Origin of the sequence: Pseudoalteromonas sp. TB64 (assembly GCF_000498095.1) — a bacterium.
Lineage (GTDB): Bacteria > Pseudomonadota > Gammaproteobacteria > Enterobacterales > Alteromonadaceae > Pseudoalteromonas.
Genome location: NZ_AUTQ01000262.1, coordinates 1 through 47,167, shown reverse-complemented (window position 1 = coordinate 47,167; position 47,167 = coordinate 1). Strand labels below are relative to the sequence as shown.

General features: G+C 38.1%; 41 protein-coding genes and 2 pseudogenes. 22 read left to right on the top strand and 21 right to left on the bottom strand.

Annotated features, from left to right (window positions below; all coding sequences use genetic code 11):
• The 11 genes and pseudogenes from L647_RS0121975 to yceD form a co-directional block, all read right to left on the bottom strand.
• Positions 1-474, bottom strand: a 474-nt coding sequence (locus tag L647_RS0121975) for an AAA family ATPase (RefSeq protein ID WP_024612919.1), incomplete at its 3' end; no start/stop codon positions are given.
• 1 nt (position 475) lies between these two features.
• Positions 476-1,102 (bottom strand): dTMP kinase, encoded by a 627-nt coding sequence (gene tmk, locus L647_RS0121970; protein ID WP_024612918.1) that lies wholly within the window; start codon positions 1,100-1,102, stop codon positions 476-478.
• 7 nt (positions 1,103-1,109) lie between these two features.
• A complete protein-coding gene (gene mltG / locus L647_RS0121965; protein WP_024612917.1) occupies positions 1,110-2,096 on the bottom strand; it encodes an endolytic transglycosylase MltG in 987 nt (328 codons plus the stop codon).
• Positions 2,090-2,914, bottom strand: a complete 825-nt coding sequence (pabC, locus tag L647_RS0121960; RefSeq protein ID WP_024612916.1) for an aminodeoxychorismate lyase — start codon at positions 2,912-2,914, stop codon at positions 2,090-2,092. The genes mltG and pabC overlap by 7 nt, the downstream gene beginning before the upstream one ends.
• A 59-nt stretch (positions 2,915-2,973) precedes the next feature.
• Entirely contained in the window at positions 2,974-4,212 is a 1,239-nt protein-coding gene (gene fabF, locus L647_RS0121955; RefSeq protein WP_024612915.1) for a beta-ketoacyl-ACP synthase II, read from the bottom strand.
• A 217-nt stretch (positions 4,213-4,429) separates the two neighbouring features.
• Positions 4,430-4,666, bottom strand: coding sequence for an acyl carrier protein (gene acpP, locus L647_RS0121950; protein ID WP_002962377.1), 237 nt, complete (start codon positions 4,664-4,666; stop codon positions 4,430-4,432).
• Between the two features lie 250 nt (positions 4,667-4,916).
• Positions 4,917-5,661, bottom strand: a pseudogene (fabG, locus tag L647_RS01000000124830) (3-oxoacyl-ACP reductase FabG).
• An 11-nt stretch (positions 5,662-5,672) separates the two neighbouring features.
• Positions 5,673-6,601 (bottom strand): annotated as a pseudogene (gene fabD, locus L647_RS01000000124825) (ACP S-malonyltransferase).
• Positions 6,602-6,656: 55 nt separating this feature from the next.
• The gene (gene plsX / locus L647_RS0121930) at positions 6,657-7,697 is read right to left on the bottom strand and encodes a phosphate acyltransferase PlsX (protein ID WP_024612914.1); all 1,041 of its coding nucleotides are present in this window, start codon (positions 7,695-7,697) and stop codon (positions 6,657-6,659) included.
• Between the two features lie 11 nt (positions 7,698-7,708).
• On the bottom strand, positions 7,709-7,879 hold the full coding sequence (gene rpmF / locus L647_RS0121925) for a 50S ribosomal protein L32 (protein ID WP_002962381.1): 171 nt from the start codon (positions 7,877-7,879) through the stop codon (positions 7,709-7,711).
• Positions 7,880-7,888: 9 nt separating this feature from the next.
• Complete coding sequence (gene yceD / locus L647_RS0121920; RefSeq protein WP_024612913.1) at positions 7,889-8,413, bottom strand: 23S rRNA accumulation protein YceD; 525 nt, start codon at positions 8,411-8,413, stop codon at positions 7,889-7,891.
• A gap of 130 nt (positions 8,414-8,543) precedes the next feature.
• On the opposite strand from yceD, the gene L647_RS0121915 reads away from it, so the two are divergent.
• Positions 8,544-9,143: a Maf family protein gene (locus tag L647_RS0121915; RefSeq protein ID WP_024612912.1), complete on the top strand. Its 600-nt coding sequence runs from the start codon at positions 8,544-8,546 to the stop codon at positions 9,141-9,143.
• A gap of 8 nt (positions 9,144-9,151) precedes the next feature.
• On the opposite strand, the gene L647_RS0121910 is transcribed toward L647_RS0121915, so the two are convergent.
• Together L647_RS0121910 and rluC are read right to left on the bottom strand one after the other, a co-directional pair.
• A complete protein-coding gene (locus L647_RS0121910; protein WP_024612911.1) occupies positions 9,152-9,814 on the bottom strand; it encodes an HAD-IA family hydrolase in 663 nt (220 codons plus the stop codon).
• On the bottom strand, positions 9,811-10,770 hold the full coding sequence (gene rluC / locus L647_RS0121905) for a 23S rRNA pseudouridine(955/2504/2580) synthase RluC (protein ID WP_024612910.1): 960 nt from the start codon (positions 10,768-10,770) through the stop codon (positions 9,811-9,813). The genes L647_RS0121910 and rluC overlap by 4 nt, the downstream gene beginning before the upstream one ends.
• 772 nt (positions 10,771-11,542) lie before the next feature.
• Here rluC and rne point away from each other — a divergent pair.
• Positions 11,543-14,653 (top strand): ribonuclease E, encoded by a 3,111-nt coding sequence (rne, locus tag L647_RS0121900; RefSeq protein WP_024612909.1) that lies wholly within the window; start codon positions 11,543-11,545, stop codon positions 14,651-14,653.
• Positions 14,654-15,137: 484 nt separating this feature from the next.
• Here the strand turns inward: rne and yejK are convergent, their stop codons facing one another.
• Positions 15,138-16,154 carry a nucleoid-associated protein YejK gene (yejK, locus tag L647_RS0121895; RefSeq protein WP_024612908.1) on the bottom strand — a complete coding sequence of 339 codons (1,017 nt, stop codon included), beginning with the start codon at positions 16,152-16,154 and terminating at the stop codon, positions 15,138-15,140.
• 62 nt (positions 16,155-16,216) lie between these two features.
• Between yejK and L647_RS0121890 the strand changes: the two genes are divergently transcribed.
• The 7 genes from L647_RS0121890 to L647_RS0121860 all read left to right on the top strand — a co-directional run bounded on the left by L647_RS0121890 (position 16,217) and on the right by L647_RS0121860 (position 22,545).
• The gene (locus tag L647_RS0121890; protein ID WP_002961475.1) at positions 16,217-16,429 is read left to right on the top strand and encodes a DUF1414 domain-containing protein; all 213 of its coding nucleotides are present in this window, start codon (positions 16,217-16,219) and stop codon (positions 16,427-16,429) included.
• A gap of 5 nt (positions 16,430-16,434) precedes the next feature.
• On the top strand, positions 16,435-17,928 hold the full coding sequence (locus tag L647_RS0121885; protein ID WP_024612907.1) for a DUF3413 domain-containing protein: 1,494 nt from the start codon (positions 16,435-16,437) through the stop codon (positions 17,926-17,928).
• 102 nt (positions 17,929-18,030) lie between these two features.
• On the top strand, positions 18,031-18,510 hold the full coding sequence (locus L647_RS0121880; RefSeq protein WP_024612906.1) for a hypothetical protein: 480 nt from the start codon (positions 18,031-18,033) through the stop codon (positions 18,508-18,510).
• Positions 18,511-18,632: 122 nt separating this feature from the next.
• Entirely contained in the window at positions 18,633-20,351 is a 1,719-nt protein-coding gene (aceK, locus tag L647_RS0121875) for a bifunctional isocitrate dehydrogenase kinase/phosphatase (protein WP_024612905.1), read from the top strand.
• A gap of 13 nt (positions 20,352-20,364) precedes the next feature.
• Positions 20,365-21,303: a LysR family transcriptional regulator gene (locus L647_RS0121870; RefSeq protein WP_024612904.1), complete on the top strand. Its 939-nt coding sequence runs from the start codon at positions 20,365-20,367 to the stop codon at positions 21,301-21,303.
• 177 nt (positions 21,304-21,480) lie between these two features.
• Positions 21,481-21,924 carry a PA2169 family four-helix-bundle protein gene (locus L647_RS0121865; protein ID WP_024612903.1) on the top strand — a complete coding sequence of 148 codons (444 nt, stop codon included), beginning with the start codon at positions 21,481-21,483 and terminating at the stop codon, positions 21,922-21,924.
• Positions 21,925-22,149: 225 nt separating this feature from the next.
• On the top strand, positions 22,150-22,545 hold the full coding sequence (locus L647_RS0121860; protein WP_024612902.1) for a biopolymer transporter ExbD: 396 nt from the start codon (positions 22,150-22,152) through the stop codon (positions 22,543-22,545).
• A 65-nt stretch (positions 22,546-22,610) separates the two neighbouring features.
• Here L647_RS0121860 and L647_RS0121855 read toward each other — a convergent pair whose 3' ends face one another.
• Genes L647_RS0121855 through L647_RS0121845 form a run of 3 tightly spaced genes read right to left on the bottom strand, consistent with a single transcriptional unit; the run spans position 22,611 to position 27,304 of the window.
• On the bottom strand, positions 22,611-25,646 hold the full coding sequence (locus tag L647_RS0121855; protein WP_024612901.1) for a TonB-dependent receptor: 3,036 nt from the start codon (positions 25,644-25,646) through the stop codon (positions 22,611-22,613).
• Between the two features lie 9 nt (positions 25,647-25,655).
• Positions 25,656-26,732: a FecR domain-containing protein gene (locus tag L647_RS0121850; protein ID WP_024612900.1), complete on the bottom strand. Its 1,077-nt coding sequence runs from the start codon at positions 26,730-26,732 to the stop codon at positions 25,656-25,658.
• Positions 26,729-27,304 (bottom strand): RNA polymerase sigma factor, encoded by a 576-nt coding sequence (locus tag L647_RS0121845; RefSeq protein WP_024612899.1) that lies wholly within the window; start codon positions 27,302-27,304, stop codon positions 26,729-26,731. Before L647_RS0121845 ends, L647_RS0121850 begins: the two co-directional genes overlap by 4 nt.
• Positions 27,305-27,413: 109 nt before the next feature.
• Here L647_RS0121845 and L647_RS0121840 point away from each other — a divergent pair, with 109 nt between their 5' ends.
• Positions 27,414-27,929, top strand: coding sequence for a DUF2937 family protein (locus L647_RS0121840; RefSeq protein WP_024612898.1), 516 nt, complete (start codon positions 27,414-27,416; stop codon positions 27,927-27,929).
• On the opposite strand, the gene L647_RS0121835 is transcribed toward L647_RS0121840, so the two are convergent.
• On the bottom strand, positions 27,919-28,800 hold the full coding sequence (locus tag L647_RS0121835; RefSeq protein ID WP_024612897.1) for a LysR family transcriptional regulator: 882 nt from the start codon (positions 28,798-28,800) through the stop codon (positions 27,919-27,921). The genes L647_RS0121840 and L647_RS0121835 overlap by 11 nt on opposite strands.
• Before the next feature lie 122 nt (positions 28,801-28,922).
• Between L647_RS0121835 and L647_RS0121830 the strand changes: the two genes are divergently transcribed.
• From L647_RS0121830 to L647_RS0121795, 8 genes are all read left to right on the top strand, one after another.
• Positions 28,923-29,573 carry a peroxiredoxin-like family protein gene (locus tag L647_RS0121830; protein ID WP_024612896.1) on the top strand — a complete coding sequence of 217 codons (651 nt, stop codon included), beginning with the start codon at positions 28,923-28,925 and terminating at the stop codon, positions 29,571-29,573.
• Positions 29,573-30,340: a haloacid dehalogenase type II gene (locus L647_RS0121825; protein WP_024612895.1), complete on the top strand. Its 768-nt coding sequence runs from the start codon at positions 29,573-29,575 to the stop codon at positions 30,338-30,340. The genes L647_RS0121830 and L647_RS0121825 overlap by 1 nt, the downstream gene beginning before the upstream one ends.
• Positions 30,341-30,727: 387 nt before the next feature.
• Positions 30,728-31,321, top strand: a complete 594-nt coding sequence (locus tag L647_RS0121820; RefSeq protein ID WP_024612894.1) for a hypothetical protein — start codon at positions 30,728-30,730, stop codon at positions 31,319-31,321.
• Positions 31,322-31,531: 210 nt separating this feature from the next.
• Positions 31,532-32,584 (top strand): agmatine deiminase family protein, encoded by a 1,053-nt coding sequence (locus tag L647_RS0121815; RefSeq protein WP_024612893.1) that lies wholly within the window; start codon positions 31,532-31,534, stop codon positions 32,582-32,584.
• Positions 32,584-33,477, top strand: coding sequence for a carbon-nitrogen hydrolase (locus L647_RS0121810; protein ID WP_024612892.1), 894 nt, complete (start codon positions 32,584-32,586; stop codon positions 33,475-33,477). Before L647_RS0121815 ends, L647_RS0121810 begins: the two co-directional genes overlap by 1 nt.
• Positions 33,478-33,644: 167 nt before the next feature.
• A complete protein-coding gene (gene mfd, locus L647_RS0121805) occupies positions 33,645-37,118 on the top strand; it encodes a transcription-repair coupling factor (RefSeq protein WP_024612891.1) in 3,474 nt (1,157 codons plus the stop codon).
• A complete protein-coding gene (locus L647_RS0121800; protein WP_024612890.1) occupies positions 37,118-37,954 on the top strand; it encodes a peptidoglycan binding protein CsiV in 837 nt (278 codons plus the stop codon). Before mfd ends, L647_RS0121800 begins: the two co-directional genes overlap by 1 nt.
• Before the next feature lie 18 nt (positions 37,955-37,972).
• Complete coding sequence (locus L647_RS0121795; RefSeq protein ID WP_024612889.1) at positions 37,973-38,224, top strand: lipoprotein; 252 nt, start codon at positions 37,973-37,975, stop codon at positions 38,222-38,224.
• Positions 38,225-38,302: 78 nt separating this feature from the next.
• Here L647_RS0121795 and L647_RS0121790 read toward each other — a convergent pair whose 3' ends face one another.
• The 3 genes from L647_RS0121790 to L647_RS0121780 all read right to left on the bottom strand — a co-directional run bounded on the left by L647_RS0121790 (position 38,303) and on the right by L647_RS0121780 (position 43,743).
• Positions 38,303-39,655, bottom strand: a complete 1,353-nt coding sequence (locus L647_RS0121790) for a hypothetical protein (RefSeq protein WP_024612888.1) — start codon at positions 39,653-39,655, stop codon at positions 38,303-38,305.
• A gap of 104 nt (positions 39,656-39,759) precedes the next feature.
• Complete coding sequence (locus L647_RS0121785) at positions 39,760-42,210, bottom strand: TonB-dependent receptor (RefSeq protein WP_024612887.1); 2,451 nt, start codon at positions 42,208-42,210, stop codon at positions 39,760-39,762.
• A 1,107-nt stretch (positions 42,211-43,317) separates the two neighbouring features.
• Positions 43,318-43,743: a hypothetical protein gene (locus L647_RS0121780; protein ID WP_024612886.1), complete on the bottom strand. Its 426-nt coding sequence runs from the start codon at positions 43,741-43,743 to the stop codon at positions 43,318-43,320.
• Between the two features lie 341 nt (positions 43,744-44,084).
• On the opposite strand from L647_RS0121780, the gene ccoN reads away from it, so the two are divergent.
• The 4 genes from ccoN to L647_RS0121760 form a co-directional block, all read left to right on the top strand.
• The gene (gene ccoN, locus L647_RS0121775; protein ID WP_024594372.1) at positions 44,085-45,518 is read left to right on the top strand and encodes a cytochrome-c oxidase, cbb3-type subunit I; all 1,434 of its coding nucleotides are present in this window, start codon (positions 44,085-44,087) and stop codon (positions 45,516-45,518) included.
• A 12-nt stretch (positions 45,519-45,530) separates the two neighbouring features.
• The gene (gene ccoO, locus L647_RS0121770; RefSeq protein WP_010554062.1) at positions 45,531-46,205 is read left to right on the top strand and encodes a cytochrome-c oxidase, cbb3-type subunit II; all 675 of its coding nucleotides are present in this window, start codon (positions 45,531-45,533) and stop codon (positions 46,203-46,205) included.
• Between the two features lie 6 nt (positions 46,206-46,211).
• Positions 46,212-46,397, top strand: coding sequence for a cbb3-type cytochrome c oxidase subunit 3 (locus tag L647_RS0121765; protein WP_010554061.1), 186 nt, complete (start codon positions 46,212-46,214; stop codon positions 46,395-46,397).
• Positions 46,394-47,167 (top strand): cbb3-type cytochrome c oxidase N-terminal domain-containing protein (locus tag L647_RS0121760; RefSeq protein ID WP_024612885.1); only part of this gene is annotated, 774 nt, incomplete at its 3' end. The genes L647_RS0121765 and L647_RS0121760, both read left to right, overlap by 4 nt.

The following is a 47,167-nucleotide window of genomic DNA, read 5'->3' as shown; positions in this document are numbered from 1 at the left end:
GGCTGGTAGCTGTGCTGGTTGGCTTGTCGTTAATATTAAAAATCGGCTATTACTTGGCTCTTCTAATGTTTTTAAAAGTGCATTTGCTGCGGCTGTAGTCATTTTTTCGCAGTTTTCGATAATAACGACTTTATTACCATTTTGTGCTGCTGAGTGATTCATAAAATCACTAATACCGCGTATATCATCTACGCCAATGCTTTGCCCGTCGACTTGCGTTAATCGTTTGTCGGGGTGAGTACCAGCAAGTGTTAACAAGCAGCTTTTACATTGTCCACAAGGCGATAAAATACTGTTTGGTATAGTTAAGCGCTCTACTGTATTTTGACACAGTAATGCATTTGCTAACTGATCGCTCAGTTCAAATTTACCTACACCCGTCGGTCCAAAAAATAGTTGTGCATGATGAAAACGCTGACCACGAAAGCTTTGTGCTAAGCGTTGCTGTACATCATGTAACCAAGGCAATGCCATGTTATTTTAATCCGTCAAAAAACGTGCGTAATACATGGGTTATATCACGGTGTACTTTGTCTATGTCTTGATTTGCATCTACAGTTTTAATTGATGAATCGTCATTTGCAAGCTCTACGTAGCGCATACGTGTTCGCTGAAAAAACTCAATAGCTTCTTGCTCTATTCGATCTAGCTCGCCACGCCCTTTTGCACGCTCAAGGCCAATAACAGGGTCAATATCAAGGTAAATAGTTAAATCGGGCTTTAATCCTTTTAATACCATTGAGGATAGCGAAGCTAATGTATTTGAACTAATACCGCGCCCACCGCCCTGATACGCCTGAGACGATAAGTCATGACGGTCAGCAAGTATCCACTTACCTTGCTCAAGAGCTGGGTTAATTACGTTATGCATTAATTGCGAACGTGCGGCGTACATAATTAAAAGCTCAGTCTCGAATGCTATTTCTTCATCGTGCTCAGCTTTTACTAAAGTACGTAGCGACTCGGCCAGTGGTGTTCCACCTGGTTCGCGTACATTAATAAAGTCGATATGCTTTTTATTTAAAAAATCTTGGCACAACGAAATAGCTGTCGATTTACCTGCGCCTTCTAGGCCTTCAATTACTATAAATTTTGGTTTCATAAAAGAGTTAGTTCTTTTTATTTAATATGTATGTGTTAACTGCCGCATTATGTTGTTTTAATGTGGTCGAAAATTGGTGGCTGCCATCGCCTTTTGATACAAAATAAACGTATTGCGTTTGCGGCGGATTAACAGCAGCTAAAATAGCGGCTTTTGACGGCATAGCAATAGGAGTTGGCGGTAAACCATTAATACGGTACGTATTATAGGGTGTGTAATCACGTAAATCTTTACGTTTAATATCGCCATCAAATCCCTCTCCTAAGCCATATATTACGGTAGGGTCGGTTTGAAGACGCATATTAGTGTTTAATCGGTTTACAAATGCAGAAGCAATTAGCGGGCGCTCGCTTGCAAGGCCCGTTTCTTTTTCTATAATCGATGCCATTATTAAAGCTTCGTATGCTGTTTTGTACGGTAAATCAGTAGCTCGTTGCTCCCACGCACTATTTAACGTTAGCTGCATTTTTTGAACTGCACGTTTTAGTACACTACTTGCTGTATCGTTATTATGATAATGATACGTATCTGGAAACAACCAACCTTCTAGGTTTGAGTTGTTTCCTAGTAGTTGCTCACTTAATTTATCTACCTTTAAATCGTTTTGTAAATTACTGGCGCTTTTAATTACGGTCAATACATCACGAAGCGATTGACCTTCAATTATAGTAAAAATAAAGTTTACTTGCTGACCTTGGTTTATTTTTTTAATATTTTCGATAACACTATCGTTATTAAGCTCGTAAAGTCCTGCTTTTAAATCGGTAAGGGTTGGGTCTAGCTTTGCAATAACTTGGTAGCGCCAACAGTCTTCCACCCATTTATTTGCTTGCCATTGACGACATAACTGATTAAAGCCAGTGCCATGTTTGACTTCAAATTGCGTGCTATTTGCTACCTGTAATGGGCTGTTTATTGTTGATTGTATTTGCTGATACCCAATTGCGGTTGTAATAAGCGCTAACAATAATACCGATAAAATAACTTTTAACACTTAGCCTCCTTGGCTAATAATTCGTTTAATAATAACTGGCTCTGCTTAACATTAAATATGTGCTGTTCTATGCTACGTACAGGCACTGCACCCATTAAGCTGTTGCATACAAAAACCGCATCTGCATTGATTAACTCATCCACACCAACACGCTTAAATTCAACGGGTAATTTATCACATAACGATTGTAGATAAACACCCTTTATACCGCACTCATCAAGCTGTGGCGTAAATAATTTATTATGCTTAATGGCAAAAATATTTGCCGCAGACGCTTCTATCACATTATTGTTGTAATCGAGCACAAGTACATCGTCGCAATCTTGTGTTTGCATTGCTTTTTTTATCAATACTTGTTCAAGGCGGTTTAGAGTTTTAAGCCCTGCAAGTAATGGTTGAGAGGCTAATTTAATAGGACTAACATTAAGGCTTAAACCCATATGAGAAAGTGTCTTGTAATTTTTTGGGTAATCTAAAACACTTACTACAATAGTTAAATTATATTCACTAGGTAAACCATAGCCACGCCCGCCTTCTCCTCGTGTAATTACAATTTTTAGTACACTGAGTGTTTGCTCTGCTATTTGCTTAGTAATATGCTTTTCAAGATTATTAAAATCTATTTGAGGAAAACCCAATCGTGCTGCGCACTCAGCTAAACGTGCCTTATGATATGACCAGTGCTGTACTTGCCCGCTGACTACTTTTGCGGTTGTAAAAAAGCCGTCACCATAGTTTAAACCACGATCGGATGTACTTATAACGCTACTTTTTCCCGCTACGATAATTGTTTGTGTGTGCTTTATTGTTTTATGCATATAAAAAAAGCCCAGTTAAACAACTGAGCTCTTATAATTTGATTCGTTGTTAAAAAAGATTATACCTTTTTAAATAGCAACGAGCCATTAGTACCACCAAAACCAAACGAGTTACATAGCGCAAAGTCTAACTTTGCATCACGTGCGGTGTGAGCAATGTAATCTAAATCACACCCTTCATCAGGATTATCAAGGTTAATAGTTGGCGACACTTTTTGGTCTGTTAGCGATAAAATCGAAATAATAGACTCTACCGAACCAGCAGCGCCGAGTAAGTGACCCATCATTGACTTAGACGAACCAACCATTACATCTTTTGCTGCATTGCCAAATATAGATTTAACCGCTGAGGTTTCTGCTTTGTCGCCAGCATTTGTAGATGTACCGTGTGCATTAATGTAGCCCACTTGCTCTGCATTTACTTGCGCATCGTTTAATGCGTTTTCCATTGCAAGCGCTGCACCAGCACCATCTTCCGGTGGAGATGTCATGTGGTAAGCATCGCCACTCATGCCAAAACCTACTAGCTCTGCATAAATTTTAGCGCCACGTGCTTTAGCATGTTCATATTCTTCAACAACAACAACGCCAGCACCATCCGACAATACAAAACCGTCGCGATCTTTATCCCAAGGGCGAGAAGCCGCTTGTGGATCGTCGTTACGTGTTGATAACGCGCGTGCTGCGTTAAAGCCACCCATACCAATTGGAGTACAGGCTTTTTCTGCACCGCCGGCAACCATTGCATCTGCATCACCATAAGCAATCATACGTGCAGCATGACCTATGTTGTGCAAACCAGTTGTACACGCGGTAACAATAGATATATTTGGACCACGAAGCCCATGCATTATTGATAAATGACCAGAGATCATATTAATAATGGTTGATGGTACATAGAACGGCGATAACTTACGTGGACCACTATTTAATAGTTTAATGTGGTTTTCTTCAATAAGTGTTAATCCACCAATACCAGAGCCTACCGCTACACCAATACGTGTTGCATTTTGCTCAGTTACTTCTAGACCAGAATCTTGAAAGGCTTGTACACCTGCTGCAATGCCATATTGGATAAATAAATCCATTTTTTTAGCATCTTTAGGTTGCATGTATGCCGATGCATCAAAGTCGTTAATTAAACCAGCGAACTTTGTACCAAATTTTGATGTATCAAAGTGAGTTATTGTTTGAATACCACTTTTACCATCTAATAAGCCTTGCCAGGTTGATTGCACATCATTACCTAGCGGCGTCAACATTCCTAAGCCAGTTACGACAACTCGACGTTTAGCCACGGTTTGCCTCCAATAAGGGATTATTTTTATAAGTATGTGATCATACCCAAGCTACCTCAAAGTGCTAGTCCCAAAATAGATTAAAAACGCATAACACACGCAAAAATAATTGTTAGTTAAAATTGGACGTTAAGGTTTGGGTTTCGGATCGTGTACTTTGAGGTGGTTTGGATATATAAATTAAGGGCAGCGAATGCTGCCCTTAATTTGCGATTAATTACTCAGCGTGAGCTGTAACGTAATCGATTGCAGTTTGTACTGTAGTGATCTTTTCAGCTTCTTCATCTGGGATCTCAGTATCAAACTCTTCTTCAAGAGCCATAACTAGTTCAACAGTATCAAGAGAATCTGCACCTAGGTCATCTACGAAAGAAGATTCGTTTTTAACTTCTTCTTCTTTAACACCTAGTTGTTCGATGATAATTTTCTTTACGCGTTCTTGGATATCGCTCATTCTTCTTTCCTTTATTAAAAACGCCAATGCGTTATTTTCAGATTGCCGCGTAGTTTACGCCGCATAATTCTCTGATTCAATGATTTGACCATAAATAATTGTCTGGTCAAACCTCTGAGTGTTTATTTTATCTTTTATCGCTTATTTTCGCAGCGATTTCAAGTATGTTTAAAGCAAGTTTACTAAAAATTCAATGTTTTTTAGATGCCCTGCTCAACTTAATTTGGTTACAGTGCAAATTAAATGGCGATTAAACCATGTACATCGCACCATTTACATGCAAAGTTTCGCCTGAAACATAAGCAGCAGCATCTGATGCTAGGTAACAAACTGCAGCAGCAATTTCATCTGGCTGACCCAAACGTCCTGCTGGTACATTAGCGAGTGTAGCTGCTTTTTGATCTTCTGTTAACTCATCGGTCATATCTGTTTGAATAAAACCAGGTGATACAACGTTTACTGTAATACCACGCGATGCAACTTCACGAGCTAATGACTTAGAAAAGCCAATAACACCTGCTTTTGCAGCTGCATAGTTAGCTTGACCTGCATTGCCCATAGTGCCCACTACTGAGCCTATGTTGATAATACGACCGTTTCTTTTCTTCATCATTGGGCGTAATACAGCTTTAGATAAGCGGAAGATTGAGCTTAAGTTGGTGTCGATAATATCGTTCCACTCATCATCTTTCATACGCATTAATAAATTATCGCGTGTAATACCTGCGTTGTTTACAAGTACGTCAATATCGCCTAAATCAGCTTTAATTGCTGCTAAAGTTGCTTCTATAGAAGCAGCATCGGTTACATTTAATGCGTAACCTTTACCGCTACCACCTAGGTATTCGCTAATTTTAGCTGCACCAGACTCACTCGTCGCTNCCAGCTACTTTCGCGCCTTGTGCAATTAAAGTTGTTGCAATTGCTTTACCAATACCACGGCTAGCGCCAGTAATTAGGACAACTTTGCCCTCTAAAGAAAATAAGTTAGACATTTTATATACTCTTATTTAGCTGCATCAATTGAAGCACAGTCGTTTACTGAGCCACAAATCATTGCTTTATCAATTCGTTTTGCAAGACCAGTTAATACTTTACCTGGACCAAATTCGTAACTTTGCGTAATGCCTTGTGCAACAAGTGCTTGCACTGTTTCTGTCCAGCGTACTGGGCTGTATAATTGGCGTACTAATGCTTCTTTAATCGCATCAGCTGCTGCTTCAGCTTTCACGTCTACATTATTAATTACACCACACTTAGGTGTATTAAATGTTAAAGCGGCTAAATCTGCTGCAAGTTTTTCAGCAGCCGGTTTCATTAACTCACAATGTGAAGGCACGCTTACAGAAAGAGGTAACGCACGTTTAGCGCCTGCATCTTTACATGCTTGTGATGCTCTATCTACTGCAGCTTTATGCCCTGCAATAACAACTTGACCAGGCGAGTTGTAATTTACTGGAGAAACAACCTCACCTTGTGCTGATGCATCGCACGCAGCTTGAATTTCAGCATCACCTAAACCAATAATAGCAGCCATTGAACCAACACCTGCTGGTACTGCCTCTTGCATGTATAAACCACGATTTTCGACAAGCTTAACAGCTTCGCTCAAGCTAATAACATCACTACATACTAATGCAGAGTATTCACCTAAACTGTGACCNCTGCCATAACAACATCTGTATCAGGGTTTGCTGCTAACCAATGACGATAAATAGCAACACTTGCCGTTAATAAGGCAGGTTGAGTACGATGTGTTTCATTAAGTTTTTCTTCTGGACCATTAAGTACTAACTCAGCGAGATCGTAGCCTAATGCATCAGACGCTTCGCCAAACGTTGCTTTAACAATGTCTGAGCTTTCTAGTAACTCTTGTAACATACCAACGCTTTGTGAGCCTTGACCTGGGAATAGAAGTGCAATTTGTTGTGCCATACTTTGCTCTTTTTAATTAAACAAATAAATATTATTGTAAAACACGGCACATCAATTATTGATTAACCGCCGTGTTTTCGGAATGTGTTTTTTCGAAAATTGCGGCTATTTTATCAGGAAGTTGACGTTCAACTTCTTTTACCGCTTCATCGATCGCTGCTTGAAATGCCTTAGCTGAGGCATTTCCATGGCTTTTAACGACAATACCGCGCAATCCTACCAGACTTGCACCGTTATACTGGTCGGGGTTCACCTTTTTATAGAGTTTTTTTATGATTGGGCGAAGTATAAAGGCCATACATTTATAAAGAAGGTGCTTTTCGAGTGCTGCTGTAAACTTATTCATAATAAGTTTTGCTATGCCTTCGCATGTTTTGAGCGCTACATTACCTACAAAGCCTTCGCATACAATTACATCGGCTTTGCCTGTAAAAATGTCACTACCTTCACTGTAACCAACATAATTTATATGAGGGCTTTGTTGCATTAACTGAGCAGCCTGCTTAATGCCTTCGTGACCTTTTATGTCTTCAGAACCAATATTTAATAAACTCACTTTGGGGTTGTTACAACCCAATGCTTGACCGGCAACTACTGAGCCCATAATGCCAAACTGATACAGTATTTCGGCATCGCAGTGCACGTTAGCGCCTAAATCTAGAAGATATACTGGGTTTTTACCTTCGGTAGGCACAGCTGATATAAGTGCGGCACGTTTAACGCCTGGTAGCATTTTTAAAACATAGTGAGCCATAAAAAATAACGCACCCGTGTTACCAGAACTTACGCATGCTTGAGCTTCGCCCGATTTAACCAAATCGAGGGCAACACGCATAGATGAATCTTTTTTTGAACGTACAGCAATTGAAGGTTCGCAAGCATTAGTGACTATTTCACTACAATGGCGAATAATTAATCTTGGATGTGATAAAGAATCGAGGGATTCGAGTTCTTTAGATATAACGTGTTCGTTACCACACAAAATGAGTGTTAAGTTGGCATGAACGTTTACCGCATGTACGGCAGCGGGAATAGATGAACGGGGGCCGTAATCGCCCCCCATCATATCTAACGCTATGGTTAGATCTTTCAGCATAAAGCAATCTCTTATTTAGAAATTACTTGAACGCCTTTGTAGTAACCATCTGCAGTCACATGGTGACGACGATGAGTCTCACCAGATGTTTGATCTACAGTTAAAGTTGGACCACTGATCGCATCGTGTGAACGGCGCATGCCGCGTCTTGCACGAGACTTTTTGCTTTTTTGTACAGCCATAGTCTTCTCCTAAGAATCTTTCTTAAGTTGTTTCAAAATATCAAATGGATTAGGTTTATCATCTTCCGCCTTTAAAACACCAAAGCTGGCAGGCTTTGCTGAATAACTGCATGAAGCTTCGTTGTGGGTAGCAACTAATGGAATTGCTAAAATTAGTTCGTCTTCAATTAAATCAAAAACGTTAACTTCACCATTTTCATCAAGCGCTACTTCATCGTAGTCTTCTGGAAAAATATCTGACTCAGTGTCTTCACCTACTGGAGAATATACAAAGTCTTGAACCAAATCCAACCCTAAATCACCATTACAACGTTGACAAGTGACAGTTAAGTGTGTGGACAAATTGCCTCTAATCACAACGAAACCTTGATCATCGTTTTTGCAATGAATTTTTACCGCTATTTCACCTACTTCTTCCTGCACAACTTTCTCTAAACGAGTAAGTTTTTCAAGCGGTACAATTCCGTCATACTTTAAACGGTGCTGCGCTGCTTTGCCTGGATGAAGAGTGATGGGAATTTTCACCTTTTGCATAGGGGCTGCATCATATAGATAGTTAGTTTGTTAGTCAAAGTAAAAAACCATTTTTACGTGGTTTTTAACGTGTTTTACTTACGGATCTGATTTATCCTAACTCAATCTGATTTATCATAGGAAAAAATCCGTGAAGTACCCACTTATTTTAGCGTCAAGCTCACCTTTTAGGCAGTCTTTATTACAAAAATTTAATTTACCATTTGATACGTTTTCACCAGATGTTGACGAATCAGCACTTGAAGGCGAAACACCCACAGAGCTGGTTAAGCGTTTAAGTGAATTAAAGGCTTCAGTAGCAAATAAGCACTTTAACAAAGGTTTAGCTATTGGATCAGACCAGGTCGCAGTATTTAATAATCAAATTTTAGGTAAACCGCATAATAAACAGAATGCCGTAAAACAACTAAATTTATTTAGCGGGCATACTGTAACATTTTTAACGGGTTTATGTGTTTACGATATTGTAACTGGTAATAAAAAAACGTGTGTTGAACCCTTTAATGTTACTTTTAAAACCCTAAGTGACGCACAAATTAGTGCTTATTGCGATGCAGAACAACCTTACAACTGCGCAGGTAGTTTTAAAAGTGAAGGTTTGGGTATTTGCTTGTTTGAAAAATTAACTGGGGACGATCCAAATAGTTTAATTGGTTTACCATTAATTAAACTCAGCCAATTGCTGGCTGAGTTTGGTTTAGATGTATTAGCTGCCCAAAACAAATTTTAATTACAAAGCTAGCCAATTAACACGTGTTGCAGCTGTAGATAATTATCTACCGTTGCAACAGGGCTAAGCTTATTTAGCTGCTGTGCGTTGTGTACACCCATTGTTACGCCAATTCTATCCATGCCAGCAGCTTTTGCCATGGTCATGTCTATTTGAGTATCACCAATCATTACAGCGTCATTAGCGCTTATGCCAAGTTCTTCAAGTAATTGATACAACATATCTGGAGAAGGCTTTGATTGCGCTTCATCGCTTGTACGCGTTGCACTAAAAAAATGACGTAATTGACTTTGTTCAAGTAAACGATCTAACCCACCCCTACCTTTACCTGTTGCAACCGCTAAAATAATGCCCTGCTCTTTTAAAGTATTTAAAACGCTGGCAACATTAGCAAATACGGGAGTGGGAGTCGTATCGACACTGTATTGATATTTATAGCCTGAAATTAACGCTTGGTGCTGCGCTGCATTATCAGGAAATAAAACGTCAATTGCTTTTTCAAGCGACATACCAATAATGCTTTTAATTACTTCATCGCTAGGCGGCACAATATTAAGTGCAACGGAACTACTACGAATACAATTTACTATTTTAGTAATTGAATCCATAACGGTGCCGTCCCAGTCAAAAATGACAAGTTTGTACTTTTTGACTGATTTGTTACTTATCACGCTTTACTAGCACGTAATTTAAGCAAGCAACTACTCAATGCTTTATCAAGTGGTGCTTCTACTCGCATAGTCGTTTCATTTTTTGGATGATAAAAGCTTAAATCGTGTGCGTGTAAAAATAAACGATTTAAACCAACTTTACGCATTGAATCATCAAATTCTTGTTCACCATATTTATCATCGCACGCAATAGCATGACCTTTACATTGTGTGTGCACACGAATTTGATGCGTACGACCTGTAACCGGTGATGCTTGTACAAGTGAGCAATCGTCAAAACGCTCAAGTACTTTAAAACGAGTATGTGACGGTTTACCTTCAACATTATCAACACGTACCACACGCTCACCCGACTTAAGTGTGTTTTTTCGTAGCCCTTCGGTTACATTTTTAGTTTTACCATCCCATTGACCGCTAACTAACGCCCAATAGTTTTTTTCCATGGTTTTTTCACGTAGCTGTTCATGTAAAGCTGTCAGTACTGAGCGACGTTTAGAAATTAATAAACAACCCGATGTATCACGGTCAAGTCTATGTACAAGCTCTAAACTACGTTCTTCAGGGCGTAGTACGCGCAATGCTTCGATTAAGCCGTAGCTTAAACCACTGCCGCCATGAACTGCCATACCTGATGGTTTATTGATTACAATAAGATACTTATCTTCAAATAAAATATCATTTTCAAGGCGTGTTACTTTATCAAGTTTTGCTGGTACAAATTCTTCGCGTTCAGCCACTCTAATTGGCGCTATACGAATAACATCTTCAAGCTGCAGTTTATATACAGGCTTAATACGTTTTTTATTAACGCGTACCTCGCCTTTTCGTAAAAGTTTATAAATAGCGCTTTTAGGCACCCCTTTTAAATGGGTAATAAGAAAGTTATCAATTCGCTGACCTAAATGGTCTTCGTTGATCGTGACATAAGTTACTTGTAAGTCGTTTTTTTCTGACATTGCCTAATCACTAATTTAAGTAAAATAATTTAGTTGCTAACACTGTAATAATAGTGGGATAATCAGCAGCGCAAATATTTAATATTTGCAAATAACAACGGTGCTTTTTAACACATTAAAACATTCGTGATGCACATTCTGGGTAGCCGATCATACAGATCCGAGTTAAGTTTTCCAAAGCTTTTATACATACCTAGTCAACACGTGCGATCAATTAACGGCAATGCGCGTAATATATTGCAAGTTAAGTTTGAACATGAAGCGATTTTTAATGTGATAGAAAAAGCAATGAACAGATAATTTGTCTGATAGTGGCGACGTAAAAACACGTCGTTCAGCATTTGCTCAATTATTGTAGTGCCGTATAGCAGCTTATTTAGAACTAAAAAAATCTAAAAAATAAGCGTTCATTAACATCGGCAGCGACTACTGCTCATAAACCGAATACTAGCGATACATGAAGTATGTGTATTGCTTACGATTTAATGAGCCCTACGCGCCTAATATGAATGATATTTAGTAAGATTAATATGACAGGCCGACTTCTGGGTAAACGTGTAATGCAGCTGAAAAGCCGACACTTTTACACCATTAAGAATTTAATAGCGTGACTACGCACTATTGTTTGCCACCATTTAAAATACTGCATACGGAAATACAGAGCCGTTCCGTTAAAGACCCAGTCGTGAGGCTGCACATTCTAAAAATAGGAACAACTGAACAGGCGAGAAAACATCGTCATGTCAGAGACATAAACTAGTAGAGTAATAATATGAAACGTATGCTAATCAATGCAACGCAGCAAGAAGAAATGCGTGTAGCACTGGTTGACGGCCAGCGCCTATATGATTTAGATATAGAAAGCCCAGGTCACGAACAGAAAAAAGCTAATATTTATAAAGGTAAAATCACGCGTATTGAACCATCTCTTGAAGCAGCATTTGTAGAATATGGTGCTGATCGTCATGGTTTCCTTCCTTTAAAAGAAATTGCCCGTACTTACTTCCCTGCAGGTTACACTTTCCACGGTCGTCCAAATATTCGTGACGTGATCAAAGAAGGTCAAGAAGTAATAGTTCAAGTAGATAAAGAAGAGCGTGGCCAAAAAGGCGCAGCTTTAACTACCTTTATTAGTGTTGCAGGTAGTTACTTAGTACTTATGCCTAACAACCCACGTGCTGGCGGTATTTCTCGACGCATTGAAGGTGATGAACGTACAGAGCTTAAAGAAGCACTTGGTCGTTTAGAGCTACCTAAAGGTATGGGCTTAATTGTTCGTACTGCTGGTGTTGGTAAATCATTTGAAGAACTAAACTACGATTTAAAAGCGTTACTAGTACATTGGGAAGCAATAAGACTTGCTGCTGAAAGTGCTAAAGCACCGTTTTTAATCCACCAAGAAAGTAACGTAATATTCCGCGCAATTCGCGATTATTTACGTCGTGATATTGGTGAAATTTTAATTGATAAACCACGAGTATTTGAAGAAGCGCAAGCACATATTGAACGCTTTCGTCCTGACTTCATGAGCCGTGTTAAACTTTATCAAGGCGACACACCATTATTTACGCATTACCAAATTGAAAGTCAAATTGAGTCTGCGTTCCAACGTGAAGTACGCTTACCGTCAGGTGGTTCAATTGTAATTGACCCAACTGAAGCACTTACTTCTATCGATATCAACTCGTCTAAGGCAACTAAAGGCGGCGATATTGAAGAAACAGCACTTAACACCAACCTAGAAGCAGCAGATGAAATTGCACGTCAATTACGTCTACGTGATTTAGGTGGTTTAATTGTTATCGACTTTATCGATATGACTCCTCCACGCCATCAGCGTGAAGTAGAAAACCGTTTAAAAGATGCAGTTCGCCCAGATCGCGCTCGTGTACAAATTGGTAAAATATCTCGTTTTGGTTTACTTGAAATGTCGCGCCAGCGCCTGCGCCCTTCATTAGGTGAAGCAAGCCAAGGACCATGCCCTCGTTGTAGCGGTCAAGGTACTATTCGTTCTAACGAATCAATTGCTCTTTCTATACTTCGTTTAATTGAAGAAGAAGCAATTAAAGACAACACAACACAAGTAAATGCTCAAGTGCCTGTTGCTGTTGCCGCTTATTTATTAAATGAGCAACGCCGTAGTGTTCAGCGCATGGAAAAACAGCATAGCTGTGACATAGTGATTATTCCTAATCAGCACATGGAAACGCCACACTATGAAGTAATGCGCTTGCGTAAAGACGAAACTCTTGAAACTGTGAGCTATGAACAAGTTGTTGCTCCAGAGCCTGAAGCATATGAAATGTCTAAATCGCCAGTAGCACAGGTTCGTGAAGAGCCAATGCTAAAAGGTGTTGTTATGCCTTCTACGCCAGCTCCACAAGCCGCGCCAGTAGCTAAAGCTCCTGTTGTTGAAGTGAAAGCTGAAAGTGGATTATTTGAAGCTATTGCTAAATGGTTTAAATCGTTATTTGCTAGCGAAACCGTAGAAGAGAAAAAAGAAGCTGCTGATAAAGAACAGCAAGAACAAGACGCTCGCAATAAGAGCCGTGGTAACGATAATCGTCGTCGTAATAACAATCAACGTCGTCGTAATAATCCTCGCTCTAAACCACGTGTTGAACGCACTACTAACGAAGATGAAGTTAAAACTGATTCTCCTGCAGTAACAAACGAGAACCAAGAGAGAAGCGAAAACCGCAATAAGCGTCGTCGTAATCCTAATTCACGTAAGCGACCTGAGCATAAAAGCGAAGATAAAGAGCAAGTAAAATCAGAAGTACCTGCGAAGGTAGAAACAACTGAAAAAGTTGCAGTTGATTCTAAACCAGCTCCAGCACAAGAGCCTAAGGAACAAAAACCTAAAGTTCGCCGCCAACGTCGTAATTTACGTAAAAAAGTACGTTTACAAGATGAAAATGCTGAGCAAGTAAAAGTAGCTGATCAAACGACTGAGCAAGCTGTGGTTAATGATGAGAAACCACAAGCTCAAGAGCAAGCACCTGTTGTAGAAAAACAAACGCAAGCTCCTGCAGAGAAAGCAGCACATATTAAAGAAGAAGTAGTCGCGGTTGAATCTAACGATGAAATAGCAACGACTGAAGACGATCAAGAACAAACGCGTACACGTTCTCGTCGTTCTCCTCGTCATCTTCGTGCATCAGGACAACGTCGTCGTCGCCCTGAAGGTGAAGGCAATGAAGCTAAGTCAGATGAAGCTCCTGCATTCGTGCCAGTTGCTGACCAAGCCGCTGCAGAGTATGAAGCTGAACTTAAAGCAAAGTCTGAAGAAACAGTTGTTAATGCATCTCAACAAGTTGAGCAAGCAATTGCTGTTGAAGACTTAGCTAAAGTTGAAGTACAAGCACAAACTGAGCAGCCAGCTAAAGTTGAAGCGCCAGTAGTAACTGAGCAACCAGCTAAAGTTGAAGCGCCAGTTGTCACTGAGCAACCAGCTAAAGTTGAAGCGCCAGTAGTCACTGAGCAACCAGCTAAAGTTGAAGCGCCAGTTGTAACTGAGCAACCAGCTAAAGTTGAAGCACCAGTTGTAACTGAGCAGCCAGCTAAAGTTGAAGCACCAGTAGTCACTGAGCAACCAGCTAAAGTTGAAGCGCCAGTAGTCACTGAGCAACCAGCTAAAGTTGAAACGCCTGTTGTAACTGAAAAATCAGTACCGCATGTTAAAACAGTAGTTTCGCAAGGTACTGCAAGTGCTCCAATGGCTCAGCCAACACCAGTTGCTGATAGCGAAGTAAAACATATATCTGTTGCTATGGCTCACGACAAACGTGAACTAGTACCAGACAGTGGCTTACGTGCAGGTTCAATCAAACCTGCTGGTCGTGCAAGTTCTGCAACAACTAAAACATTGAGTGCTGATTAATAACTAACACTCATTAAAAAGCCCCGCTGTTTAATAAATAGCGGGGCTTTTTTGTTTAAATACTTTGAATAATCAGAAGAGTTGCTTCACGCCTTTAATTAGTAATTTATTCACAAAGAGGTTAAGAGGCGCTGCGCTTTTAGAGGTCGTAATAAAGCTAAGTCTAGCTAACTTGAAAAACATCGCTAATAAACCATAGTTTGTGTTTTCTCATTTACTTCTCTTTTTGCAATGGATTTTTTAGTGGTTTATTAACAAAGATATTAAATAACTAGAAGCGGTGCTTCTCGCGTAGGCAAGCTTCACGCCTACAACCAAAATTTAACATTCAGTACAAATTAACCTGTAGGTGCACAACTTGTTGGCGTTACGGGCAACGCCCTCAATAAGTGATTTACTCACAAAGATAAGTAACGGTGCCTGTAAAAAAGCGCGATATAAATACCGCGCTCTTAAATCAGCTTTCAAATTTGATCATGAAAGTTTATTCGCTTTCACTTTCCATAAAGCGTTGAAGCTGATCTTTTAAATTTGGCGGAATACCTTTAATCACTAACGTATCGGTTGCTTCGTTATAAGTAACACGCTCACCTAAATGTTTACGCTCAAAACTCACGCTTACACCACCACCAAGACCCGAAAATTTAACCATACTGGTTACTGTTTTTTTATCTACCGGAAACGATTCTTCTAAATCGTAGCTTTGTTCTTTACAAAAGCTATCGAACGGGCTGTCATCACCTTTAGTAAGTGTAGCCGAAAGTTCACTTACGCTTGCATCTTCACCGGTCGTTACACAGTCACTACAGTAATCAAAAACTTGCTTACGTAAATCGTCTTTTTCAGATTTATCGAATTGCTGCTCTGATAAGTAATCTTCAACTGCACTTAGCATTACTTGGCTTTGTTGTTTTGAGTCTATACCCTCTTCACAACCTAAAAAGTCTAAGAAAAAGTCAGCAACTTTTCGACCTGCTCGTCCTTTAATAAATGAAATATAACGATTGTCTTCTGCCTGTGTATCCCACGCCGTTAAATCAATACGGGCAGCAAGTTGCATTCGCGATATATCAAGGTGACGCGAAGCTGCTAAATCAAGTTCAGATGTAATGGAATAATGTTCTTTAATATTTATCATCGCAATAAGCATGTAGTCAGTAGCTACATACTGATAATGACAAAAGATTAAATATCCGGTTTCGTTAAACGCATATTTATCTAGCTCTTCTTTTAAAACAGTTGACGCTTGCTCTGTCATGTTCCAAAAGCCTAGTTCATCATTACGGTAGCTTTGCATTGCGGATGCAACTACACTGTTTTTATCACCACTAAATGCACAATAACCTTTACCAGGCTTACCGTTGTATGCGTGATGCAATTGTTCGATGAACACAGCCACTTTATCGTTGATGATCATTTCATCATTTCGAAGATGAATTTGCGTATCGTCGTCTTTTTTGTCTACATAATGAACGACTAATTTTTTAACGTCTGTTGTCATCTTTGTTTTTCACGCCTCTAGTGTTAAAATACGGGAATATATCTATTTTATTGAACCAACTGATGCCAATCTTATCAAAATACTCTAATGAAGAAGTAGAACAAATCGTCGATCAGCTTATTGATGTGTTAACTAAACACAATGCGCCAGTAGATCTAAGTCTTATGTGTTTAGGAAATTCTATCACGCATATCTTAAAAGAGCATGTACCAACAGGGAAAAGACAAGCCGTTACTGAGAACTTTGCAAAAGCTCTTGCTCAGTCGGTTAAATAATATTTATGAATTTATCGCAGCACAATGAGTTTTCATCAAAAGCGAGTCAGTTGTTAAGCTGGGGGCATTGGTTTACCTTTGCCAACATTGGCTTAGCGCTATTTATTAGCTTAAGCTATTTATTTGCAGACTCGCCTCCAACAAGCTTTATGGGTATTGTTTATATGCTAGTAACGTGGCTTAGCCACACTAGCTTTATTGCCTTTTTAGCGTTTGTGCTGACGGTATTTCCGCTTAGTTTAGTTTTCCCCTACCCTAGACACATTCGCGGTATGGCTGCAGTAATAGCGACCTTTGGAGCTTCATTACTCACCCTTGATGCATATGTGTACTTTAATTTGGGGTATCATTTGAGTTCATCCGCTTTGCCCGAAATTTTATCGCTTTTATGGCATCGCTTAACAAGCTCACCGGCCCTAACAACAATACTTGCTGGCGGCATTGTTTTACTTATATTAGGTTTTCAATTAATTGTTAGTAATTTTACATGGCAACGTTTAGAACAATTGAAGCAATTAAAATTTGCGCGATATGCAATTTCATTTTTAATCGTTTGTTTTGCACTAAGCCACAGCATTCATATTTGGGCTGATGCAAATTTAGAGTTTGATGTTACTAAACAAGATAACGTATTACCGCTTTCGTACCCTACAACAGCTAAAAGCTTATTAGCTAAAAACGACCTGCTTGATATAGAAACGTATAACCAAGCGCATAACGTTAAAATTAATAATCAAAATATAAATTATCAAATGCCAGCGCCTTTAGAAAAATGTGAAGACTACACTCAAGCTAACGTAGATATATTTGTATTTGAAACTGATGAACAATTAGCACAGTTTGTAGCTAAAAATAAAAACATGTATAAAACCGAGCGATTTTTACAACCAACTGATCATAGCGATATGCTATTTAGTCTTGTATATGGTTTACCTGCTTTTTATAAAGCCGCAATTGTGAAAGATCAAACTTTACCTGCATGGCAAAGTCAACGTCGTAGTATTGAAATATCAGGAATAGATGAGCTAAGCTTTGTTAACGACCAAGCACATACAAACAGTGCTATTAGGGTTATTAAAGGCTCTGAAATTACAGTACCTCGTGATCACGCACAGTTTTTTGCTTTTAGCCTAGCAAGTGAAAACCAAGAGGTTGTAAGTACTTCTAGCTTATATAGTTCTGACAAGCGAATTTCTAAGGTTGACGGGTTAATTCAACCAAGTGACTTAATTGCGACAAGTGTTGGACAGTATTTAAATTGTAAAGCAATTACAACGCAAACAATGCTTGGCGTTAACTTATACAATAAAAAAGACGACATAGGCGTTAACTATTCACAAGGTGTCGTTATAGCCTATAAAAAAGATAGAATTACACTAATAGATTCAGATGGTAATTTTAAAAATATTTCTGCCGCTGAAGGTTTTTCTATTGAACAAGGACTCGATATTCCATTTTTAGTGCAAAGCATTAAAAAACTAAAAACATTTATTCAGTAACCGTTACCCCTAACCTAGCTTGCTATACTACCAAGCTAGGTTATAGTTTTACTTTAAGGCTATGGCGCCTAATAAAGTAGAATAATCACAGGGATGACCGTTATGTTTAAACTGTTTACTTACTCTTTTTACGTATATTGTATTTGTATTAGCTTTTATAGTAATAGCGCAAATACTTACTACAAATGTGTTACGGAAAAAGGCACTACCTTTTCTCAATTTCCCTGTGATAATGACGCTACTGTTTATAAAGTACACACTACAACAAATCAGCAAACTGGACCTAAAGTTGACTACACCAAACAATTGAACGAACTAGAACGTGAACGGTTGTTAAGTGGTTTGCAGGCTGAACTTCGTAGTAATAATCATAAATTAACGATACTCGAGCGAGAAAAAGAACGTGCTGAATATAAACAGCAGCAACGCCTCAATCATATTTTAGCTAACGACGATAAAAAACGTATTACTAGCGATATTACTAAAAAGCTAAAAGTGATTAATAAAGAGTATAAAAAGGATGTATCCGCGATTACTAAGCGGATAAAATCACTCGAAAAGAAGATAAATTCATATAAATAAGTTAAACGAAGATTAAAATATTACATCCGTACCATGTACTTTATTTAGCTTGGTTTTAAACTTAAAATAACATACCCTTAACACAATAGAGTATAAGCTCTAGCGTCTATTAAGGAGTTCACATGCAGGCACGTCGTATTGCCGAACTAATTTTAACAGGCTTTAAAAAGCACTATAAACTATTTCAAAAAATAACAGCGAAAGCCCCCCATGCTTTCGCCAATAAAGATTGGCAAGCAATAAATGATATTAGCCGATTACGTATTAGCTATTACGATAATCGCGTTAACGAAACTACACAAGCCTTACAGAAAGCACAATCGACCGATGAGCTAAATGAAGCTCTATGGCTTGAAGTAAAAAAAATATACCAACACTTTTTATGTTTTCATCCTCAGGCTGAGCTTGCAGAAACCTTTTATAACTCCGTATTTTGTCGTCTGTATCATAGACGCTACTTTCATAATGACTTTATATTTGTACAAGCCACATTAAAAGATGACCCACCGGTACCAGTTGAAGCAGAATATAGAAGTTATTTTCCGGTAGTCGATGGTTTAAAACCGACAATAAAACAAATTATCAATCACTTTGATTTCAAAGCTTCATTTGTCGATTTAGAGAGAGATATTCGCCTGCTCGTTAAGGCATTTTATAAGCAAGCACCCGATACACATCATCAACCATGGCAAATGCGATTTGATATACTCCATACCCCATTTTATCGAAATAAAGCAGCTTACATTATTGGTCGAGTTGTATCTAAAAGTGGCGTACAGCCTTTTATAATTGCCGTGCTACACCATGAAGACAAAGGCTTATACTTAGATGCATTATTGACTAAATCATCGCAAATGCGTGTTATTTTTGGTTTTGCTCGTGCTTATTTTATGGTTGAAACTCACGCCCCATCAGCATTGGTACGCTTTTTAAATCAGCTTATGCCGAACAAAACAATAGCTGAACTTTATAATGCTGTTGGTTTTCACAAACAAGGTAAAACAGAATTTTATCGCGAATTTTTAAGTCACCTTACTCACTCTAATGATGAATTTACCATTGCCCCTGGTACGCTAGGCATGGTGATGATGGTATTTACACTCCCCTCTTTTGGCTATGTTTTTAAAGTAATTAAAGACAAGTTTGGTGAAAGTAAACCATTTGGTCGCGACACTGTTTTAAAACGCTATCAACTAGTAAAAAGTCATGATCGCGTTGGGCGTATGGCTGACACCATAGAGTATTCTAACGTCGTATTTCCTTTAGCCCGTTTTGATAGTAATTTACTTGCGCAATTACATAAAACAATTGGCTCATCAATGGTGATCGAAGGTGATTGGTTAATCATTAAACATTTATATATTGAAAGACGCATGACACCACTAAACCTATTTTTAGAAAATGCAGATGACGAAAGTGCTGCTGATGCAATTGAAGAATATGGTCAAGCACTTAAAGAAATGATTGCCGTTAATATATTCCCGGGTGATATGCTATTAAAGAACTTTGGGGTAAGTAAACACAAACGTATAATTTTTTATGATTATGATGAAGTGCAATATTTAACGGATATGAACTTTAGAGCTCTACCTAAAGCAAAGAGCTACGATGACTATCTTACAAATGAGCAGAGCTATTCAGTGGCTCCTCAAGATGTATTTCCTGAACAGCTTTGTACTTTTGTAACGCCAAACCCAACGTACAAACAATTTTTATTAAGTACACACCCTGAATTAGTTGACGTTAATTTTTGGAAGCAGGCACAACAAAACATAAAAAATGGGCAAGTGAGCCATATTTACCCATACCCGACAGCACAGCGCTTTATCCATCACTGGTAAACGAAGGACACACATGAATATAAGTAAAATAGATTTAAATTTACTGGTTTACCTCGACACGCTACTACGAGAATGCAACGTAACACGCGCTGCAAACCAATTGAGTATTACACAACCTGCAATGAGTAATGGTCTTAAACGGTTGCGAAACCTCTTTAACGATCCTATTTTAGTACGAACCAGCGATGGTATGGTACCGACAGAGCGTGCATTAGAGTTGCAACCTGTAATACGCGGTATATTAATGACTCTTGAAGAGACTCTTGCGCCAAACAGAGAGTTTGAAGCAAGCCAAAGTAAACGCGTATTTAGGATTATGGCAAGCGACTATGCGGCGAGCACTCTAGCACCCAAACTGCTTAGTAAATTACACGACGAAGCCCCTGACACTACATTAGATATACTCACCCCTAGTGATGTGACTTTTCATGATGTAGAAAATGGCAAAGTTGATATGGCTATTAATCGCTTTGAAAATCTACCTCAATCGTTTCATCATAAGCGTATTTGGAAAGATAGCTTTTGCTGCTTAGTTAAAGCTGACAATCCCATTATCGAAAGCTTTAGTTTAGATAGCTATTTAAAGGCACGTCATATTTGGGTAAGTAAAACAGGCTTTGGTGTTGGCGTTGGAATGGATCCTAAAGATGTACAAAAACTTGGTTGGGTAGATGAAGCCCTTGCTCATTTTGGTAAACATCGCAATATTGCTACTTTCACACGTAATTATCATGTGGCGATACACCTAGCCAAAGAAAAAAACCTCATTGCGACTCTTCCCTCTAAAGCTGCGAACATGTACTCGGATGATCCTGGGCTTAAAATTTTAGAACCGCCCTTTCCTATCCCTCCTTTTGAGTTAGATATGATTTGGAGTCCTCTTTTGCACAGAGATGCGAGCCATATTTGGTTACGACAAAAAGTAGCTGAGGTTGCCGAAGAGCTAAAATAACCTTATTACACAATATCTTGTAAAAATTGCTGGGTTAAAAGTATTATAAATTAACTTAGTAATCTTAATTTGTTATTATTTCAATAAAAATCAACAGGTTAAAATAGATTAACATGGTGGAATAGCCTTTGCTTTATTAAGTTGTACTTTAATATTCATTTAATAAAAGAGGTCATTATGAACACCCATCAAGGAACAGAAGTAAATCATATTACTGACATTATTCAAGTAATGAACAGCGGCATCGACTTTTACGAAAAAGCCCAAGAAAAAGTAAAAGATCCTGCTATTGGCGCACTTTTCCAGCGTATGATTGATGCCCGTAAAGTAAGTGTTGAGCGCCTACAACCCTATGCTATTAACGAAAAAGGCGAACGCGAAGATGGCTCTTCATTTGCAGTAGAAGCACGCCGTGCATATACAGCCGTTTTAACTACATTTAGTTCAAATAACGATAGTACATACGTTAAAGAGCTTGAAGAAGTAGAAGATAAGACACTAGCAGAAATCAAAGCTGCAATGGATAAACCTCAACCCGCAGATTGTGAAGCAGCTTTAGCAAAAACATTGTTAACAATGCAAAGCTGTCATGCTGAGATGAGTCGAATGCAAAAGCATTAAGTTTTAATTTTTTACGTCAAAACGCCCAGCCTTGTGCTGGGTTTTTTATTGCCTTTAAATAATCGATGATTTAAATATTACATAGTGCGACATAATTTATACAAATATTTAATATTATTAGAATATTTAATTAACCACACTTTATTTTAGCTGTGCTAGTTTTGTTAATAGGATCCTAAAACCTCGCTGTGGCGCCGCAGCATTTAACTAAAAGTAAGGTCCAATATGAAAAGTAAACTAACTAAACTGCAAAATAATGCTGATGTAGATATGACACCTATGCTTGATATAGTGTTCATATTACTAATTTTCTTTATTGTAACTACATCTTTTGTAAAACCGGTAGCTATTGAATTAAACCGCCCGCTCGATAGCCCTCAAATAGACAAACCAGTTAAAAATGCGTTATTTAGTATTGATGAAAGTAACGCAGTGTACTTTGCTGATAGGTTGATTGACTTAGAGCAAGTCTCTACTAACTTAGCAATGTTTGCTGCAAAATATGAAATAAGTTCGGTATTGATAAAAGCTGACGAAAATAGTAATCACAATACATTGATGAATGTAATAAACAATATTAAAGAGTATGAGAACTACTCTATTGCCCTAGTCTCTAAATAAGCATTTAGAATAAACAAAGGGCCTTACGGCCCTTTAACTATAAATAACAATAGGGAGTGTTATCTTTAAAAACGGTATTCTGCGCCTACATAGTAATAAGCACCATTAAATCCAAATGGAGCTGAGCGACGAGAGTATTCAAACACGCCAGAGCTACTTACCACTGTATTGCCATTAGCATCTACAATTGTGCCCGAGCGAGAGTTACCAATTTCATTCTTATCTGGGTAAACATCAAACAAGTTGTTTGCACCAATATTTACAGATAAATTTTCAGTTACAAAATAATTAACTTTTACATCAGTTAAAATTTCTGCTGAATAAGTTTGGCTGCCACCATCTTCAACTGTGTATTCACCAAAGCGATTAAGCGATAAATTAACCGTCCAGTCTTCATTTTGGTAAAGCGCACTTAAGTTAATGCGATCTTCAGGCTGCCATTCTTCAATGATTGAAATTTCTTGGTCTGAGAATACATCTTCAACTGGCACAGTTTCTAAACCTGAACCTGATGGTGTAAATAATGAAACAACATCAGTTTTAGTAAAGTTAGCTGCTAATGTAAAATCAAGCGTGCCACCTAAGCCTTCAGTATTCCATGTTGCTACAAAATCAACACCGCGAGTTTCTGTATCAGCTCCATTTAAGAAAAATTGACCAGCTCCTGCACCTGAGCTAACTAATGCAGCATCTAAGCTTGAAGATAAACCTTTACCTAAACGGTTACTTATAACTATACGGTCGTCGATATCTATTGAGTAGTAATCAACCGTTACGTTAATGTTATCTGTAACGTTATAAACAATACCTAAACTGCGGTTTTGCGATTTTTCTTCTTTAAGTTTTGGAATACCTAAACTTTGCGCAAGTGCTGAGTCATTTCTAAAAGTACCTACTTCTTCAGCTACTAACGTGCCATCTGGACCAATAACAAACTGTGTACTTATGTTGTTAAAGTACAATTGCTGCATTGAAGGCGCTCTAAAACCTGAACTTAACGCACCACGTAATGAAACGGCATCCGTTATTGACCAGTTACCAGCAAGTTTAAAGTTGACTGTATCGCCAAAACCTTTGTAATTATCGTAGCGTAATGCACCTGATAAAATTACATCATCAATTACATAGGCTTCTGCGTCTAAGTAAAACGAAATTACATCTCGCGACTCATCAACCGACGATGCTGGCGATGAACCACCAAAACCTTGCGTTCCACCCGACGCATCTTCAGAGCCTATTCCGCCGCTTAAACCATCGTATATGCTCACACCATTGTTAGTATCGTAATCACGGTATGCGTATTCATTACCCTCTAAAATGCGGTATTCATCAGTACGTATTTCAGCACCCATCGCTAAAGAGTAATCATCAAAGTTTTGAGTAAAATCAATATTGAGTGTTTGTAGTGATAATTCCATACCGTAAGCATATGCTTCACGTGGGATCGTTGCGCGAATATCAGCGGCACTTAAACCTTGATCGTAACGTAAAAAGTTAGCATAAGAAGCATTGATAGTGTCACTTGTTGTGTAATCAATACTGTTTTCGCCGTAAGTATAAGAAATATCTAAACTAGCGTCGTTATCAAACTCAGTTTTATAACCAAAGTTATAAGAGATATCGTCGATAGTCGTATTAATTTTTGGTAAGAAACCTAGCGGAATAGTTGCGTCGTTATCTTGTAAAACAGAGTTACCATCTGCATTTGCATTATGGCGGAAAAATGCTGCCGATTCATTATCACGTGTAGAGTAAGTAATGAAACCATAAAGCTCGCCATCACCTAATTGGTAACCCGTATTCACAACTAAACCAAATTGTTGTGAGTCTGCATCACCAATTCTAAAAGTGTCTCTATCTGCTGTAAGTTCGCGAGGGTCACCGGCTAATAAAGTACCATCGCTAAGTTCTGTACAACCATAAAACTGACACGAACCATGTACACCGGCACGATTTGTTGGCGCTCGGTCGCGATAATTAAGTGTTACATTTACATATCCGTCGTCGCCTAAAGCAAGACCTTTGTTAAAATCTAGGTTAACAGTTTCGCCATCGCCTTCAGAATATTGCCCGTAATTTATAGCGGCTTTACCACCTTCACTACCATCTTTAAGTACAATATTAATTACACCAGCAATTGCATCCGAACCATACTGCGCAGCAGCACCGTCGCGTAATACTTCAATACGTTTAATTGCAGAAGCTGGAATTGCATTCATATCGGTACCCGCAGTACCACGACCTACCGATGAGTTAATATGAATAATACTTGCTTGGTGACGACGTTTACCGTTGATCAGCACTAAGGTTTGATCTGGACCTAAACCACGAAGTGTCGCAGGTCTTAATGCATCAGTACCATCACTAATAGCTGAACTTGAAAAGTTAAAAGAAGGGGCAATAGCCTGTAACATGCGACCCACTTCTGTCTGGCCTGTATTTTCAAGTGCTTCTGCACTCAAAATATCTACTGGAACGGGTAAATCTTCAACTGAACGACCCGCTACACGACTACCTATGATAGCAATTTTTTCAATTTTTTCTTGAGCAACATCTTCTGCTGCATTTACGCCTTGCGAATTTGCTGCAAGTAACGCTGGTAATATAGCTGCACTGACCGCTGAAAGCTTAATCATGTTGTTATCATTCCTGTTGATTTGTTTGAGTTTTATACTCAGTAAACCATCTTGATCAACAACCGCATCGAGTTGGGTCCCACTTAACAATGCCTGTAAGGCATCTAACTGGGTGTAAAATCCATAAACCGAATTTGCATCGTACTGCTTTGCTAACTCATAAGAAAACATCACGGTTTGCTCTGTTTGTTTAGCAAATTCAATTAAGGCTTTATCTGCTCGCTGCGCTTTGATATCAAATTGCACCATTTGCCCAGTGGTTTGTGTAGCTGCTTGTACACTTAAGCTCAAAAAAGCCGGTACAAGCACACTAAAGCCACTCAATAAATGCGTTTGGTTACTGCGCAACTTATACAAACAGGTGGCAAACAAAAATCCTCTATAGTTTTGTTTCTTTTTTTTAATGTTTTTTTTACTTACAGTCTTTATTGGTGCAACTTTATCTAACATTTGCTTAATTTGCATAACTGCTACTTATGATTCTGTATGGTGTTTAAGACTGACTACGTATTCACCTAAACGCTCATGATCAATTGAAAAGTTTGTTTGTAAACTCTCAAGTAATCCTTCAACGTCACCTGCTTTAAATACTCCCGCAACTTTAATACTGCCAAGCTCTGCAGATGAAAGCTCAAAACGTGTTGAGGTATAGCGGCTAACTTCATTTAATGCATCACTTAGCTCTTCACCATTAAAAATAAGCATGCCGTTTTGCCATGCTAAATCTCGTTGTACATCGTCAACAGATAACTGAGTAATTGGTTTAGTAATGCTTTTTTGAATAATGATTTTTTCGCCTGAGGTAACAATGTTTGCGTTAATTTTTCGAATTTTTTGTGTGCTGTTATTAGCAAGTTGATAGGCTTTAAAATCATTAGCATCTACAGCAACACTTGGATCGGTAACCATAACTTTACCTTCAGTTACTACCAGCTCTAAATCTGAAGAGGTATTGCGTTGAACATTAAATACAGTGCCTAAAGCCGTAAAGCTCTTATCGCCAGCCATAACACTAAACGGGCGGGTAGCATCTTTTGCAACATTAAATCGCCCTTCACCTTTGCTTAAAAGTAATTGCCTACGTCCTTTGCTGTATGCGACCTCTAATAAACTATTGGTATTTAACTGAACAATAGTGCCATCAGGTAATACGTATGTGGCTTGCTCGCCTACTTTCGTTTTATAAATTTTAGTGTAATTAATCTTTGCTAACTCTTGGCTGTAACCACTTTCTAAATTAATGAGTAAATAGCTGCACACCATTAACGCAGCAAATAAACTCGCTGCTATTGAATACGAAAATACCCAGTTAGTTTTTTGTGGCGCGGTACTGCGATGAGGAAATAAACTACTTAATTCATTTAATACCGACAGCTCATCCCATAAATGGGCTAGCTCGTATACGGCATCTTGATGAGCCGTACTTTGCATCATCCATAATTTAAATTGCTCTTTTTCGTCATCATTAAGTCCGCGATCAATCGCACTTATCCAATCACAGGCTTTTTCTAAGATTAAGTCTTTTGAGGTAAACTGATGCACATTACTCATTTTGCTACCCTCTGAGTAGACAGCGGTTGCAGTGACGTTGGAATATTATCGCTATGCGCATTAATATTCCGGTCATGCTCTCGCATATACAATATTGTTTGTAATAATCCTTTGGCAATGTGTTTTTCAACAGTACTTTGACTTAGCTGCATTTGTTCTGCTATTTCTTTTTGACTCATGCCATATACTTTTTTTAGTATAAAACACTTTCGAATTGATGAGCTTAATTGCTCTGTTGCTTTGCAAAAAAGTAAAAAGCGTTCTTTTGAAGTGTATTCATCTTCTAATTGCATTGATTTAAGCAACGTGGGTAATTCACTGTCGTGCTCTAAAGACTCGCTAAATTTGTTATCCCATTTTGCAATGTGATTTAGCGCTAAATGTTTAGCTGTTTTGAGCATGTAACTACGCGTAAATTGAATATCTTGCTTTAAATCAGCTTCATAGCTTTTTATAAACGTTTCTTGCACTATGTCTTCTACATCATCGGGTTGTACAATACGTGATACAAAACGTTTAAGTTGACTTGAAACATCAACAAATGTTGACGTGAAACTTACTTTTTTCGTCATCCTTAACACCCACCTGTTATTGTTTGTATGGTCGTTAGATTACGAGTTTTAAGCATAAAAACCAAGCTCAGATGTTAACATTAGGTAATTTAAATAAATGAGAAGATATATGAGTAAACTTTTAGACTACATAAGGCTTAGCTTTTTTGCATGTGGTTTACTACTTGGTGTACAAATACCTGCTTTTGTTAGCAATTTTGGACAAGCGCTCAACGCACATTTAGTTGAGGCAAATACGGCAATTGCACCATTTAAAAAAGATGCAGCTCAATACTTTAATAATGATTTGAGTAAACTCATTAAACATTACCAAAATTTAGGTGATGATATAGTTGGTAAAGGTGGGAATCATATAAATACGCTTTTTAAACGCCAACAAAACCTACAACAAGCAGTAAATGAATTTACCCAATCCCCATATTTATTTACTTTATCGAGTGATCTTACAAACATAAAACAACAAGTTTGGCTTCATTTTGAAGGTCAAATAATACTTAAAGAAGACTCTATTACGGCCGCTATTATTGCTGCCATTTTAATAGCAATGCTTGCTGAACTTTGTGGGTTTTTATTACTTGTTGGCTTTAAACGTGGCTACAAAAAACTGTTAAAAATTAAGGAATAAATAAAGACTTCATAAAATCGTAAAACACGTCAGTTTTTCGTGTTGTTAAGCTGTTCTGTGGTCGTAAAAACCATACCGGTGCATCACTTTGTGCCATTACACCTGGCATTACTTCTATTAAAGTACCATTTTTAATGTCTTCATGAATTGCTATCATTGATTTAATTGCAATACCATGACCAGCAATCGCGGCTTGAGTCATGTTGTCTGAATTAGAAATAGTAAATCGTGTTCTCGCGTTAAACGTATGTATTTTACCTTGTTCATCAAAAAGCTTTAATTGCCTTTGCCACGGTAAACATACCCAGTAATGGTCGCTCAATTGCGTTAAGTTTTTAGGCATCCCATATTTTTCTATATAGCTAGGAGCTGCGCAAAGTATACGGCTATTGTTAACTATTTTTCGCGAAAGCAAACCTGAATCATTTAGTTGCCCAACTCGAATTGCCACGTCTTGTGCATCATCAACTACATTTACAAAATGATCGGTTATTAAAAAATCCAGTTTTAACTCAGGATAATTTTGCTCAAATTCAGTTAACTTTGGCATTACATATTTTGAAAAAACCCAAGGTGGCATTGTTACTCTTAACAAACCACTAACAGACGAACTGCGCGCACCAATAATGTGTTCAGCGTCGTGTAGTGCCTCAATAATAGCCCCCACTCGCGTGTAAAAAATCTCTCCTGCCGGCGATAAACGTACTCTGCGGCTATCTCTAAAAACTAAAACAGTAGACAATTCACGCTCTAATTTACTTAGCCGATGGCTTACTGTTGCAGGTGATAAGCGTTGCTCACGCGCTGCAGCAAGTACCCCCTTATTTTCGACTACCGCTATAAACGTTTCTAAATCACTCAAGTTATACATAATAATGCCAATATATACTTTTCAATGTTTAACATTTTCGAATGAAGCTTTCACTTTTGCAATGTTTATTTAAATAACTAAAACACTATACTCAAACGCAGTTCAATTATTGAGGTTTTATCATGAGTTTAAAAGCGCAAATAGATGCGTACAATGTTGAAAAAGACGCCAAGTTACCGGCTGATGTTTTAGCACTAATGAACACGACAAACGAAGAACTGATTGCACAGCATATTAAAGATAACGCTTTGCAAATTGGTCAAAAAGTAGAGAACTTTAGCTTAGCTAATCACAACGGCGAAAACGTTGAGCTTGAAGATTTACTTAAAAAAGGCCCGGTAATTGTTAGCTTTTACCGTGGTGGTTGGTGTCCATATTGTAATTTAGAGCTAAAAGCCCTGAACGATTATTTACCTCAATTTAAAGCTCAAAACGCACAGTTAGTAGCGGTATCACCACAATTACCTGACGAAACGCTATCTACAGCACAAAAGAATGAACTTGAATTTGATGTTCTTTCAGATGTAAGCAATAAAGTAGCAGAGCAATTTGGCTTATTATTTACGCTAGATGAGCGTATTCAAGCTTTGTATACTAAGTTTGGTATTGATTTTGAACATTACTACGGTGATAAAAGTTATAAACTTCCGTTACCGGCTACCTACGTAATTAATCAAGATAGCATTATTACCTACGCATTTTTAAGCGAAGACTACACATTACGCGCAGAACCTATTGATATAATGACAGCACTTGAATCGGAGAATAGTTAATGTCTATTTTAAAATCGTTAAAAACAATCACACTTTCACTTCTTGTAGGTACTAGCCTTGTATCAGGCTATGCAATAGCTGATGAAGCACAAGAACAAGCAAAACCTAAAGTACTTATTTTTGATGTAAACGAAACTCTACTTGATTTAACGTCAATGCGTACCTCGATTGGTAAAGCACTTGGCGGACGTGAAGACTTATTACCATTGTGGTTTTCAACTATGTTACATCATTCGCTTGTAGATACTGTAACAGGTGATTACCACGATTTTGGTCAAATTGGTGTTGCTTCTCTTGCAATGGTTGCTAAAAACAACAATATCAAAATTACTAATGAGCAAGCTAAAACAGCTATTGTTACTCCACTTTTAACACTTCCGCCACATAGCGATGTTAAAGAAGGCTTGGCTAAACTTAAAGCACAAGGCTATAAATTAGTTAGCCTTACAAACTCTTCAAACAAAGGTGTACAAGCACAGTTTGAAAGCGCTGGTTTAACATCGTACTTTGATGCGCGTTACAGTATTGAAGATATTAAAATTTATAAACCGGATCTACGTGCTTACGAGTGGGTACTTAAAAAGCTAAATGTAAAACCAAGTGAAGCAATGATGGTAGCGGCGCACGGTTGGGATGTAGCTGGTGCTAAACAAGCTGGTTTACAAACGACCTTTATTGCACGCCCTGGTAAAGCACTTTACCCATTAGCAAAAAAACCAGATCATGTAGTAAAAGACTTATTTGAACTAGCTGAAATACTTAAATAATACCAATCAGCCTACGTTAGTAGCTAAGTATTTAAATTAATATGCGAGCGGTTAATGTTAAAACAACATTAGCCGCTTTTTTATGTGCAATAACATCATCGTAAGTAATACTTTAAGCATTATTTACGGTAAAACTACACGCTAGTAATTTAGTATCGAGAGCGCTACTATTAAATAATCTGGGCTCTGGATAATAAATCTATCTCAAGCAGCTATTTCCAGCGTTAACTGCGTTAATATACTTGCAATAGCCTCGCTATTAACACGTAAATTCACCTCGTTCTCACTGAAAACATTTAGCGAGAGAAAAAATTAAATATCCTTCTAGTTAATATGTTAGTAAACATCTTAAACAAAGTTCAGGTTAAATACGTTGTGGAGAGTGTAATGAAAAGTCAAAGATTAGGTGAGTTTGAACAATACTTTCAAATTGATGAAAGTATTAGAGTTAATTTATTTACTGTCAACAATAAGCAAGTTCCTAAGTCGCAACTCGAACTTGAAGACGACATTCCCCCTTTATTTAAATTAGCTAACGAAGTAAGTGAATTAGAGCAAAGCTCTTTGCGTCCACTTCGTAATTTAGGCGATATGGCACAAGAGTTAGCGGCTTTTTTACAGGCACAATCTCGTAAAATTGATTTAATAATGAGCCATATTTTAGCCTCAGAGCAAGCACAAGATAATCATATTCAATGTGACAGTTACGGTGGCGGCGGNCCCGACGTACACTCTATTGGTCAAGCGTTTAGAACCAAACTGTTTTTACATAACGAAGCCTCTGCAGTGTATTGTTATACCGAAGTGGTCGCTGTTGAAAAAATAGATAATGAACATTACCAATACACATTATTGTTTGTTGCAATAAGAGATAGCGATCAAGAACTTATAGTAAGAGCTAGTTTACACGCACAAACTCGTCAGCTAAAAAAACGCCAAGAGCTTGAGTTACCATCAAATAAAGAAAACGAAGATAAATAAAAAATATTTACAATAATTACTTAAAGCGCTTTATAAATTGGCTTAAAACCGATTAATAATGCATTCACTGTTTTAGCTATAGAGCCTTTACTACTTGGAGTAAGGCAATTTCTTAATTGCTTTTAATTCCAACTAAAGTACGTATTTTGAAGTGGCTTGGGTATATTTGAAATGCTAAACTAGCATCATCTTAATTTGTATAAAAAATCCATGAACTTTAGACTTTTACCAGAATGGGCTGAGCAAGATGCAATTATGCTAACTTGGCCACATAAAGACACCGACTGGGCTGATAATTTAGCTCGTGTTGAGCCTGTTTACATTGAACTTGCTAAACATATCACCGCGCAACAGCAACTTGTTGTTGTGGCTCATAATGAACTTTTAAAAACGTATATTATTTCGCTATTAAATAAAGCTGAAATTAATTTAGAGCGTGTTCATTTTGTAGTTACGCCAACAAATGATACGTGGGCTCGAGATCATGGTCCACTTACTTGCTCTGCACTTGATAATGCAGACCAGCTAAAAATTTATGACTTTACCTTTAATGGTTGGGGCAATAAGTTTGAAAGTAAGCTTGATAATCAAATAAATCACACTTTAGTAAAAGCACTTAGTGATAAAAAAAATCAATATCAAGCGCTTGACCTTGTACTTGAAGGTGGTGGCGTTGAAATAAACGAGCATGGTGTATTACTTACAACCAGCGAATGTTTGCTTAATAAAAACCGTAATCCTAATTTAAGCCCAAATGACATAGAGACACTTTTAAAAAGTCATTTAGGAGCAACACACTTTTTATGGGTTGATCACGGTTATTTAGCTGGCGATGATACTGACAGCCACATTGATACATTAGTGCGCTTTGCCCCAAACAATACGCTTGTGTATGTTAAATGCGATGATAAGAGCGATGAGCATTACAACGCGCTTAACGCGATGGAAAAGCAGCTTCAAAGCTTTAAAACAGCTGATAACACCCCATATAGTTTAATTGAATTACCTTGGCCTAAAGCAGTTTACGACAATGAACAAACTCGTTTACCTGCCACATATGCTAACTACTTAATTATTAATAACACTGTACTTGTACCAATTTACGCTGATGCAAACGACGAACTCGCTCTAGCACAGGTTCAAAAAGCGTACCCTAAGCACAATATAGTAGGTGTTAATTGTTTGCCAATTATTGAACAGTTTGGCAGTTTGCACTGTATTACAATGCAGTTACCTCGTGGATTTTTAGCTGGAGCAGCATAATGACAAGCCCTGAAAAATTAACTGTTGCCTTAGTGCAACAAAGCAATAGCACTAGTGCCGAGCAAAATATAGCAAAGTCTGTTGCCGGTATTCGTGAAGCTGCCGATAAAGGCGCCAAGTTAGTTGTATTACAAGAATTACATCGTAGTTTGTATTTTTGCCAAACAGAAGATGTCGATGTTTTTGATTTAGCTGAAACAATTCCAGGTCCAAGCAGTAACGCATTAGGCGAACTAGCTAAAGAACTAAACATTGTTATAGTTGCATCACTTTTTGAAAAACGCGCGACAGGTCTTTATCACAATACTGCTGTAGTACTTGAAAAAGACGGCAGTATTGCTGGAAAATACCGAAAAATGCATATTCCTGACGACCCTGGCTTTTATGAAAAGTTTTATTTTACCCCTGGTGATATAGGTTTTGAGCCTATACAGACCTCTGTAGGTAAATTGGGCGTATTAGTATGTTGGGATCAATGGTTTCCTGAAGCAGCTCGATTAATGGCAATGGCTGGCGCTGAAATACTAATTTACCCAACCGCTATTGGTTGGGATCCTAACGACGACATTGCTGAGCAAACTCGTCAAAAAGACGCATGGGTTATTTCACAGCGTGCGCATGCTGTTGCCAATGGCGTACCAGTAATTAGTTGTAACCGAGTAGGTCATGAAAATGACCCAAGTACTCAAAGCGATGGCATTGCGTTTTGGGGAAATTCTTTCATTGCAGGCCCTCAAGGTGAAATGCTTGGCGAAGCAAATAACACTAATGAGCAAGTTTTAGTGGTAGAAATTGATCAAAAACGCTCAGAAAACGTAAGACGTATCTGGCCGTTCTTACGTGACCGACGAATTGATCACTATAAAGACTTAACAAAAATATACCGCGACTAAGTAATCTGAACTCTAGATAATAAATCTATCTCTAGCAGCTATTTTAGTGCTAAAGAAAAATAAATTTAAATATCGTTATGGCTCAATACTTAGTAAATCTCTTAAACCGATTGCAGGTGAAATAATATAATTGGCTCTTTTGAGCCAATTTATAAATGGAGTAATAAATGGCGTTTGAGCAATGGGCAGCCTTGCCTTGGGTAAAATCTCAAAAAGATAAAATTCAGTGGGGGCAGCTTAACGGAAGTGGTTTAAGTATTGCGATTGCTGAGGGTGTAAAAAAACAAGAAAACTTGGTGTTAATAGTCACCCCCGACACGCCAAGCGCACTGCGCCTAGAAACCGAATTAGAATATTTATTACCTGATAATCCAGTAATGATATTTCCTGATTGGGAAACTTTACCGTACGATCATTTTTCTCCGCATCAAGATATTATTTCAGCAAGATTAGCGACATTAAACACCTTAAAAAACGAACAAAAAAGCGTGTTAATTGTACCTGTATCAACCTTAATGTTGCGCACCGCCCCTGCTTCTTTTATTTATGGCTCAACTATTAATTTTAAGGTTGGTGATAAACTTGATACACATAATTTTCGTCAAAACTTAGAGCAAGCTGGCTATTTAAATGTTCAGCAAGTAATGGAGCACGGCGAATACGCAATTCGTGGCTCTATTGTTGATTTATTTCCTATGGGAAGCCCGCATCCATTCAGGCTCGACTTCTTTGATGATGAACTCGATACTATTCGCCTGTTTGATGTAGAAACGCAGCGCTCTGATGAAAAAGTAGATAAAATTGAACTACTTCCAGCCCACGAGTTTCCAACCAACGAAGCCGATATTGAACGCTTTAGAATAAGTTACCGTGAAAAGTTTGGTGCAAGTTCTCAGCAAGACTCTGTTTACATGCAAGTCAGTAAAGGTAACTGGCCCGCTGGTATTGAATATTATATGCCGCTGTTTTTTGAAAAATTAGCGACTATTTTTGATTACCTGCCGGATTCAACAACGGTTATGCATTTAGGTGATTTAGAGCATGCTGCTGATAACTTTTGGCACGATGTAAATGTACGTTATGAAAATCGTCGTGTTGACCCACTTCGTCCATTATTAGAACCCAATGCGCTTTACCAACCTATTGACGAGTTGTTTTCTAATTTAGGGCACTTTGCACGTATTCGCCTGTCGCTTGCAAAACTTGGTACTAAAGCCGGTAATAAAAACTTAAACGTAACAGAATTACCCGTTATTCGTATTGATCATAAGCAACATGAACCCTACGGCGCATTTATAAGTTATGTGGCAGAACAAAAAAAGAAAAAAGGCCGTATTTTATTAAGTGTTGAATCAGATGGACGCCGCGAATCTTTACTGAGTATATTAAAGCCTAGCGGATTAAAATTTAAAGAATTTGAAACGCTTGAACAATTTACAAAAAGTGAGAGTGATGTAGGTTTAATTGTAAGCCCACTTGAACAAAGCGTAGTACTTGGCACTAAACCAAGCTTATCGATAATTACCGAACAAGAACTGTTAGGTATTAAAGTATCTCAGCGAAGACGACGTAAGCACAAATACGAAGCCAGCCAAGATGCGCTTATTCGTAATTTAGCTGAGCTTAAAGAAGGTCAGCCTATTGTACATCTGGATCATGGTGTTGGTCGTTATCAAGGTTTACAAACCATTGATGCTGCTGGTGTAATTACCGAGTTTGTTACAATAATTTATGCAAACGAATCAAAACTGTATGTGCCTGTATCTGCACTTCATATGCTTAGCCGTTACTCTGGCGGCGAAGAAGCAAGCGCACCACTGCATAAATTAGGTTCAGATGCATGGGATAAAGCAAAAAAACGTGCGGCTGAAAAAGTGCGCGATGTTGCTGCTGAGCTACTTGATATTTACGCACAGCGCCAAGCAAAACCAGGTAATAAATTTGCACTTGATGCTCAAGCCTATCGTCAATTTAGTGATAGTTTTCCGTTTGAAGAAACAGATGATCAACGCAATGCCATAGAAGCCGTGTTAGGCGATATGCAATCTAAACAAGCAATGGATCGCTTAGTGTGTGGCGATGTAGGTTTTGGTAAAACAGAAGTGGCTATGCGTGCAGCCTTTGTTGCTGTAAACGACAACAAGCAAGTCGCTATTTTAGTGCCAACTACCCTACTTGCTCAACAGCATTTTGAAAACTTTAAAGACCGCTTTGCTGACTTTCCAATTGAAGTAGGTGTACTTTCGCGTTTTAACTCAACTAAAGAGCAAAAAGACACGCTTGATAGAATGGCTGACGGTAAACTCGATATTGTTATTGGTACACATAAACTTATTCAGCAAAACATAAATTTTCGCGACTTAGGTTTACTTATTGTTGATGAAGAACATCGCTTTGGTGTGCGTCAAAAAGAAAAAATTAAATCACTGCGTGCAGATGTAGATATACTTACATTAACCGCAACTCCAATACCAAGAACACTAAATATGGCTATGAGTGGCATGCGGGACCTATCAATCATTGCAACCCCGCCTGCTAAACGCTTAGCCGTTAAAACGTTTGTACGTCAACGTGATGCCGATCTAATCCGCGAAGCAGTACTGCGTGAAATTAAACGTGGTGGTCAAGTATACTTTTTGCATAACAATGTCGAAACCATTGAGCGCGTAGCGCAAGAAATTAGTGAATGGGTTCCAGAAGCTAATGTAACAAGTGCTCATGGACAAATGCGCGAGCGTGAGCTTGAGCAAATTATGACTGATTTTTATCACCAAAAATATAATGTATTAGTGTGTACAACAATTATAGAAACTGGCATAGATGTACCCACTGCTAACACTATTATAATGGATAGAGCCGATAAGCTAGGGCTTGCTCAACTGCATCAGTTACGAGGACGCGTTGGTCGAAGCCATCATCAAGCTTATGCTTATTTATTAACTGGTGATCCTAAGTCACTCTCAAAAGATGCGAGTAAGCGTTTACAAGCAATAGAATCGTTAGAAGATTTAGGCGCAGGTTTTGCACTTGCTACTCACGATTTAGAGATTCGTGGTGCGGGTGAATTATTAGGTGATGATCAGTCAGGACAAATGCACACTATTGGTTTTAGTTTATACATGGAAATGCTCGAACAAGCCGTAAAAGCACTACGTGAAGGAAAAGAACCAACACTTGAAAACTTACTCCAAAAACAAACCGAAGTAGATTTAAAACTACCGGCTCTGTTACCTGATGATTATATTCATGATGTTAATGCGCGTTTAGGAATGTACAAGCGTGTTGCTAGTTGTGCTAGTCTTGATGATATGGATGAGCTACAGGTAGAGTTAATAGACCGCTTTGGTTTATTACCTGATGCAGCTAAAAACTTATTTAGCTTGCAGCAATTAAAAATGCAGGCAAGTAATTTAGGCATAACAAAAATTGAAGCAAACCCTAAAGGTGGTTACTTTGAGTTTAGTCAAGACACTAAGGTTAATCCTAGCTTCATTATTGGTTTGATACAAAGTGCGCCTCGTGTTTATAAAATGGATGGCGCAAATAAATTGCGCTTCGTTATTAGTGAAGCTAATGCTCGCGAACGCTTGAAAATGGTCACTGCAATGATTGCAGATTTCGAAAAAAAGGTTAGTCATTAATGTTGCTTAAAAAATCGCTTATTGTTCTATGCTGCTTATTTAGCAGTACTGCTTTGGCTGAGCGTTGGTTTGAAGTGGAAGTGTTAGTATATAAGCAACGACCTGCTCCGTATCTACAAGAAGACTTTAGCCTTAAACATGATGTTATTGAAGATAAAAACACGTTAGATTTACTAACACCTCTTTATACTGAGGAAGCTAAAGAAGCCTGCATCAACGGCGATACACGTTTTCAAAAACACTCATTTACCGACTCTTTAGTTAATGCCAATCCACGCTCAGGTATTTGTAACGACAGCACTGATTATATGCAAAGTTACGATGAATTACCGGTTATTCCACTTGCACCTTCACAGCAAGGTATGAGTGAAGCTTATTTACTATCGCCTAATCAGCTTAAGTTTAATGCCCAGCGCAAAGCGCTTGATAGAAAGGGGCTAACCCCTATTTTGCATACTGGCTGGCGATTTGAGGGACAAAGTAAGTCACGCGCACCAAGCGTACACTTAATTGCTGGCAAGCATATTAAAAATGATACGAATAATATACCAAGCTATACAAATCCTGATTTTGTAAGTTTACTTAATTCAAAACCTGAATTATTTATAGACCCTGATCAACCAACTGTTAATTGGGAGCTTGATGGATTATTTAAAATTCACTTGCGTCATTATTTATATATAACTGCTGACTTCGATATTAGTCAAAAACTTGAAAATGGTGATATAGAATCAGCCCGTTTCTCACAGTTTAGACGCGTAATTAGCGGCGAAGTACATTATTTTGATCACCCTCGTATGGGTATGATTGTTCAAATAAGAAAATTTAATCACTAATACCAATAGGATATAACAATGAAAAAACTCCTGATCATCGCAGCAACATTAAGTCTTGCAGCTTGCTCAAAAGTAAACTTAGAGAACTACGAAAAAGTTAAAATTGGTATGGACAAAACTGAAGTTGAAACAATTTTAGGTAGTGCTGATAACTGTGTAGAAAAAACCTTACATACAAACTGTGTTTGGGGCGATGAAGCTAAAAATATCGAAATCACTTTAGTATCAGATAAAGTAACTTTATACAGTAAGCATGGTTTAACCAAGTAATTTGATCTGTAAGTAACCTATTCAAAGATGGGTTACTATTACAAAAAAGGGGGATAGATTTTAATCTATCCCCCTTTTTTATTTATTAGAATAAATAAGCTCAATATTAACGATTTTACTACGGTTTAATGTAATTTTATAACGCTGATATAATTTTTTATCGTCTTCTGTTAATACTAAAACCATATTTAGTTGGTAACGCCTTTCAACGGCTTGCTTAGATATTTTGTTACTATCAAGGTGATATAACTTACCCTCACCACGTTTTAAATAACGAGCAAACGGCGCAAGGCTAAATTGTAGATTATGTTGTAGGGTATCGTAACCAGGTAAAAACTCTTTTGCTGTTACGCGAGTTTCACTTGCAAAATGAAGCCATTGCGCTGCTTGCTTATTTTGATGGCGTCTTTTTGAAAAAATAGATTTAACTTCTTTCGGTATTTTTTTAAACCGCGTGTATTCAAGCCAAATGAATTGGCTCGCTATTTTATCTTTCGTAATACTATTTTTGAACGTAAATCGCCATTTAGGTCGCCCTTGCACAATTGCGCGCCAGATAACTCGCGTTATATCCTCTTTAAATATTTCACGTAATCCGTAAATAACCCCTAAAATTAAAATTAGGGTGGCTGTAACCTCGGTAAAACTTGAGCGGGCATTTAATATTACCAACATCACAAAAGCCATTATAACGGCTGTTACAGTGCCTTTAACTAAACGCTTAAGATAGCTATTCAAAAAGCGAGTTTGTCTCTGTAGTATAACCCCATGCTCAATTAAACGTTGTAACAAGCGCATTTTATTTGTTATTCGATTAGCGTCTTGTATGGTGGTTTCTGAATTGTAATTTTTGTCGCCACGATAGGTATTTTCATTTTTGCAAAACTGCAGTAAATCGTTACGTTCTTTTGCAAAGTCACTACTGCGCGGACCTTCATCTAAAAGCTTTAAAAATGACTGCTCAACATGCCAACTTAAATAGTTGTCAGCATTAGTAAAAAATGGGAGTAATTTTTCATCATCAGGTGTATAGCGGCGTAATTTTTTTAGTAACCCTTCACTTTGTTCATATACTTCATTTGCACGCTTAAAAAAGTCTTCAGCCTCATCAATTTTTAACGCATCTTTTATATCTGCATCGAGTGCTAAACGTACTTGATAGCAAAATAAATTCAGGTTCTGCCTGTAATCTTGTTGCTCGCCTTTGTTTTTACTAACAAAACGACTTCGCACTAAAGGCAAATGTATGTTGTTGGCGTTATAGGCTAAATGCGATTTGAAGTGGTTATTGAAATAAGATTCTTCAGTGAGCGTTTGCGGATTAATTCCCATTTCGTTCGGAATCGAAAAATACAGGTCAATACGCTGCTCAGAGCGAGGATTTAGCTCTGGTTCAATGACAAAAGATAAGTTTTCGTCTTGTTTTAACAATCAGTTCTCCTTCTAATATTCTTCTTAAGTGTACTTGCCTCCTACGTTTTGTTCAATAAAAAAGGCCCAGTAAATACTGAGCCTTAATAAGATTAATGTACTAATTAAAACTTATAGTTAACACTTGCAAATACACGTGAACCAATTACATCATAAACTTCTGGAACAGTACCCATATCGTTACCGCCTAATACTTCTTCAGGCTCTTTATCAAATATGTTGTTCATACCACCCGTTAATCTTAATGCATCATTCAAGTTATAGCTCATTGAAATATCATGATAAATAACGTTGTCAGTGCTAAAGTTTTCACCGTAGTAATCACCATCCATACCACGAAGGAATCGTGCGTTATAAAGAACATTTAATGAATCAGTGATATCGTAATTAACTGAAAGATTTGACTTTATTTTTGAGTAACCACCGATGTTTCCATCAATAGTACCTGTGTAATTAATGTCATCTTCTTCAAATTTAATTAAATACGTTGTATCAAGGTTTATACGGTAGTTATCAGCAGTGTAGCTAATATTCCAATCAACACCTGATGTTTTTTGAGAACCTACGTTAGTAAGTGCTGAGCTCAAGTTAGATAAATCACCTGCCTGCGTGATATTAACTGATGAACATGATTCTGCATCACCTGCAAAACAGTTATTCATTTCGTTTTGAACATCTAAACGCGTAATAGCATTCGTGATATCAAACTTCCAGTAATCTAAAGTACTTGATAGACCATCAGCTACTTCCCAAACCATACCGAAAGTAAATGAACGACTTTCTTCTGCTTGTAAATCGTTATCACTTGTATAGTTTACAAGTATTTGAGCATCTTGCTCATTGCCCCATGGATCAGCTAGGTAATCGTAAGAACCTGAGTTACCACCAAACAATTCAGCTACGTTAGGTGCTCTAAAGCCTGTTGCTAGTACAGAACGTACCATAAACTCATCAGTTACGTTCCACGTTGCGCCAAGCTTCCACGTTGTTTCGCCACCAAAAGTAGAGTAATTATCGTAGCGAGCTGCACCTTCTAAAGTAACGGTCTCAAATACTGGCATAGATGTTTCAAAGTAAACAGATTGTACTGAATAATCACCTTCAGTTGGATCCTGTTGTGCAGCTGTACTTTCACCCGCTTGAGTAATTAAATCCGGTGTGTAGTAACCGCTTTCAAAACGATTCTCAATACCGATAGCGTAACCAATATCACTTTCTGTCACTGCGCTGTAACCAGCTGAAAGGATAAACTGCTCGTTACCACCTTCGTTTGACTCAGTGTAAATTGAATCATTAGATGTTAATAAGCTACGATCTAGAGAATCACCGCTAAACCAAAGAGCTTGGTTTGCATAAATGCTTTCTTCAACTCGACTTGCATTAATTGAGTTTTGAACTGAATCTTTTGAGTCATTACGACCGTAAGTTGCACTTACATCCCAGCTTGCATCGTTATCTAATAAACCTTGTAATGCAACAGATACACGGTAAGTGTCAGTTTTTTGCTCATAAATACGAGGACCAGCATCAACCATTCTTCTTCTGTACTCTAAAGAGTCATCAAGAAGACCTGTGTCTGCATCGCGAAAGCTTTCAGTGTAAATTGAATCTAGGCTAGAAGTAGTTAAATCAATACTTGCTGGTTGTGGTGCAAGTTGCTGATTAGATTCACGGCGCGTGTACATCAAATCAACGTTAAAAGTAGTATCTGAATCTAACTCTTTATCATAGCTAGTAAATAAGCTGTATAACTCATTAGGAGTTTGAGCGTAGCTTGATGTTGTGAAATCGTAAGATGTCGTTCTATCTTCAAAAACGCCATTACCTTGGTAAGTTTTGCCATTAAGTGTTCCTTCAGGAATGAATGATGATTCACCTGGTGCAACAAATGTGCGGTCTGATTGAATTACTTCACCACGGTTTGAGTACTGAGCACCTATTACAAGGTTACCATCAGCAATGTTCATTCCATGTAATAAGCTAACGCCGTAGTTATTGCCGTCACCTTTTGTAGTGCGACTGCCTTCAACATTAAGCTCTGAACCTTCAAAATCTTTCTTTGTAATAATGTTTACAACACCGGCAATGGCGTCAGAACCATATACTGCAGATGCACCATCTTTTAAGATTTCAATAGATTTGATCATTGCTACAGGAATGGTATTTAAATCAACAGACGAATCTGCACCAGTACCTGAAGAAACCATACGACGACCGTTTAGTAGTACTAACGTACGTTGTGAACCCATACCACGTAAGTTTACTGTTGCTGAACCGTCAGAACCATTATTACTTGAAGCGCCTAGGCTAATACCTGCCGCTGATGGCTGAGTTGAAAGAATGTCAGCAACCGATGTGAAACCACTTTTTGCGATAAAGTCATCACCAATAACCGTAATTGGGCTAGCAGATTCCATATCAGTACGATTAATACGTGAACCTGTTACCTGAATTTTTTCAATAGATTGTGCCGCTTCGTCAGCAGCGAGAACTTGCACACTTGAGAACATTGGGATTGCCGCGATTACAGCCAAACCAAGAGTTGATTTTTTCATGAATAGACCCTACTTGTTGGAAATTTACCTTTATTGGTAATGCTCACTTTTTATAAGAATTGTGAGTCAGGAGGGCAAGTTAGGCTCACTTAACTGAACGAAAACTTAACGAGCGGTTGATTTATGTCATCAACAAAAACGAAACAACCGTTATAGGTACAAAGGTTACCACTTGTTTCAGTGTTAATTAATAAATACATCGTATATTCATGACATTAAGATTAATTTGATACATATTAAAAACAGATGAAATCAAACTAGTACAGTTTGTGATTAAATGTAATTAATCGAACGTTGTACCAAATTTAGAAAAATTAACAACTTAATCACAGCGCATTATTAAAACCGTAAAACAAAATGTTAATTACTAACCATGTTTATTCATTAATACCGCTTAAATAGTCTGTTTTAACTGATTCTATGATTTTTATAGGGTGCTTTTTTGTTCAGTGAGGATTAAATATACACATTTTAAACCCTTGTAAATAAGCTCCATTAGACCTGCCGGACTGTGTTTATCTTTCAAGGTTAAATTTACGGGCGTGTTTTAATTTTTAGGCAGGCGAAGCCTATGCGTCATCACCTTTTATAAAGTTATTCCTTATAAATAGGAAATGACGGCGCAAAAAAGGTTAAACAAGCGTTGCCCGCAACCTCTAGGTGCAATTAACTATTTGGTGCTTAAATATAAAGTGAGGGACAAGCGTGAGCAGAATACATGCGCTTTGTTAGATTTTTCATGGGCGTAGCCAGTAGAGTAAGCATAAGAAGTTACCAAGCCTACTAAGATACAAATATCACGCTGCACCTTCCTTCTAAATTGAGAGTCAACACGCCCAAATATAAAAAGTAGTTTTAAGCAGTTAATATGACACGTAAGCGTTATCGCGGTATAAAATCATCTGTGTACTTTATCGCTAACTTTAGGCAAATGCTTTAATTTGAATGAAACGTTTTTATTAGCAGCTTTTATAAGCCATTTTTATCAAAAAATGACACCGCTTAAAATAACAACCTAAAAATACAGTGATCGAACCCAAAAGCCTGCCGTACAAATTTATGATATTAAAACTAGCAAAGGCGGATGAGCTTTATTAAGTTGGGTTTTTAATACGTTACGTAAAAATAATAGCTATGTACTTGCTCAAATTTGCTTACTTCGTCAATTATTGTGAGCTCTAAATTCCAAAGCATATTATTTTCGGAGCAAATCCCAACCATAGTGTCGCTTTGCCAAATATTACCCTGCTTTTTAAACTGCTGGGGAATGTAACCCATGTACATAGTGATACCTTTTAATTTAGCATCAGAAATATGTAATCCTTTTGGTAAATCGCTAAAGATTGTAAACGGCGTTTCGGGTGAAAGCGTCTGATTACTTAACCATACTTTAACACCGCTTGAAAAAGTGCATGGTAAATTAGGCTTACATTGTGTATTTTTAAGCAGTTGAGTGTCGTCATTTTTGTAAAAATCACATGCTGTTAATATAAAAATCAGCATCACAAATAAACTTAACCTATATATAAACATAACAATTGCGCCATAAATAAAAGCAAATACTAATAATCGAGACTATAAATAACAAGTGCAAGTGTTACGATTAGAGCAAATTAGGCACAAACTGTATCAAAAAATAAACAACAAGCTCACAAAGTTTGATTGATGTCATAATATTATGTAATTGACCTATCTTTTTTAGGCCAAAAAATTTATCATTTCACCCGCAAAAATTAAGGGTTTCTCGAGTTTGTTTTCTGAAGCATTCATGCTTTGAACATTTTAGGCAACAAACTTGTGAAGTAATAGTAGGCCCCACTTTTTAAAGTGGGTAATTCATTTCTAAACGCATTTATTGCAGCGGAAGCCAGAAAATGAGCCAAACAGTAGCATCACAAACTGAGTATAACTATAAAGTTGTACGCCAATTCGCTATTATGACAGTGATTTGGGGCATCGTTGGCATGAGTATTGGGGTTCTGATTGCTGCCCAATTAGCTTGGCCAGCACTTAACTTTGATACACCATGGTTAACTTACTCTCGACTACGTCCGTTACACACGAACGCAGTAATTTTCGCATTTGGTACCAGTGCACTTTTTGCGACGTCTTATTACGTCGTACAACGTACTTGTCAAACGCGTCTTTTCTCAGACAAACTCGCCGCCTTTTCATTTTGGGGCTGGCAGCTAGTTATCGTATTAGCAGTAATAACGCTACCTTTAGGTATTACTAGCTCAAAAGAATATGCAGAACTTGAATGGCCAATCGATATTTTAATCGCTGTGGTTTGGATTGTTTACGCCGTTGTATTTTTTGGTACTTTAATTAAGCGTAAAGTGTCGCACATTTATGTTGCTAACTGGTTCTACGCTGGCTTTATTATTACTGTTGCAGTGCTTCATATTGTAAACAGCATGGCAGTGCCTGTGTCGTTAACTAAATCATACTCAATCTATGCTGGTGCGGTAGATGCGATGGTTCAGTGGTGGTACGGTCATAACGCTGTAGGTTTCCTACTTACTGCTGGTTTCTTGGGTATGATGTATTACTTTGTACCAAAACAAGCAGGTCGTCCAGTGTACTCATACCGTTTATCGGTAGTTCACTTTTGGGCGCTAATTTCATTATATATCTGGGCAGGTCCTCATCACCTTCACTACACAGCGCTTCCTGATTGGACGCAAAGTTTAGGTATGGTTATGTCTATTATCCTATTCGTACCGTCTTGGGGTGGTATGATCAACGGTATTATGACGCTATCTGGTGCGTGGCATAAACTACGTACAGACCCAGTATTACGTTTCTTAGTTGTTTCATTGTCTTTCTACGGTATGTCTACGTTTGAAGGTCCTATGATGGCAATTAAATCTGTAAATGCGTTATCTCACTACACAGATTGGACAATCGGTCACGTACACTCAGGTGCACTAGGTTGGGTTGCTATGATTTCAATTGGTGCTATTTACCACTTAATTCCTGCGTTATTCGCGCAAGGTCGTATGTATAGCGTTAAATTGGTTAATACCCACTTCTGGTTACACACTGTAGGTGTAGTTTTATACATCGTTGCAATGTGGATTTCAGGTGTAATGCAAGGTCTAATGTGGCGCGCAGTAAATGCTGACGGTACATTGATGTACAGCTTTGTGCAGTCTTTAGAAGCGTCGCATCCTTTCTATATCATGCGCTTTGTAGGCGGTGTATTCATCGTAACAGGTATGTTAGTTATGGCTTATAACGTTTACCGCACTATTTCAGCTGAGAAAGAATCTCTGAAACTAGACGCGCAAGCACAATTAGCATAACGGAGTGAGATGATGAGCAAGAAAAATTCACAAAACAAACATGAAATAGTAGAAAAGAACGTTGGCCTTATGGCTATTCTGACTGTTTTTGCTATTAGCTTCGGCGCGTTAGTTGAGATCACTCCGCTAATGTTTCAAGACGATACAACTAAACCAGTAGAGGGTTTACGCCCTCTTAACGCTTTAGAAATGGAAGGCCGTGATCTTTACGTGCGTGAAGGTTGTTCTAACTGTCACTCACAAATGATTCGTCCTTTTCGTGATGAAGTTGAGCGTTATGGTCACTACTCTGTAGCAGGCGAATCAGTATGGGATCATCCGTTTTTATGGGGTTCTAAACGTACTGGTCCTGACTTGGCTCGTGTTGGTAAGCGCTACTCGGACGATTGGCATTATGCTCACTTAGTTGATCCACGTGCTGTGGTTCCTGAGTCAAACATGCCAGGCTTTCCTTGGTTAGCAGAGAATACGGTTGATACAAGCCTTACTCTGAAAAAACTACAACTTTTCCGTGATACTTTTGCTATTAACCCAGAAAACCCAAAACATCCGGGTTTAGGTTATGGCGATGATGCAGAGCTTCAAGCAGATGTTGATAAAGTTAATGCTATGAATGATGGCAAAGGCGCAACAGAAATCCAAGCTCTCATCGCGTATTTACAGCAACTTGGTACCCACTTGAAGTAAAAAATTATGGATTACGGAACATACAGAGGCATTTTAACTCTGGTAATTTTAGTATTGTTTATTGTGATTGTTGCATGGGCATATAGCAAGCGAAGCAAAACTCGTTTTGACAGCGCTGCTAATGCCATTTTTGAAGATGAAAAAAAACATGACAACACGCTCTCTAACGAGGAAAAGGAGTCTGAAAAATGACTAGCTTTTGGAGTATTTGGGTTATTGTATTAACCCTTGCATGCTTATGCATCATCTTTGGCCTATTAGTTTGGAACTTAAAAAACTACGCAGGCGTAAAAGAAGGTGAAAGCTGTGGACATGAATTTGACGGCATTGAAGAGCTAAATAATCCACTACCAAAATGGTGGACTTACATGTTTTTCGCGACTTTTGTTTGGGCTGTATATTATCTAGCAGCTTACCCAGGTTTAGGTAACTGGGAAGGTTTAGGTAAATGGACTAGTTCTAATCAAGGTATTACGTCTTTAGCTGAATCTAAAAAAGCAGTTGCAGAGGCAAAAGCTGATGGTCGCTTTGTAAAACTTGATAAAGAGTACGAAGTTGCAGAAGAACGCTTTGGTCCTATTTTTAATAAACTTGCACAAGTACCCGTTTTAGATTTAGTTAACTCTAAATTTGAAGGTGATGCAGCGCAGCAAGTAGCGCTTGATAGTGGTAATAAACATGAGCAAACAGATGGTCAAGTAGCCATTGAAATTGGTCAGCGTTTATTTTCACAAAACTGTGCGCAATGTCATGGCTCTGATGCACGTGGTGGTACCGGCTTCCCTAACCTAACTGATAAAGATTGGTTATATGGCGGAACACCTGACAAAATTAAAGAAACACTTCTTTATGGTCGTATTGCAGCAATGCCAGCTTGGGGTCCTGCTCTTGGCGAACAAGGCGTTAAAGAAATGACAGCACATGTGCTGAGCCTTTCTGGCCGTACTGTTAACCAAAAAGAT

Excerpts from the sequence above, each read along its gene's own strand:
- tmk (WP_024612918.1), bottom strand. The coding sequence starts at position 1,102 with ATGAAACCAAAATTTATAGTAATTGAAGGCCTAGAAGGCGCAGGTAAA.
- pabC (WP_024612916.1), bottom strand. The coding sequence starts at position 2,914 with ATGCATAAAACAATAAAGCACACACAAACAATTATCGTAGCGGGAAAA.
- acpP (WP_002962377.1), bottom strand. The coding sequence starts at position 4,666 with ATGAGCGATATCCAAGAACGCGTAAAGAAAATTATCATCGAACAACTA.
- plsX (WP_024612914.1), bottom strand. The coding sequence starts at position 7,697 with ATGCTGAAAGATCTAACCATAGCGTTAGATATGATGGGGGGCGATTAC.
- rpmF (WP_002962381.1), bottom strand. The coding sequence starts at position 7,879 with ATGGCTGTACAAAAAAGCAAAAAGTCTCGTGCAAGACGCGGCATGCGC.
- yceD (WP_024612913.1), bottom strand. The coding sequence starts at position 8,413 with ATGCAAAAGGTGAAAATTCCCATCACTCTTCATCCAGGCAAAGCAGCG.
- rluC (WP_024612910.1), bottom strand. The coding sequence starts at position 10,770 with ATGTCAGAAAAAAACGACTTACAAGTAACTTATGTCACGATCAACGAA.
- rne (WP_024612909.1), top strand. The coding sequence starts at position 11,543 with ATGAAACGTATGCTAATCAATGCAACGCAGCAAGAAGAAATGCGTGTA.
- yejK (WP_024612908.1), bottom strand. The coding sequence starts at position 16,154 with ATGACAACAGACGTTAAAAAATTAGTCGTTCATTATGTAGACAAAAAA.
- L647_RS0121890 (WP_002961475.1), top strand. The coding sequence starts at position 16,217 with ATGCCAATCTTATCAAAATACTCTAATGAAGAAGTAGAACAAATCGTC.
- L647_RS0121885 (WP_024612907.1), top strand. The coding sequence starts at position 16,435 with ATGAATTTATCGCAGCACAATGAGTTTTCATCAAAAGCGAGTCAGTTG.
- L647_RS0121880 (WP_024612906.1), top strand. The coding sequence starts at position 18,031 with ATGTTTAAACTGTTTACTTACTCTTTTTACGTATATTGTATTTGTATT.
- aceK (WP_024612905.1), top strand. The coding sequence starts at position 18,633 with ATGCAGGCACGTCGTATTGCCGAACTAATTTTAACAGGCTTTAAAAAG.
- L647_RS0121870 (WP_024612904.1), top strand. The coding sequence starts at position 20,365 with ATGAATATAAGTAAAATAGATTTAAATTTACTGGTTTACCTCGACACG.
- L647_RS0121865 (WP_024612903.1), top strand. The coding sequence starts at position 21,481 with ATGAACACCCATCAAGGAACAGAAGTAAATCATATTACTGACATTATT.
- L647_RS0121860 (WP_024612902.1), top strand. The coding sequence starts at position 22,150 with ATGAAAAGTAAACTAACTAAACTGCAAAATAATGCTGATGTAGATATG.
- L647_RS0121855 (WP_024612901.1), bottom strand. The coding sequence starts at position 25,646 with ATGCAAATTAAGCAAATGTTAGATAAAGTTGCACCAATAAAGACTGTA.
- L647_RS0121850 (WP_024612900.1), bottom strand. The coding sequence starts at position 26,732 with ATGAGTAATGTGCATCAGTTTACCTCAAAAGACTTAATCTTAGAAAAA.
- L647_RS0121845 (WP_024612899.1), bottom strand. The coding sequence starts at position 27,304 with ATGACGAAAAAAGTAAGTTTCACGTCAACATTTGTTGATGTTTCAAGT.
- L647_RS0121840 (WP_024612898.1), top strand. The coding sequence starts at position 27,414 with ATGAGTAAACTTTTAGACTACATAAGGCTTAGCTTTTTTGCATGTGGT.
- L647_RS0121835 (WP_024612897.1), bottom strand. The coding sequence starts at position 28,800 with ATGTATAACTTGAGTGATTTAGAAACGTTTATAGCGGTAGTCGAAAAT.
- L647_RS0121830 (WP_024612896.1), top strand. The coding sequence starts at position 28,923 with ATGAGTTTAAAAGCGCAAATAGATGCGTACAATGTTGAAAAAGACGCC.
- L647_RS0121825 (WP_024612895.1), top strand. The coding sequence starts at position 29,573 with ATGTCTATTTTAAAATCGTTAAAAACAATCACACTTTCACTTCTTGTA.
- L647_RS0121815 (WP_024612893.1), top strand. The coding sequence starts at position 31,532 with ATGAACTTTAGACTTTTACCAGAATGGGCTGAGCAAGATGCAATTATG.
- L647_RS0121810 (WP_024612892.1), top strand. The coding sequence starts at position 32,584 with ATGACAAGCCCTGAAAAATTAACTGTTGCCTTAGTGCAACAAAGCAAT.
- mfd (WP_024612891.1), top strand. The coding sequence starts at position 33,645 with ATGGCGTTTGAGCAATGGGCAGCCTTGCCTTGGGTAAAATCTCAAAAA.
- L647_RS0121800 (WP_024612890.1), top strand. The coding sequence starts at position 37,118 with ATGTTGCTTAAAAAATCGCTTATTGTTCTATGCTGCTTATTTAGCAGT.
- L647_RS0121795 (WP_024612889.1), top strand. The coding sequence starts at position 37,973 with ATGAAAAAACTCCTGATCATCGCAGCAACATTAAGTCTTGCAGCTTGC.
- L647_RS0121785 (WP_024612887.1), bottom strand. The coding sequence starts at position 42,210 with ATGAAAAAATCAACTCTTGGTTTGGCTGTAATCGCGGCAATCCCAATG.
- L647_RS0121780 (WP_024612886.1), bottom strand. The coding sequence starts at position 43,743 with ATGTTTATATATAGGTTAAGTTTATTTGTGATGCTGATTTTTATATTA.
- ccoN (WP_024594372.1), top strand. The coding sequence starts at position 44,085 with ATGAGCCAAACAGTAGCATCACAAACTGAGTATAACTATAAAGTTGTA.
- ccoO (WP_010554062.1), top strand. The coding sequence starts at position 45,531 with ATGAGCAAGAAAAATTCACAAAACAAACATGAAATAGTAGAAAAGAAC.
- L647_RS0121765 (WP_010554061.1), top strand. The coding sequence starts at position 46,212 with ATGGATTACGGAACATACAGAGGCATTTTAACTCTGGTAATTTTAGTA.